Raw genomic sequence first — 54304 nt, forward strand, 5'->3', positions numbered from 1 at the left:
GTCGTCCGGCACCCGCCGCGAGGAACTCCTCGTACCGGAGAGCGAATTGCGAGTCGTGCGCGGGCTGCGGCGCGCGCTGCACACCAGGGATCCGCAGACCGCGCTGGAAACACTGCTGGACCGGCTCCGCCGCACCCTGGACAACGCGGCGTTCCTCCGCGCCGTCCACGGCACCGTCCCACAGGCCCGCACCTGTCCGGACGGCACCGGCGCGGATGCATAGCATGGCCCGGCGATTGCGTGATCCGCGCCTCATGAGCACAGAAAGAGCAGCCACATGGAGTTCCGCCGACTCGGCCGCAGCGGCCTGACCATCAGTGAGATCGCTTACGGGAACTGGCTCACCCACGGTTCCCAGGTGGAGGAGGACGCGGCGGCGGCCTGCATCCGCGCCGCCCTGGACGCCGGAATCACCACCTTCGACACCGCGGACGTCTACGCCGAGACCCGGGCCGAAGCCGTCCTGGGCCGGGCGCTCAAGGGCGAACGCCGCGAGGGTCTGGAGGTGTTCACCAAGGTCTACTTCCCGACCGGCCCCGGACACAACGACCGGGGGCTCGGCCGCAAGCACATCATGGAGTCCATCGACAACTCGCTGCGCCGTCTGCAGACGGACTACGTGGACCTGTACCAGGCCCACCGCTACGACCACTCGACCCCGCTGGAGGAGACGATGGAGGCGTTCGCCGACGTCGTCCGGTCCGGCAAGGCGCTCTACATCGGCGTCTCGGAGTGGACGGCCGACCAGCTCCGCGCCGCGCACCGACTGGCCCGCGAGCTGCGGGTGCCGCTGATCTCCAACCAGCCGCAGTACTCGGCGCTGTGGCGGGTCATCGAGAGCGACGTGGTGCCCGCCTCCGAGGAGCTGGGCATCGGCCAGATCGTCTGGTCCCCGATCGCCCAGGGCGCGCTCACCGGCAAGTACCGGCCCGGTGCGCCGCTCCCGGCCGGTTCGCGGGCGACCGACGACAAGGGCGGCGCGAACATGATCGCCCACTGGCTGCGCGACGACGTGCTGGAGCGCGTCCAGCGGCTGCGGCCGCTCGCCGACGGCGCCGGTCTCAGCCTGGCCCAGCTCGCGGTCGCGTGGGTGCTGCAGAACACCAACGTCTCGGCCGCGATCATCGGCGCCTCCCGGCCGGAGCAGGTGGCGGAGAACGCCGCGGCGGCCGGTGCGACGCTCGACGCGGAACTGCTGAAGGGGATCGACGACATCCTGGACCCGGTGGCCGTGCGGGATCCCGGGCTGACGGCCGGGCACCCGGGCGACAGCTGATCCGGCCGGACGTCACCGGCCCGGCCGCGTGCGGGGCCGGTGACGTGCGCCGCGGGATCAGGTGCCGGTGTGCAGCGAGGCGGTGTGCTCACGGACCTGTTCCGGTGTGAGGTAGGCGTCCGTGTGCTCGAAGTCGCGCAGCTTGGCCGGCTGCCGGGACAGGAAGCCGGTGCGTACGAAGTCGTCACCGGCGACGGCGTTGAGGATCCAGTTGGTCGCGACCCTGGCCTTGGCGACATTGGTGCGCAGCGCCGACCAGTGGTAGCCGCGGGCGACGGCCTGTGCGGGAATCCCGTGCAGCTCGATGCCGAGCGGCTTGGAGACCGCGTCCTTGCCTCCGAGGTCCACGACGAGACCGAGGTCCTTGTGGACGTACGGTTTCAGCGGCTGGTTGCGCAGGGTCGCGATGAGGTTGTCGGCGAGCCTGCGGCCCTGGCGCATGGCGTGCTGTGCGGTGGGCGGGCAGACGGCTCCGTCGCCCTTGTGCAGGTCCGGTACGGCCGCGCAGTCGCCGAGGGCGAAGACGCCGTCGAAGCCCGGCAGCCTCATCTCGGGGGTGACGGCGAGCCGGCCGCGTACCGTCTCCGCGTCGAAGGTGCTGACCAGCGGGCTGGCGGCGACGCCCGCCGTCCAGATCAGGGTCCGGCAGGGCAGCACCCGGCCGTCGGTGAAGGTGACCTTCTCCGGGGCGGCCTCGGCGACCGAGACGCCTAGCGAGACCTCGATGCCTCGGGCGCGCAGCATCCGCAGGGCGCTTCGGCCCAGCTTGTCGCCCAGTTCGGGCATCAGTTTCGGGGCGATGTCGATGAGGTGCCACTTGATCAGCTTCGGGTCGAGCCGCGGGTACTGCCGGAGCGCGCTGGTGGTGAGGCGTTGCAGGCAGGCCGCGGTCTCGGTGCCCGCGTATCCACCGCCGACCACCACGAACTGGAGGCGCGAGGCCCGTTCGTTCTCGTCGTGGCTGGCATCGGCCAGGTCGAGCTGGGCGATCACGTGGTCCCGTACGTAGGCGGCCTCGGCCAGTGTCTTCATGCCCCGGGCGTTGTCCAGCAGGCCGGGGATGTCGAAGGTGCGGGTGACGCTCCCGGCACTGAGCACGATGTAGTCGTAGGGCTCGTAGACGATCTCGTCGGTGATCTTGCGGATGACGCAGATCTTCGCCTTGGGATCCACTCCGATGGCCCCGCCCGGGATGATCCGGGTGCGGTGCTTGCGGCTGCGGCGCAGCGAGATGGCGACCGACTGCGGGGTGAGCACGCCCGCCGCGACCTGTGGCAGCAGGGGAAGGTAGAGCTGGTACGAGAACGGGGCGACGAGTGCGATCTCCGCCTCGCCGGGGATGAGCCCGCGCTCCAGACGGCGCACGCACTCCACTCCGGCGAATCCGGCGCCGACAACGAGGATCCTGGGTCGTGCCACGGTGTTCGTCCCTTCTCGGGCCTGTACGTCCATCCGTTCGCCTGCCACGTCGCACGCGCCCGTCCACCCTCATCTTCACGAGCCCGGGACGAGTTCGCCTGCTGAGGGCGGCGGAACGGACGACGCAGCAATCAGCGGGTGAGCAGGGTGAACGCGGTGCAGGTGCCGCCGACGGCGCCGACGGCCATGACACCGACGGCCACGCAGCGCGCCCTGAGCCTGCGGTAGCGCGCCTCGTACTCGCCGCGCAGCGCGGTGGCGCGGGCCGAGATGCGGCAGAGCGTCGCCCGTGACGCGGCGAGCCGGTCGGCGGTGTAGACGCGTTCGACGTCCTCGCGCTGGGCGGAGGTGAGCCAGGGCAGTTCGTCGGTGAAGCGGCCCGCGCGGCGGCGGGCCTCCTCGACCTCGGCGCTCCACAGCAGGTAGCCCTGCAGCTGTGCCATTCCTCGGGCGCTGTCCTTGTCGGGGTCCACTCGCTCCTCCTCCCGCCGGGCCGTCGCGCTCAGTCCCGCTCGTGCCCCGGGGTCCGGGGCAGTCCGGTGTCCGGGCGATTGAGGGCCTCGTCGAGTGCGCGGACCGAGGGGTGGTGCAGGTCGAACGCCGGGGATTCGGAGCGGATCCGCGGCAGGGTGAGGAAGTTGTGCCGCGGCGGCGGGCAGGAGGTCGCCCACTCCAGCGAACGGCCGTAGCCCCATGGGTCGTCGACCCCGACATTGCGGCCGTACTTGGCGGTCTTCCACACGTTGTAGAAGAACGGCAGCATCGACAGACCGAGCAGGAACGAGGAGATCGTCGAGATCGTGTTCAGCGCGGTGAAGCCGTCGGCGGCGAGATAGTCCGCGTAACGACGCGGCATGCCTTCCGCGCCCAGCCAGTGCTGCACCAGGAACGTACCGTGGAAGCCCACGAACAGCGTCCAGAACGTGATCTTGCCGAGCCGCTCGTCCAGGATCTTTCCGGTGAACTTCGGCCACCAGAAGTGGAATCCGGCGAACATGGCGAAGACCACGGTGCCGAAGACGACGTAGTGGAAGTGCGCGACGACGAAGTACGAGTCCGAGACGTGGAAGTCCATCGGGGGCGAAGCGAGGATCACACCGGTCAGACCACCGAACAGGAAGGTGACCAGGAAGCCGATCGACCAGAGCATCGGTGTCTCGAAGGACAGCGAGCCGTGCCACATCGTGCCGATCCAGTTGAAGAACTTCACCCCGGTCGGTACCGCGATGAGGAAGGTCATGAACGAGAAGAACGGCAGCAGCACACCGCCCGTGACGAACATGTGGTGCGCCCACACGGTCGCGGAGAGGCCCGCGATGGCGATGGTCGCGCTGATCAGGCCGATGTAGCCGAAGATCGGCTTCCGGCTGAAGACCGGGATGATCTCGCTGACGATGCCGAAGAACGGCAGCGCGATGATGTACACCTCCGGATGGCCGAAGAACCAGAAGAGGTGCTGCCAGAGCAGTGCGCCACCGTTGGCCGGGTCGAAGACGTGCGCGCCGAACTTGCGGTCCGCCTCCAGCACCAGGAGGGCCGCCGCGAGGACCGGGAAGGCCAGCAGGACCAGCACACCGGTCAGCAGGACGTTCCAGACGAAGATCGGCATGCGGAACATCGTCATGCCGGGGGCGCGCAGGCAGATGATGGTGGTGATGAAGTTGACCGAACCGAGGATCGTACCGAAGCCGGAGAAGGCCAGCCCCATGATCCACATGTCGCTGCCGATGCCCGGTGAGCGGACCGCGTCGGTCAGCGGGGAGTAGGCGAACCAGCCGAAGTCCGCCGCCCCGTTCGGGGTGAGGAAGCCGGCCACGACGATGACCGAGCCGAAGAGGTACAGCCAGTAGGCGAACATGTTCAGCCGCGGGAACGCCACGTCGGGCGCGCCGATCTGCAGCGGCATGATCCAGTTGGTGAATCCGGCGAACAGCGGCGTCGCGAACATCAGCAGCATGATCGTGCCGTGGATCGTGAACGCCTGGTTGAACTGCTCGGGCGAGACGATCTGCATCCCCGGACGCGCCAGTTCGGCGCGCATGACCAGGGCCAGCACACCGCCCACGACGAAGAAGGCGAACGAGGTGACGAGGTAGAGCGTGCCGATCGTCTTGTGGTCGGTGGTGGTCAGCCACTTGATGACGACGTTTCCCGGTTCCTTCGCGTGGACCGGAAGCTCGTTCGCGTACGCCTCCTCCGCGTCGGCTGCCCCTGTTGTGCCCGTCGTCGTCACTGGGACGCTCCTTCGATCGTCGTTCGCGGGTGGACCGAGCACCCGGCAGGGGAGCCGTTTCCACCGGGACGGCCGACAGACCGGTCCCGCGCGCGTCACGCCAGATTCCAGGAGCAGCAAATCAGCCGCGGGGCCGCGGGGCGTGGCCCGCCGCCCGCCGTCGTACGACATTCACCCGTCAGGGCGTCACGGGTCCTGTACGGGTTTCCCCGGCGTCGCTCAGGCCATCCCGCCCGTCGCGCGGACGTTCTGCCCGGTGATCCACCGGCCGTCGTGACCGGCGAGGAAGGCGACCACGTCGGCCACGTCGGCGGGTTGCCCCAGCCGGCGCAGCGGGGTCATGCCCGCGACCGCCTCCAGGGCCTGCGGCTGGTTGTTGGCCCGCAGCAGCTCGGTGTCGGTGGCGCCGGGCGAGACGGTGTTGACCGTGATACCGCGGGCCCCGAGTTCATGGGCGGCGACGGCGGTGAGCTGTTCGACGGCGCCCTTGCTCGCGGCGTAGGCGGAAATGCCGGGGCCCGGCCGCACGGTGTTGGCCGTGGAGATGTTCACGATGCGGCCGCCGTCGCGCATCCTCAGCGCCGCGTGGCGGATCGTCATGAAGACCGCTCTGGTGTTGACCGCCAGGACCTGGTCGAAGACCGCGGGATCGGTGTCGGTGAGCAGGGAGGGGGCGGGGCACAGCGCGGCATTGTTCACCAGGATGTCCAGCCCGTCGAGCTCCTCCTCGGCGACCGACATCAGGCGCTCGGCGCCGTCGGGCTCCGCGAGGTCCAGCCGGACCGCCCGGACCGTGCCGCCGTCGCCCCGCACCGTACGGACGACCTCGGCCGCGGCGTCGTCGTCGGTCGCGTAGTTGAAGACCACGTGGGCCCCGTCGCGGCACAGGCGCTCGACGATGGCGCGGCCGATGCCCCGCGATCCACCGGTGACCACGGCGTTCCTGCCTGTCAGCACAGTCTCTCCCCCTCCGGGGCACGGTTGGTCCGGGCGTACGAACCTACCGGGGGAAGGGCTCCCCGGGGCCGGTTACGCACAAACTCCTCGATCCGGCGGCCCGGCTCCGGCGCCGCTCCTGGACACGAAACCGCCCCGGCCGGGCAGGGTGCCGGCCGGGGCGGGAGGGGCGGGGGCGCCTGGTCGGGCCCCCGCCGCGCAGGGTCGTGTCAGCCGATGGAGGCGATGGCCTGGACGAAGGTCTGCGACGGACGCATGACGGCGGAGGCCTTGGCCGGGTCGGGCTGGTAGTAGCCACCGATGTCGGCCGGCGAGCCCTGCACCGCGATCAGCTCGTCGACGATGGTCTGCTCCTGCTCGCCCAGCGTCTTCGCGAGCGCGGCGAACGCCTGCGCGAGCTGTGCGTCGTCGGTCTGCTGCGCCAGCTCCTGGGCCCAGTACAGGGCCAGGTAGAAGTGGCTGCCGCGGTTGTCGATGCCGCCCAGCTTGCGGCTCGGCGACTTGTCCTCGTTGAGGAAGGTGCCGGTCGCGCGGTCGAGGGTGTCGGCGAGGATCTGGGCGCGTGCGTTGCCCGTGGTCGTCGCCAGGTGCTCGAAGCTGGCCGCGAGCGCGAAGAACTCGCCCAGGCTGTCCCAGCGCAGGTAGTTCTCCTTGACCAGCTGCTGGACGTGCTTGGGCGCGGAGCCGCCCGCACCCGTCTCGAACAGGCCGCCGCCGTTCATGAGCGGGACGACGGAGAGCATCTTCGCGCTCGTGCCCAGCTCCAGGATCGGGAAGAGGTCGGTCAGGTAGTCACGCAGCACGTTGCCGGTGACCGAGATGGTGTCCTCACCGCGGCGGATGCGCTCCAGCGAGAACGCGGTCGCCTCGACCGGCGACATGATCTCGATCTGCAGGCCGTCCGTGTCGTGGTCGGCGAGGTACTTCTTGACCTTGGTGATCAGCTGCGCGTCGTGGGCGCGGTCCTCGTCCAGCCAGAACACGGCCGGGACGCCGGTGGCGCGGGCGCGGGTGACGGCGAGCTTGACCCAGTCCTGGATCGGCAGGTCCTTGGCCTGGCACATGCGGAAGATGTCGCCGGCGCCGACGGCCTGCTCCAGCACGACCTCGCCGTTGCCGTCGACGACTCGCACCGTGCCGGTGGTGGGGATCTCGAAGGTCTTGTCGTGGCTGCCGTACTCCTCGGCCTTCTGCGCCATCAGGCCGACGTTGGGCACCGAGCCCATGGTCGACGGGTCGAAGGCGCCGTTGGCGCGGCAGTCGTCGATGACGACCTGGTAGACACCCGCGTAGCTGCTGTCGGGCAGGACGGCGAGGGTGTCGGCCTCCTCGCCGTCCGGGCCCCACATGTGGCCGGAGGTGCGGATCATGGCCGGCATGGAGGCGTCGACGATGACATCGCTCGGCACGTGCAGGTTGGTGATGCCCTTGTCCGAGTCGACCATGGCCAGCGCGGGGCCGTCGGCGAGCTCGGCCTCGAAGGACGCCTTGATCTCGGCGCCGGCGTGCGGCACCGAGTCCAGGCCCTTGAGGATGGCGCCGAGGCCGTCGTTCGGGGACAGGCCGGCGGCCGCGAGCACCTCGCCGTACTTGGCGAAGGTGTTCGGGAAGAAGGCACGCACCACGTGGCCGAAGATGATCGGGTCGGAGACCTTCATCATGGTGGCCTTGAGGTGGACGGAGAACAGCACGTCCTCGGCCTTGGCACGGGCGACCTGCGCGGTGAAGAACTCGCGCAGCGCCGCGACGCGCATGACCGCCGCGTCGACGACCTCGCCCGCCAGTACCGGCACCGACTCGCGCAGCACGGTGGTGCTGCCGTCGTCGCCCGCGAGCTCGATGCGCAGCGCACCGTCCTCGGCGATGACCGTGGACTTCTCGGTGGAGCGGAAGTCGTCGACGCCCATGGTGGCGACGTTCGTCTTCGAGTCGGCGGTCCACTTGCCCATGCGGTGCGGGTGCGCCTTGGCGTAGTTCTTGACCGAGGCGGGGGCACGGCGGTCGGAGTTGCCCTCGCGCAGCACGGGGTTCACCGCGCTGCCCTTGACCTTGTCGTAGCGCGCGCGGACGTCCTTGTCCTCGTCGGTCTGCGGGTCGTCCGGGTAGTCCGGCAGCGCGTAGCCCTGCGCCTGCAGCTCGGCGATGGCCGCCTTCAGCTGCGGGATCGAGGCCGAGATGTTGGGAAGCTTGATGATGTTGGCCTCGGGGCGCTTGGCCAGCTCACCGAGCTCGGCGAGCGCGTCGTCGATGCGCTGGCCCTCCTGGAGACGCTCGGGGAAGCTGGCGATGATGCGTCCGGCCAGCGAGATGTCACGGCTCTCGACATTGACCCCGGCCGTCGAGGCGTACGCCTGGATCACGGGCAAGAACGAATACGTCGCCAGGGCCGGGGCCTCGTCGGTGTGTGTATAGATGATGGTCGAGTCAGTCACCCTGTGCTCCGCTCCACGTCTGCAACATTGCTTGACATCAAGATATCTCGTGATCGCCCCGGGCTCGACAGGGCCCCGCGTTCATCGGCTCCGAACCGTGTCGCCAAGGCCGCGCACCGCGCGTGCACCCCGGCCCGGCCCGTCGGCGTACGCCCCGGTCAGCGCGCACGGACCGCACCCGCCCCACGGGCCGCGGCCGCACCCGGCACTCCTCCCCGAAGAGAGCCGCACGGACAACGGGCAAGTGTCATACGGTGGTTGTCCCGCTGCTCACCAGAAGGAGTACGCACATGCCCGTCTCGCTGGGTCTCGGTCTTCCGCAGATGAAGCAGTACGACATCGGCCGCGATGTCGCCGCCGTGGCGCGCGCGGCGGAGGAAACCGGCTACGAGAGCCTGTGGGTCTTCGAGCGGATCATCTTCCCCGAGCCCGCCACCCAGGGGCTGTACGGCGTTCCGGGGCTGCCGTGGCCCGAGCAGTACCGCAGCGTCGCCGACCCGCTGATCACGCTCGCGCTGGCCGCCGGGGTGACGGACCGGGCCCGGCTGGGCACCAGCGTCCTGGTCGCGCCGCTGCACCTGCCGTTCCAGCTGGCCCGTTCGCTGGCCTCGCTCGACGCGGCGAGCGGTGGCCGGGTGGTCGCGGGGCTCGGCACCGGCTGGTCCCTGGACGAGTACGCCGCCGCCTCGGTCGCCCCCTTCGAGAAGCGCGGCGCGGTGCTGGACGAGCTGCTGGACGTGTGCGCGGCCGTCTGGGGCCCGGACCCGGTCTCGTACGAGGGCGAGCTGACCACCATCGCCCCGTCGGAGGTCGGTCCGAAGCCGGTGCGCCCCATCCCGGTCTATCTGCCGGCGAACAGCCCCCGGGCCACCCGCCGCCTCGTCGACCGGGCCGACGGCTGGATGCCCGTGGCCATGGGCGCCGCACAGCTGGCCGAGCAGTGGAAGCGGGTCCAGGACCTGGCGGCCGAGCGGGGCCGGGAGCGTCCGGTCGGTGTCTGCGCCCGCGCCAATGCCCGGTACACCCCCGAACCGGCCGCCGGTGCGGGCCGCGCCCCCTTCCACGGCAGCGTGGCCCAGATCGTCGAGGACCTGGTGGCCCATGCCGAGACGGGTGTTCCGGAGATCCTGCTGGACCTCCAGGGCACGACGCGCGACGCCTCGGAGCTGATCGACGTGGCCGGCGAGGTGTACGAGGCGGCGCGGGCGGCAGGCGTCTGACCGGGTACGGCGCCGGGGGCCCGGTGGGGCGGCGGCGCGGATGGTGCACCATGGTCCGCGATGCGACGAGGACTGATGCACGGCATGGCCTGGGTTCTCTCCACGGGGGCCGCGGTCACGCTGTCCTGGTGGGGTGTCCACACGGTGCTGTCGGGAACCGCCTACGAACCGCCCCGTGCCCTCCCGATCGCGGACGCGGCACGCGCCGGGGCCGAGGAGGCGAAACCGCGGCCCTCCCCCACGTACCGCCCCGGGAAGTCCCCGGAACCCGGCGCGTCACCGTCCACCGAGGACAGGAGCGGCGAGAACGACCCGGCCCGAAAGCCCTCGGCCGGTGCCCCGCGGGGTCCCGCCCCGACCGGCCCGCCGAGCCCGGCCGACGAGCCCTCCGGCGGGGCCGTGGACGTGAAGGGCTACACCGTCGACGGCGGCCGGGTCGTCTTCGGCATCGCGCGGGCCGACGCCGAGCTGGTCTCGGCGACTCCCGGATCGGGCTGGCAGATGCAGGTGTGGAAGACGGGGCAGTGGATCCGGGTGACCTTCACCCGGGACGACCGTGAGATCTCGGTCATCTGCAGCTGGTACCAGCACACACCGCTCGTCGAGATCGAGGAGCGGTAGCCCACCGGGGCCGGCCGCGCGGTCCGCGTGCGGGAAGGCGACGACGTGCGTCCCGGTTCCGGCGATCCGCCGGACGAGCGGACTCCCGGTAGTGGCAGCGGCGGGCGGTGGCTTGATGGTGTCTTCTCCAGGCCGACCAGTTCAGTGCATGAGTGACGGGGTCACGGTTGGCTCGGGGGTGGGGCAGGAGAGTGTCCAGGAGGCGTCGGATCTCTGCCACGGTAAGCGGGACGAGGGCTGATCCGTTTCTGCAGCCCCCTTTGCGACGTCGTTGCCGGCTTGGACGGTGAGTGCGGTCAGGACGGCGTGGGCAGGCATGGCCAGAGTGATGTGCCGGTACCAGCCGATGTGACGGCGGACCTCGTACTCGTCAAGGCCGCATTCGTTCTTCGCGGCCTGGAAGCACTCCTCGATCGCCCAGCGGGAGCCGGCGACGCGGACCAGTCCGGCAAGCTCGACCCCGGCGGGTGCATAGGCAAGGTAGTAGGCGATCTCGCTGGGGTCGGACAGGCTGCGGCGGGCCATCACCCAGCGGTGATGGGTCGGCGGATCGGAGTCGAAGACGATGTCGGCGGGCAGTTTGGCCGCGGCCCAGTCGTAGACCCGCGGGCCCTTTGCTCCGTCACCGCAAGACAGTCGCTGCCAGGCATCACTGGGTGCTTCTTCGATGAGCTGGTCGATGCGCCAGATACCGGCCAGAGACTTGATCTGCTGGGACTTGGGCACCGCAACCACGTATCCGATGTCGAGCTGCTCGAGCAGGCGGCGGAAGTTCCAGTCCTGCCCGTAGGCCTCGTCCGCGGTGACCCAGGCAGCCGGCAGACCGGCGGCCAGACAGCGGCGGACCATGTCCCGGGCCAGTTCGCCCTTGGTCGCGAAGCCCCGCTCGGCGGGGACCTTCGCCGCCTGGCAGCGTTCACGGTCGGACGCCCGGGATTTGGGCAGGTAGAGCTCCCGGTCCACCAGTGCCCGGCCTGAGCTGGTGGCGTAGGCTGCGAACACCCCGATCTGGCAGTTGTCGGTCTTTCCCGAGGTGCCGGTGTACTGCCGGCCAACCCCGGCCGAGGTTGTGCCCTTCTTGATGAACCCGGTGTCATCGATGATCAGAACACCGCCTGGCCCGAGCCGTTCAGCGGCATAGTCACGGACGTCGTCACGCAGAGCGTCCACGTCCCAGACACTGCTGTTCAACAGTCGTTGGAAACCGTCCGGGGTGCGGTGGCCCGCCCATTCCGCGAGCTGCCAGCCGTTCTTACGTGTCGCCCGCCCCAGCAGGCCACGAACGTAGTCACGCATCCGCCACCGCAGGTCCGCCCGCCCGAACCGGCCCGCCACCCGCGCGAACGCCGAATCCAGCTCAACGGCCCAGCAATCAACTTCAGCCATCCCCTCCATACCAGGGCAGCGACAAGCACCAGCTCAGGACACGAACCGCTGCTGGAGTACTGAGATCACCGCAGTATTGACCGCTCGGTGGGTGCCAGCCGTAGCCGTTGCGGGGTCCTGGACCACCGTTCCGAAAGGGGCGCCAGCACCTCCTCGCGCCAGCGTTCTGAACGCTGCAAGCGATTCAGGTGGTTGTCGATGTGGCCTTCGTCAGTGAAACGTGCGAACCATACGAAGACCTCCTCGTTCATCCGTACCGGCAGCGCCGGAAAGGTGTTCGGGGCATGTTCCGACTGTAGGTACGCCAGTGGCTCGCCGCCAGTCTCGGCCAGTACGGGGCGCACGTGCTCCTGGAAGAACTCGACGAACGTTGTGTCAAACGGGCCGTGGCCGTACCAGATCGTGGCGAGGAGCAGCGACGGGGACAATGGAGTCGGCGCGCCGGGAGCTGGCCGGGCGCCGACCGATGGCGGGAAACCGCTGTGTGCCGAGGCCGGCCGCAACAGCAGCACGTCATCGGAGTCGATCATCGTCGCGTTCGCCTCGTCGCGGTGCGTCTGCCAGACCGGGCCGCTGTAGAAGCTCTCCAGAGCCTTGGCACGGCCCACCATGTCTTCGAAGCCGCGGAGCCAGACAAACCGGTCGGGGTCGTCCAGGTCACGGAATTGCCCCAGGACGGTCGCGCCCACTGCCTCTTGGGACTCTACGAACTCCCGGTCGAACAGATCGATCAGTACGTCTCGCTGTCCTGGGTGCAGCGTGTACTGCCGAAGTTCGACGACTGGACACCGTAGGGCTTTCACTGGCCTTGCTCCTCATTCAGTTGCCGGAACAATCTTTGTTACAACAAGCGGCATGGCGACTGTCTGGCTACGGGCCTGTTGGCTAGTTCACCAGCGTCTCGCGAAGTACATCGGCGATCGACATGTTCGCCAGCTCCCGCCGCATGACTCGCTCGACCTGGCCGTAGGCCCCGCTCAGGGCGGGGCGGATGCCTCGGCCGACCGGGCACTCCAGATTGGGCTCGGTGTGGTGCAGGCCGAACGGTGGCTGCGCGTCGACGGCGTCATACACCTCGAGCAGGGTGATCCCCTCAGGCTCACGGGCCAGACGCCAGCCCGCACCGGCACCGCGGCGGACCTCCACCAGGCCGGCTCGCCGCAAGTCACCGAGGCTGCGCCGGATGATCACTGGGTTGGTGTTGACACTGGCCGCGACCTGCTCCGAAGTCAGAACCTCCTGGCCACGACGCTGCGCCAACGCCAGCCAGGCCAGCGCATGCGTCGCGATGGTCAATCGACTGTTCGCCGCCATCACTCCTCCTCGCTGCAACAGCTTCTATTACAGCCAAGCCCGCAGTCAAGCCACGTCAATCATCCAAAGCTCGGCCTCGGGTGACGTGTGATCAGGCAGCGGCAGCCTCCGCGGGTTCGACCAGGACGCCGTTCTTGAACCTTGCGCCGGCGCGGACGAGGGCGACGAGGTGGGCCCCGTGATCGCGCGCCAGCGGGCCTGGGCGGAACGTGGACTCGATGGGGTTCGTGGTCCGCAGGTGGATCCAGCGCTCGGCCGGGAAGTCGTGCGTCGGAGATGGACGAGTGTGGCCAGGAGCCGGTCGACGAAGACCAGCTTGTACTTCGCGCCCGCTCCGACCGCTCGCCGACGTGGTCGGTCGAGCAGCGCGGCATCTCTGCGGGCCTCCCAGGCCGGCCCCAACTCCGCCACCGGATCAGCAATCACAGCCGCTGAAAGGCCGGGCGTGCAAGCGATCAGCGCGCAGTTCTGCATCAACTCCGGATATTCGTCCAGCCCGTTCAGCGCGCCGAGAGCAGGCTCGAACAGCGCCCAGAACGGGACTCGGCCATCGGCGAGGAAGGGCCCGTGCCCGCTGACCACCCGCTCCTCGCCGGGCCGTGGCAGCGACTGCGCCCTGGGGAACAGCTCACGCGACTCCAGCGGCAGGCTGCAAAGAGTGCCGTCCGCCCACTCCACACAAGCTGTGCCAGCCAGCACGGCCCAGTGCGGCGCAGGACTCTCCGACCAGGCAGGCCGGGCGCGCCCCGAACACGTCGGGCACGGCACAGAGACAGTGATCGACATCTCGACAGGATCGCAGCCGTGCACCCGGGCCAGCAGCCCGGCCGGGCTCAGTCAATCGCCTTGATCACCCGGGCGGGCACTCCCGCGACCACGGTGCCGGCAGGAACGTCTCGAGTAACCACCGCACCGGCAGCGACCACCGCACCGGCACCGATGGTCACCCCCTGCGTAATCACGGCAGCCGTCCCGATCCATACGTCGTCCTCAATGACGATCGGGGCGAAGGAGAGGAACTCACGGCGCTCGGCCAGGGGCAGTGGATGGCCTCCAGTGATGAGGCTGACCTTCGGGGCGATCATGACGCCGTTCCCGATACGGATGCCTCCCTTGTCCATGAAGGTGCATCCCTGGTTGACGAAGACGTTCTCCCCGAACGTCGTGTTCAGCCCGTACTCGGTAAAGAACGGCGGGTAGATCACCACCGACTTCGGCAGCGAGCCACCGAACACAACAGAAAGTAGTTCGGTGCGACCTTCGCTGTCGCTGAACGGAAGCACGTTCAGTCGAGACGTCGCATCGGTCACCTCCACGATCCGCTCCGCGTGGCGCGCGAACTCAGGTGTCTGGACATACATGACCTGCTCTGTGCGGGTAGACATGCGCTGATCCCACCACCGCGCTGAACACTCGAGCAAACAACCTGCACCACTCCAGGCACAACCGATGGTTGTGAAAGTAAGGTGGAAGCGTGGATGTTGGAGCGCTGCGGACGTTCGTAACCGTCGCCGAGACCGGCCAGTTCCAGGCTGCGGCCGACGAGCTGGGGGTCAGCCAGCAGGCGGTCTCCAAGCGGATCGCGGCCCTGGAGAGGCATCTTGAGGCCATGCTCTTGGTGCGGACCTCCCGAGGCTCCCGGCTGAGCCTGGACGGGCAGCTCTTCCTGCCGCACGCCAAGAAGGTAGTGGCGGCCATGGAACAGGCCGAGCAGGCCGTGCGCCCCGGAAGCCGTCCCTTGCGCGTCGATGTCCTCAATCGGCGCATCTTCCCGGCCCAGGCCGTCTACCGGTTTTACCGCTCCCACCCCGAGACGGACCTGGACGTGGTCACGCTGAGCGCGGAGAATGCCGCCCAGGCCGCCCAGGCGGTGCTCGAAGGGACCGTCGACGCGTCCTTCCGTGCCCTGCCGGCAGACCAGGTCCCGGCCGGGATCAGCGTCGAACGACTCCTGGACGCACCCCTGGAGCTCCTGGTCGGCCCCCGCCACCCGCTGGCTGACGAGTCCTGGGTTAGTCCTGCGGACCTGGCCGGTCACCGCATCTGGATCCCCGGGATTATGCCGGGCACGGAGTGGGCGGCGTTCTACCAGGCGCTGTCCGAGGCCTTCGGCCTGAGCATCGACGCGCTCGGCCCCAACTTCGGTGACGAGGCCCTGATGGACACGCTGGCGGACTCGGCCACGCTGGCCACCCTTGTTGGCAGCGGGGACCGGTACCTGTGGCCCCAGATCCACGACCTACGACGCATCCCGTTGCACGACCCGACCCCGGTCTACCCGCACGTGCTGCTGTTCCGCAGCGGGGACCAGCACCCCGTGCTGGCCGCGCTACGCGACTATCTGCGCACCGCAGGCCCGCGGACCCCACACGACGTGTGGGCGCCGGACTGGGTAGACCGCTGACCACACGACCGAATCAGACGTCATCTCAATTGGTGAGGTGCCGTCGGATGAACGATGTCGTTCCCAGGACAAGTGCGGCGAAGACGGTCAGTCGTTGAAGGCCAGGTTGAGCGGCGAGGTTGCTGTGCTGGATGCCGTCGACCGCGTACCAGTTGGCGGCGAGGTCGGTAGCCATGATGGCGCAGGCGAGGTCGGTTCCTCGGCGTTTACCCCTGATCAGGAACACAGCGGCGAGCGCGTCGAACAGGGCCAGCGACGACCAGTAGAGGTTGAGCCCAGCCCGGCGCCCAGTCGTATGGCGTCCAGCGGCGCATCCGTGTACCGCGGCCTGGGAGGGCGTACGCGGGCTGACCTGCGACGGCTCGGGGCCAGGTGGGCCGGGCACCCTGACGTTGGCCGCCCGCCGGCGTCGGCCTGGCGGCCGTCCAGACAGGCGAACGGGGCGTCGTCACGCAGGGACGTCGAGCGGCGGGTGTTCGAGCACGCGGGGCTTGTACTCGACCAGCTGGATGCGGCCGTCGAAGGTGCGGTGCTCGATCATCTCGAGAGCAACGTCCGGATAGCCGTCGTAGATGCGTTCTTCACCTGTGGCCCCGGTGATCACCGGGAACATCACGACCCGGAAGCGGTCGACGAGTCCGGCTCGTAGCAGGGACCGGCACAGGCTGAGGCTGCCGATCGTGCTGAGGAGCCCCGAGCCACTCGACTTCATGACACGGACCGCCTCGACAGCGTCGTCGCGGACGAGCGTGGAGTTGGCCCATGTCAGTGGCTCCTTGAGAGAGGAGGAGAACACCACCTTGGAAGCTTGCGTGAGCTCGTCGACGGACGCCTCCTCTTCGGGCCTGAACTCGTCTTGGCCATTCGGGACCCCGCCTGCGGCGAAGCCCGACATCAGGCGGTAGGTGTTCGCTCCCATCAGGTAGGTGGCCTCGGGCTGCTCGCCGAGCCATGCGAGGTACTCCGGGCCCTCAAGGCCCCAGAACCCGGGCCATCCCTCTCCCGATGCGTGGCCGTCGAGGGAGGTGATGAAGTCGACGAGAAGCTCCGACATGGCGGTGTCCTTTCCTGGGTGTCACGAGCTTGGACCTGCCGGGAGCCACAAACTCATCGGCCGCGCTGTGGAGTAACGAGAAAACGGCCCGGACCAACCGTCACGCTCAACTGGGCCAAGTAGAACGCTCAGGGGCCAACTGAAACGCTCAGTCACACCGCGCCACCCTGCCTACGACCAGCACGGCAAGATCTATGATTCGAACACCTGCCCTAATAAGTGAGTGACGTCATTCCGTTTTCCCGGCGACCTGATCGATCTCAGACGCCGGCAGATCCACAACTACAACCAGCTCGCCCGCCGCCCCGACAGCGGGGCGGCGGAGCTGCGGCGGGAGCTGATCCGGCTGTCGTGCCTGATCAGTGCCCACCCGTACTGGGCGGGGCGCGGCTGGAGCATGGCGGGCCGGGTCGAGCTGGTGCGGGCGGGCCGGACGGAGTACGGGAGGTGGCCATGCGGTGGAACGGCGAGAAGTTCGTCGTCACCGAGCCCGAGGAACGTCCCTGAGCGGGTGGGAGGTCGCCGCGGCGGGGATATCCAGGCCCCTCCAGGGGTGGCGGGCACGTCGCACCATGCCGTCTCTGTCGATTGGTCAGGCTCGGGCATCTGACTGCGCGAGTCGGGCCACCGCTCGCAGCACGTCCAGCCCAAGGGGCTCAGTCCGGCGCGGTTCATGTCCTGGTCACGCCAAGTTCGCCAAGGCCGTCAAAGGGAACCGGAATCGAGCCGCGCGCTCCCCGGAATCAAACCGCGACCGCCGCGAAGCACCTGGCCGAGGCGGCGGCCCGCAAGCTTGACGGCCACCCTGGCCGAGGGCTGAGCCCGCCATCCGCAGGGCGCGCCAGGCAATGACCTTTTCGAAGAGTTTCAGTGGGCGGTTCGTGAGTTGATGTCCGTTCCGGACTTGGTTACTGCTTCTTGCTGAAGGTGCCGGGCTCGACCTCAGTGAGGATTCCTATCGTGACCAGGCGTTTCATCTTGGCGCGGGTGCGTTCGACGTGATTCGGCAGGAACTCGAAGTCGAGGGCCTGACAGATGTCCCGGGCCCTCAGCGGACCGGCGGTGATGCGCGGGTGGTCCGAGTGCTCAGACAGCTCCAGACTTCCTGCTGGGTCGACCGTCTGGGCCGGGACTCGGTCGGCAAGGCGGGTGATGGTCGTGCGGGTGATGGCGAGGTGTTCCAGACGTAGTTCGGCCTCACGGAGTTGGGTCTGCAGGGCATCGATCTGGGTGCGGAGATCGTCGGCCAGGGCCAGGGCGGCGTCTTCCTGAAGGCCGAGCGCCTGCAGGAGAGGGTTCAGGTTCACGCGCCGGCCACCCGCGGATCGCGCCAGGTGAGCGTGTTCGTGTCGGTGAGCCGACGGGCCATGACGTGGGCCATGGCCCAGTAGAGGCGTGAGGCGGAGGAGGCCGGACGGTGTTCGTAGTCGCGGACCAGCCGCCGGTGCAGTATCAAGATCCCGAACGTCTGCTCCACCCGCCACCGTTTCGGCTGCGGAACGAATCCCTGCTCCTCAGGGTTCCGCTGGATGATCTCGACGTCGATACCGAGGGCGGCCCCATGCGTGACGACCTGGTTCTTGAAGCCCTGGTCGACCAGGGCTTCGCTGACCGAGCCGCCGGCTGCGACGGCGACCTGGTCGAGCAGAGTGATGCCGGCGGCGTTGTCGTGGACGCTCGCGGCCGGCACGGTGACGGCGATGACCAGGCCGAGGACGTCCACGGCCAGTCCCCGCTTGCGGCCCGGTACCCGTTTTCGCGGCGTCCTTGCCCGTTGTGTCCAGGGGGACCCCGGTGGCCGCCCGGACACTCTGGGTGTCCAGGATCACCAGGTTCGGGTCCTCTAATCGCCGGTTCCTCTCCCGCACCTGGCGGCGCAGGAGTTCATGGATCTGCTGGTCGGTGCCGTCGTCCCGCCAGGCGGCGAAGTAGTAGTACGTCGCGCTCTTCGGCGGCAGGTCGTTCGGCAGGAGAGCCCACTGACAGTCGGTCCGGGACTGGTAGAGGATCGAGTTCACGATCTCCCGCATCGAGTAGCGGCCCTGGTGGCCGCTGACGGAACGGTGCCGGTTCTTCCAGGCCGTGAGCATCGGCTCGATCAACGCCCATTGCTCGTCCGTCGAGTCGCTCTGGCACGGCTTGCGTTCACTCACCCATCGATCCCAGCCCACCGGCATCGGACCGGCACGTTCCGCCTCCGTCCACACCATCAGGCGACACCAGAACGGCTCACGACGCCCACTGAGGCCCCGCCCCTGACTGGGGGGGCGTGGCCTCGGTCCAGCAGCGCCGCAGCCATGAAGTGCGAATTGGGACGCTCTCCACGGTACGGGCGGGGACCGACAACGGGTTACGGCTGCCATGCGTCGCGGCAGGCGGCGTGATGGCGGCGCACTGCTCGCCGGTAGGTTTCAGTGATGGGTTAGCTCATGGGTGCGTCACCTCCTCGCCGCGGTGTTTGGTGTCCGGGCATGCAAAACGCCCCGCCACAGTGAGGGTGCGGCGGAGCGTTTCCGGGCATACCGGGGCCGCCCTGGTTCGATCACAGATCAATAACGGTGGGCATCGTCACGCAGGGCAGAGGGTCTTGCGCAGCGCCGCGTTCAGCGCCTTGCCCTGCGCGTCCGTGAGCGGCCGGGCGTCATTCCCGAACCGTTGCGCCGCCAACCAGTCGGCCTTGTCGTTCGGCTTGGCGAGCGAGGAGCACTGATTCCGCCCGGCGTCGATCGCCTTCTGTTCGTCCACGATGATCTGCGGGTCAACGGATGCGATCGCATCTAGGTATGCGTCACGGTCGTTACCGGTCGGGGCCGGCGGTATCCCGGCGGCCTTCTCGGCGGCCGAGTGGTCGACGGTCGTCTCCTTCGGCGCGGGCTTCGTGACGTCCTTCTCCTCGGCCGAGCAGGCAGTCAGGGAGAGCAGCGCGGTAGCGGCGAGCAGGACAGCAGCGGGTTTCACGATAGTGCTCCGTACGTAGGTCTGTGCAAGGTGTGACAGATGGGGCGTACGGATGGTTGTGCTCGGGCGCGCGCACGACGTTCGGCCTGGTCAGTGGCCTGCCGGGCGTCGTACGGCTTGAGTTCCTCGCGTTCGATGCTGGTCAGCTCACCGGACTCCGGACTCACTCTCACCCCGGTCCGCCTTGGCCCAGCGGTGCCGGCCGCGCAGGGACTCAGAGCTGATGCCGAGGTCCCGGGCGACGGCGGTGACCGTCTTGCCCGAGGAATCGACGAGCACGATCGCGTCCCGTTTGAACTCCGCGGTGTACCTCTTCGTGTACTTGCTTCCCACCTGGTGCCCATTCCTCTGGAACCTCGAGATCCCAGTCGCCAGGTGTCCAAGATCAAGGGGAGCGGCCGTCCCACACCGGTCTGGGGTCTGAGTGTATAGATCTGGCTCGCATGGGTAGGCACCAAGTGAGCGCCGAATCGGAAGCCACTCGGACCGAGGAAACGCCCCGCCAAGGCACTCGGCGAGCGAGTCGTGACGAATTCTCTTCTCACGGCGCAGTGCGGCTCTTCGAGTCCGCGTCCGGCGTTTTCCGGAGGCGCGTACGTTCATTTCGCATAGACACTTTCTCTGGAGAACGCGCTCGTCTCGAAGTTCGCCCCAGGTGAGGCAAGGAGGAGCAGGGGCCTGACTTCCGGCGGGTGAGGAGGACGTGATGGCCGGAATGCATGAAGAGCTGCCGGACGAAGGTCTCTCCGTTCCGGAGGACACCCAGATGACTGCCGGCGCCACACCGCCCGCTGAGTCAGGCGTTTCCGAACTCGGCCCCCTGCAGGAAGCCCCGCGGAGGAGCTGGCGCCCGACACCCCTGACACCGGTCTTGGCGGTGTTTGTCCTGGTCCTGCTTCTTGTGGCGGCGCTGGCGATCTTCACGGCCGTGAGGTGAGGACACGCCCCTGAGGAGACCGCACTGACCGGGGAGTGGCTGAGGAGGAGGAGTAGCTGCTGCAGCACTGTGGCCGGGGCCGTCGTGGGCGCTCGTTGCGGCGCCGCCGTGGTTTTTGAGCGGGTGCTTGAAAACGGAGCCCGCCGGGCACGGTTTCTCGTGGACGCGCATCAGGTGGAGAACTGGTGGCCGGCCACCTCTACTACTCTGGAACGTACCGAGACGGCGGCGGCACTGACGCTGTTCGCCGACTGGGAGCCGGGCGTATACGGCCGTCTGGACTGAACCGGGACCCACCGCGGCGCCTCGTCCGAGGAGGGACGGGGTCAGGTGGGGTTCAGCGGAGTATCGCCAGTACCCGCGTACAGTTCGGGCTCCAGAAACAGGACCGTGACCGGGTCCCCCGCCTTCACCGCGTGCCAGGCCGAGGCGCTTGGGATCGTTGCAGGCCGTTAACCTGTCGGTATGTCAGAGCATGTCATGCCCAGTCGCACGGACGGCCTGATCACCCTGGTTGCCGCGGACGCTCTGTGGGGCGAATTGACCGCCGGCAGTGCTGTGCCGACGGCTTCTGTGGTATTCACCTGCTTTCCTGCCCATGCCCAGGTGAGGTACGTCCTGCTCGGCAGCCATGTGGTGGCGACGGTGAGAGCGGGCAACGGTCAGTGGAGTGTTCCGGAGATTGAGGTGCGACAGGCGGCCGCGGAACTGAACACGGTTGGGATGGACCGGCAGGACCTGGTCCGTATCGGTCCATTTCGTGGGGCGCCGTGGCAGAAATGCAACGAGGAAACACCACTGCGTTGGCGCCAGCGCATCATGGGGGAACTGCAGGAGTTGGGCGGTCCCGAGCGGGCAGCACGACGCGTAGCCGACCGACCGTACCATCTGGCGGGGATCGACTGGCGACAGATACTCGTGGAGCAGACCCGCGACGGGACGCAGCGCACGTGGTGGCTGCCACGCGCTGTGGTCAGGCTGCTGGACGCGGCCGAGCACGCCGAAACGCAGTGGGTGCAAGCCGCACGGACACACCAGGCAAGCGCAGCCGTCACCGAGCCGCCCTCCCACCCCCGGCAGGCCCGAGACGCCGACAGTCGGCAGACGACGAGCCCCGAGGCCCCCACCGCCTCACTGCGCCCGTACAACAAAGAGCTGGAAGGCCAGCTGTACTCGGTGCTCAGCAGGAAGCCCGGTACCTCCCGCAGGGTGGCTGGGTGGGCGTGCGCCGTCTGCCGTACTACGCCCGCCACCGTGCTCGACCACTGCCACGAACACGGCTACGTCCGCGCCCCCGTCTGCCAGTCCTGCAACACACAGGAACGCCCCGACCACCTGTACAGCAACGACATCCGCGTGGCAAACCGCTACAAACGCCTCTTCCACACCGACACCGACGACTGGCTCCGCCACTGGCACCGCTGCCCCGGCTGCCGCGCACGCACCACCCTGCCCCTGCCGCACCTCGCCGCATGGACCGCCCACATAGCCTGCCGATCGCTGCGCCCGACCCACCGCGCCCCCCGCGGGCGCAAGCCCTGCGGTGTCCTGCGCGTGTCCTGGGAGGGCAGTCAGAACGCGCCCCGTTCCTGCCTGCTCACTGTCGCCGTCGACTTCTGCCCCTCCGGCGAGCACCGTGTTCTGGCGCGAGTCCCCTACCGCGAAGCCGCCGAGCGGTTTCGTGTCTGGTTGGCCGAGACAGCCCCTGCCGTGGCCGCCGCGGCCGGTCCGGACCGCTTGGACGGCCTCCCTGCCCAGTTCCGGCCAGTCATCGCGGACACCAGCGGCGAGGACCAAGCACTGTTCTGAGCGGGCACCGGGAGACCTGACAGCCCACCGCCAGCACTTTCGCGACGCGGAGGTCCTCCTGGGCGACGGCTGCCTCGGGCTCCACCGCGATCACCCCGGCCAAACGGTGACCCCACCCAGGAAGGGAGACAAGATCAGCCTGCCCGAGGTCCTCGATGCCCGCCTACGAGCCCGACACCGGCACTCCTCGAAGCGCATTTCCGTCGAACACGCCCTCGCCGATCACAAACGCTGGAAGCAATTGGTCCGCTGGGCCCACCGCCGGGAGACCCTGCCCGTCACCTACCGGGCCATCACCGGCCTCGTCTCCGACCGCAACACCACCGGCTGACGCAGACCCCCAGCTCAGGCCCCCACGTCTCCAATGGAATCACGCACCAGCTCGTAAAGCGCAGCCACGTATGGCTCGTTGGAGCTGTCGGCCCGGGAATGGTCCGGATCCTGTCCTCAGCTAGACGGGCCTGGTGATCTGTCGGCGCCGCATCACTCGGCTCGTGCGCTGCTCCCAGTGGATGTGTTGGCCCGCCCAGTGCTACGGCGCGGTGGACAGGTTTGGGGAGCGGAGCACGAGCAAGGTGATCTCGCTGGGCGCGAAGACGCGGAAAGGCGGGCCCCAGAAGCCAGTGCCGCGGCTGGTGTAGAGAAGGGTGCGCGCACCGTGGTGGCTCAGGCCGGCAAGGGCGGGCTGGTCGATGCGGACCAGGTGGTGGAAGGGCCAGATCTGGCCGCCGTGGGTGTGGCCCGAGAGCTGGAGGTCGATGCCTTCGGCTGCCGCCCGGCCGACGAACTTGGGCTGGTGCGCCAGGAGCAGGACGGGCAGATCGGGGTCGGCGCCGTTCAAAGCTCCGGCGAGATGGGCGCGGTGGCCTGCCAGACCGGAGGACTCGGCGGTGACGTCGTCCACGCCGGCGACCACGAGGGTGTCGCCGCCGCGTTCGAGCAGCAGATGGCGGTTGCGCAGAGGTTCCCAGCCCAGCTCGTCCATCAGGTCGACCCAGCCCTGTGCCTCGCTGTAGTACTCGTGGTTGCCGGTGACGTACACACGGGCCCGGGTGGCCCGCACGGTACCAAGCGGTGCGGCCTGGGCGCGGCGGCGTTCGGCCGTACCGTCCGCGATGTCACCGGTGTGGCAGACCAGGTCGGCTTCCAGAGCGTTCACGGTCTCGCACATCCGCTCCGACCAGCGGGCGCGATCGAGTGGGCCGTAGTGGGTGTCGGTGATGAGGACGACGCGGGTGCCGTCCAGCCCAGCACCCAGTCGCGGGAGTTGCACGTCGAGTCGGCGCACGCGTGGCACGCGGCGGGCCTCGGCGTACCCCCACGCGAGCAGTACGGCGGTTAGGCCGAGGACGGCCCAGGTGACGATTCGGGCCCGGTCCTGACTCTCGCCGACGTCGGCCACGGTCAGGCCGAGCCGCAAGGGGACGCCGAGCAGAACGGACCAGGTGAACAGAACCCAACTGGTGCCCAGCAGGGTGTCACCGATGATGGCCGCCCGGTCCTGTTGGCGCCGGCCGTGGCCGCGCACCATCGCAAGCGGCATACCAACGAGGCCGAGGGCGAACAGGACGGTGCTGGCCAGCGTGACGAGCATCGGCCAGTGCTGGCCGGTGTGCAGGAGCACCCAGCAGGGCACGGCCCACAGCAGGACGGGGGCGATCAGCGGGATGTAGCGCATCAGGCGGTGCAATCGGCTCTGCTGCGACGCTTGCGCTTCACCCTCGGCGGGCCGGGTGTTGCTGGTGGCGGTCATGCTTCCCCTCCCTGACCAGGCTGCCGTCTCGCGCACTGTATCCGGTCGTCCTCGGGCTGGCCGGACCGGCATTCATGGGCGCGGCTCCTTGGGGCGAAGGGTTCAACGAAGCCGAGATGCGCGAGGCCGTCGCCGCGATCCGCACGACGCTGACCACCCTGCCGGGTCTGGGCACCGTGCTGGCCGCGAAGGTCATCGGCCGTATCGGGGACATGAGCTGGTTCCCCACCAAGCACCACTTCGCCAGCTACACCGGCAGCGCACCCCTGGACGCCTCCAGCGGCAACAACGTCCGCCACTGGCTCAACACCGGCGGCAACCGCGCACTGAACTCGGTCCTGCACACCATCGCCGTCTGCCGGATCCGCGACGGCGGGCGCGGCCAGGACTACTACCTCCACAAGATCAGCGAGGGGAAGACGCCTTCGGAGGCCCGCCGGGCCCTGAAACGACGCCTGTCCAACGTGATCTACCGGATCATGAAACGAGACCAACGAGACCACCTCGCTCAAGCTGTTTGACACACAGAAGCGCTATCAGGTCATGTTCCGCCCGGCCGGAGCCGTGAGTACGGGGCCCGGCAGCCGGACAGAACAACTTGAGGACAGCCCAGCAGGACGTCAGTCAGTGCCCGAGCCACGGCCACCGGAATCTGAGTATCAGCATCAATGCCAGTGCTCCGCGCCACGCTGTCCTCGCCTGGCGGTGACCTCACCTCAAAGCCGATGCCGCCGGGCAACACCATGCGACGACCAGCGCATATGACCACCTGTCGCACCCGTTTTGCTCTGGGGACATGAGGTGGCATCAGCCCCTACCCCGGTGCCTCGGTAGCCGCCGTCGGCGACCACAGTGGTGTGGCCGACGGCGGATCTGGCGCCGGACAATTCCCAAGCCTTGCAGTCATTACGGTTGCCGAGCAAGGGCTGGCCAACGACGACGAGCCGGGTATCGGCGTCGATGACGACCTGGTGATTCGTGGAGTATCGGCGGTCGCCCGTGCACCACCAGATCCACAACGGTTCAGTCGGCGGCCTGCGGCGCGCCGCAACAGCTAACCTCTCTGCTACAGGCGCCACGCTCATCCAGCTGAGCAAGCGCACGAAATCGCGCCTCGACAATGTCGTGGTGCGGATCGCAAGGGCGAGCCAGGGACGGGCAGCGGCCGGCTCCCACAGCGATCGACGCATCAAGCAGCACGTCTCATCAGCGGTCACCGCGCGGAAGGCTCCGTCCCATTGACCATGACCACCTCGACACTCGTCCCCCACGGCTCCCGGCCCCAGAGCACCCCGGCTCAAGATCGCCCGGTTCCGACCGGTGGCGCATCGGTGCGCACTCGCATCCTTGCGTCGATAATTGCTCCACGATGCGCGTTTGCAAAGCTCGCTCTCGCGATCCAAACATGACACATCATCAGGAAAGTCGGCATTAAGTCAGCATCAGTACCGCGTGGAACCGCTCGCAAGCGCCACGGACCGCCGAGATCGACAAACCGGCACACGCATCATGAGCTGCGAAAACGCAGGTCAGCAACCCGCCTGCTAATCTCACCTGGAGGTATCCATGAGGATGCTGCTCAAGCGCATCGAGATGGAACTGCGCGGCCACGGGGTGACCGTGGCCCGCACGGGCCGCCTGGCCAAGCGCGCCGCAGGAATCGGCCTGCCGAAGATGCACAACCACACCGTTGCATCCACCGAGTGGATCATCGCGCGCCGGCGCCATGCAAGGTGCGGAAGTCATCCTCGCCGACCGTGCCCCGCTCGACGCCATCGCCTACATCAACGCGGCTACGGAGTACCGCGGGGAACGCGCGCACCGTCTGGACCGGGACCGCCTTCGGCTGCTCGCATTGACGCAGGTGCCGAAGTACAGCCTGCTCCTGGCAACCGTGCTGGCCCCGTCCGCGCCCGTCCACGAGGGGCACGACTACGACGCCCGATACCGCGCGCTGGTCGACCGACACGTCCACGTGCATCTCGACGAGGAGCAGCTGCCGCACCTGCGCGTCACCAACGACGCCGACAGCCACCGACGAGCCATCGAAAGGGCACTTGAGCTCTGCCTCAAGGCGGAGGCCGCCGTATGAGTCTCACGCCGCCCGGGGGCACCATCACCATCGCCGGAAAGACAGTCTCTCGCCTCGGATTCGGCACCATGCGCCTGACCGGGCAAGGCAGCTGGGGCGATCCCGACGACCGACACCAGGCAATCCGTGTGCTCCGCCATGCCGTTCACACCCACGGCATCACCCACATCGACACCGCGGACGCCTACGGCCCGCACACCTGCGAGCACCTCATCAAGGACGCCCTGTACCCGTACCCCGACGATGTGCTGATCGCCACGAAGGTGGGGATGGTCCGCCCCGCACCCAACATGTGGGCACCGCACGGGCATCCCGTCTACCTCCGGGCAAGCGTTGAACCCAGCCTGCGCCGCCTGGAAACGGACCGCCTGGACCTCTGCTACCTCCACCGCATCGATCCCGAGGTTCCCCTCGCGGACCAGCTCGGGACACTCCAGGCCATGCGGGACGAAGGCAAGATCGGACACATCGGCCTATCGAAGGTGACAGCCGAAAGTATCCGGCTGGCCAGCAAATACATCAGTGTCGCGGCCGTGCAGAACGTCCTCAACCTCATCGACCGGTACGATCCGGCGCTCGAACTCTGCCGGGACCTCGGCATTCCGTACGTGCCGTACCGGCCGCTCGATGCCGGGAACCTGGCCCACGAGGAGAGGATGACAACAGCCCTCCACTGGCTGCTCCAGCTCGGCGGCCATGTTGCCCCCATCCCCAGTACCAGCAGCCCGGAACACCTCCACCAGATTGTGTCCGTCACGGCGAACGGGTGGCTGTGATGCCGGCATGGGCGGCGCACGCGAGCAAGCCGCAGACCAGGGCCCCGTATGAGAACTGGCGGCCCGCGATCCTGTGGGCTGCCGTACTCGTCCGCGTCGAGCCGGACCACCTGCTCCTCATCGACACCAGCGGTCGCGGGGACTTCGTGCTACCCGGCGCCCCAATCACCGGCCAGCAGGTTCCGGTGGAGGCCGCACGCCGCGCTCTGTTCGGGACGGCTGTGCCGGTCTTCGTCCCGGTGGCGATCGACCACGTGCAGATGCGCCGTCGACAGGTGACCGTCCATCTCCTCGCCTCACTCCCCATCCCCCGAAACGAAGCTGCGGAGTTGACCCCCAGGAACCGGCGTGCGTCGCCGAGAATCCTTCCCCTCAAGGACGCCTTGGCTCTTCTGCCATCGCGGGCGCGGGCCCGAGCGACGGCATGTCTCGCCGCTCTGCATGCGGGCCGAACAGTCCCCCTCTGAACGTGCACCTGCCCATGGATCCTCAGGGTCGCCCCTGCGCGGCGTAGTACATACGGCGCGCAGCACAGGCCCTGGCGCATCGGAAGAGGAATCCGAGATGATTCAACGCGATGTAGATGCCGCTGTTGTTCCGCGAACGGCTGAACGCATCGCCGCGCTCGTGGCCGCGCTCTACGAGCAGCACGGAACCGACGGCCCGTCCGCGCCTGTCCTGGCACTGGGAAACATCGAACGTGTGGGCTCAGGCTTACTATCCAATTCACTGGCTGCCCATCACGGAACGGGCCGCCTCCGTCTAATTCAGGGCCGAGTCCGCCTGATACCTGAGCTGCTGCACCACCTGGCTGCAATCGCGCGGCGCACCACCTCGGAGCCGAAGCTCTCCGTTGCTCTGGCCGCCTACGCTCGCAATCACTCTGCCCGCGCCGTCACCGCAGGTTGGCAAGCGCCCGCCGCATTCTGGCCACGCGGAGCGCTGCCGAAATCGGTCGTCACACACTCCTCGATGATCTCGGCTCCCAGTCGGCTGTTCCCCCGCGCACCGCAGCCTGGACAGCGGCTCCGCTGCCACTTCGACCTCTTTGTCCCCACCCCGAGTGCTCCGATCGCACAGGAGAAAGCAGCCTGCGGTATGACCCTTGCCACGCCAAAAGTATTCGTTGCCCTCCAGGCCGACACCCGGTCTCCCTGGCCGGGATCACCGACCTGCTGCGTCGACGGAACAAAGTCAGCGTTCTCTTCGATGCCTACCCGGGTGAGGCGGACGGGCCAGTCGTTCCCGATGAGGTTCTGCCCGATCTTCCCCGTCTTGGGCCGGGCGCGTCGCCGTTCTTACCGGCGGTGGGCGTGGAACGGCTGGTAGGCGAAGCCACCGTTGGGCATCGGCCGCCGGTTGCGCCGGACCTCCCGGCTGATGGTGGAAGGGCTGCGTCCCAGCTCGGACGCGATGCACCGGATCGATGCCCTCTCCCGCAGCCGGTCGGCGATATGAATCCGCTCCGCCTCGGTCAGGAATCGGGAAGTACCAGGGCTGTCGGCGGCCTCAGGGAGGCGGAAGCCGGCCCCGTCCCGTAGATGGGAGGGACCGGCTTCTGCCCGTGCGGCGGTGAGTGCCAGCCGTTACGCCACCGCTTGCCGGTGCGCAGGTTGATCCCGACGATCCGCGCCGCATCCCTCGTGCTGTAGCCATGCTCCATGAGCTCGAAGTATGCGGCGCGTTTCCGCACCAGCCTCCCCCCGCCCGGCTTCCGGTTCTCCCGAATCTCGAAGTCCATCGCATCCCCTGAGCTGGGGTGTTGCGACGACCACTAGAACGCAAGCTCTGGCTGGGGCTTCACCATGTCCCCCAGATGCGGCGAGTGGGCTGCTGCGCGACGGTGGAAGGAGCACTGACCTCACTCCCCCCTTTGGAGAGCCATGATCGTCAAGATGCTGCATGAGAAGGGCCTGAAGTCCGAGCACGCCTACTGCGCCGGCTTCCTCGCGATCGGCCTATCCGTCGCCTCGTGGGTCGGGTCGATAACGGTCGAGCGCCTTGGGGTGGCTCGTGCGGATCACTGGGGCATTTACGTGGGTGAGTGGGCGCCGACGTTCTTCGCCCTCGGCCTGGCCCTCGCAAACTACGAGCACCCCGACGTCGATGTTGAGCTAGAGGCGGAGTCGCTGCACCCCGTCACTGACTGACACCCATGTCCGGCTATCTGCCTGTGGTCGTGTACCCGCCTGATGAATCGGGTGGGCGTCGGGTGCGTGTGGATGGGGAGATTCTCGGCATGGCCCACTCGCTTCGGGATGTCACCGCGTTTCTGCGCCAGGCTGGGATGGATGACATCAGCGAGGAGGAGGTGGCTCTGTCCGGGATGATCGACTGGCGTGGTGGTGGGCCAGCACTGTGGCCGGCCCCGTGGTGAGCGACCCTTCGGCGGCCTTGCCGTGTCCTCTGCAGGTGCCGCCGGGTTGTCCTGGGCATGGACTCCTATCCCCAATCACCGGCACGTACTATCCGCCCCTCGCCTTCCGCTGCTGACTGCGGATGAGGCGCGCGAAGTGGCCAGCGTACTGCGGCACTTCGCCGACGACAGCGCCGAGGGGCAGGCGGCTGGGGACCTGGCGGCGGATCTCGCCCGCCGGCTACCCGCGGAGTAACGCGGCTCGTCCGGCGGATCAGTCGCTCGTGACGGCCAGCCGTCGTGGGCGGCTACTGCGGTCAGTTTCATTGGCGGTACGCTGCCCACCACTCTGATGCAATGGGGGGCCAGTCAGCGCATATGACCACGGATGATTCACCGATGACGGGGCGTGAGGTAGCGCTGAGTTCGATGCTCTGGGGGCTCGGCCCGAGCCGGCACGCTCCACCTCGGCGGCCCCTACGCCGAGATCGCCGCCACCGAACGGGACATCCACGCCGGCCGCATGCCCGAGCGCCCCTTCGTCCTCATCGGCCAGCAGTACCTCGCCGACCCCCAGCGCTCCGTCGGCGACATCCACCCCCTCTACAGCTACGCGCACGTGCCCCACGGCTACACCGGCGACGCGACCCAGGCGGTGATCAGCCAGATCGAGCGGTTCGCCCCCGGATTCCGGGAACGCATCGTCGGACACGTATCGCGATCCACCACGGACATGCACGCCTACAACCCCAACTACGTGGGCGGCGACATCGTCACCGGCGCCAAGGACGTACGCCAGCTCGTCTTCGGCCCGCAGCCCACACTCTCCCCCTATGACACCGGCATCCCCGGCATGTACATCTGCTCGGCCGCCACACCGCCAGGACCGGGCGCGCACGGCATGTGCGGCGCCAACGCAGCCGAGACAGCGCTGCGCCACCTCCGCCGCTCGCGCCTGGCGTAGCTCCCCCACTCGACCAGAGACTCCGCTCACCACAACCCTCAAAGCCCGCCCATCGACCGCGACAAGAGCCCACCGACGACGACCTGCTGCCAATTCTTCGCCGCCCCCCACGCACAGCGCCGTCACTTCTGCTCGATAATCACGAGCCGAGTGATCACCAACTGACTCCGGAACCAGTCGACAAACGCTGTTCCCAGAGGGTTCTGGCACAGATCTTGGGGAGTCGTCGCCGAGCGCTACCTCGGTGTTCGATTATGAGGAGTCGGGTTCCCGTGAGACGGCGTACGCCTTGTCGTCCGACGAACAGAATTTTCGCCGGGATCGACGAGGTGGATGTCGAGGCGGTTACGGCCGCGTTCGGCACGATCGAGGTGGTGGCGAAAGGCCGCGCAGGCGGCGCTTCGTGTCCCGACTGTGGCCGCTTCTCGCACCGAGTCCATGCGTTCCCGCACCGGTAAAGGACGGAACGAGCCGTTCTTGAGGGCGGCCCGCAGGTCGTTCAGCAACCCGGGAACACCGATCGACTCCTCGACGTCGATGGCCGTCAGGCCATCGACACCGGGAGTCCGGGCTCCCCGATTGCCCGCGACCCGGTCGAACGCCGCCAACAGCGTCGCCGGGTCGTGCACGAAGTTGAACAGGTCATCGAACCGGCGGCCGGAATCGGCCACCGTCCAACGGTGAAGCTTGGTCTGCATCTCCAGTACCCGGGCCCGAGGGCCCGGAGCTCCGCCATTCGGCGGGGCATCTTCCGGCATTGCAGCTTCCTTCCCTTCTCGATACCGCTGCCGCCCTTCCCCATGTGGCTGGCTCTCCCGGCCTCGGAGTACTACGGCGGCTCCGCCCCGTCCCCAACCGATCAGCGGTCGATGCGCTCAGCCCGGTCGGCCTGCTGGAGGCAGGTGATGGGGCGAGGTCCGGGACGGTTCCCGTGTTCACTGTGGTTCGCTCGATGAAGGAGGAGCCCGACTGTGTCCCTGCGGCATCGCCACGAGTACGCCGCAGGCTTTCCTCGTGGCCTCCCGGCCAGCTTTCGTAGACCGGCCCAGGAGTTGGCAGACCACCCAAAAGGGTGATCTGCATACGCACCGCTACCGGCCCTGATCTACCAGGTTCGAGCCGGAGGCACTTTAAGAGACGTAAAACGCCGGTTCCTCGCGTACTCCTCTCCATCACGCTTGCCGGACCCGCCCCATCTGGCAGTACTGGACACGTCCCGGCTCTGTCAGGGCCGCTCTCGCCCTCCCCGGCATCACCCGGATCAGGCTGCCCTCAGCTTCAACCCGACTGCTGCGACAGCGGGTTGGTGCAGGTCTTCCACCTCCACTCGAACCAACAGCGCCTCACGGCGCAACCAAGATCTGTGCCAGAACCTCCCAGAGATCGACGAAGTCGCTGAACCGCAGCACCCCGGCCGCCGCCCCACTCACCCGCGCCCCCGCCCCGTCTCCGCCCTCCAGGATGTCCTCACCGTCCTGGAGGGCGTGCTCCTGGTCCTGGTCGGTGGTGTGTCGTGCCAGGCAGTGACGGCGGGACCGCCGACTGCGGAAGAGGGTGCCGCCGGAACCGGGCGCCGAGGATCTGTGGCCCGTGCCGGTCGTCCGACGACAAGGTCCGGATTCTGCGCGGCGGCCCGTCCGGCATCAGCGCATCCAGGCCGATACTCATCGGGCCCGCGGATCTGGGACTGAAGCCGGCGCCGGGGGACAGCTTTGGCTCCGGCTTCGGTCACTGAAACTGCTGGCCGCCGCGGCGTCTTCGACCTCTGCCTCGTCAGCGAGTCCGAGCCGACCTCCGCGAGCACCGCCCAGCTCGCCGCAGCCACTGCACGGCCGCCCTGACCCTCGGACGGCCCCTTCCCAGGGCCGAGGGCCGGTGGGCAGTCCAGTGTTCCCGGACCCCGCCAGATTCCGTCCCGGAGCGAAAGGCGACCCGGCGTCGTGGAAGCAGACGTTGTATACCGCCGTAGAAGCGACTCGCTGCGCAGGGGTCCGGCAGCCGGGGCGGCCGGGTGATGCGCTGCCCGTACGATGACCGGCGTGAGCGTTCGCCGTGTCCTTGGCTCCGACCCCTGGGCTCCCGCGCCCAGCATCCGCGCCGCCCAGGCCGACCTCCTCGACGCTCTCCCCGGAGAGCATCTGTGCGACCTCGATGATGCCCGGCGTTCCGCAGCGGACCACCCACAACTACGTACGCTTCGGCACCAACACCCCGTTCGCCGCTCTGGAGGTCGCCACCGGCAAGGTGATCGGTTCCCTGCACCGCCGCCACCGGGCCGAGGAGTTCAAGAAGTTCCTCGTCAAGCTCGACCGGGAAGTGCCAGACGGCTTCGAGGTCCACCTGGTACTGGACAACCACGCCACCCACAAGACCCCGGCCGTCAAGACCTGGCTACCGGCTCACCCACGATTCCACCTGCACTTCATACCGACCGGGTCGTCCTGGCTCAACCTGGTGGAACGCTGGTTCGCCGAGCTGACAAACAAGCAGATACGGCGAGGCGTCCACAGAACCGTCCAGGCTCTGGAGCAGGACATCCGGACCTGGACCGCTGCGTGGAACAGCGACCCCAGGCCCTATGTCCGGACCAAGCTCAGACGGCGGACGAGAACCTCGAACACCTTGCCTCATATCTGAACAGAATTCCTGACTCAGAAGACTAGCTAGCTAGTTGAAGGCGGTGGCCCCCGAAACTCCGCCCCTGATCAGCAGGAAGCCCGCTGGCCAAAAGCAGGCAGGCGGGCACCAGGTGACTGATCACAGCGATCACAAGCAGCGGCATGCATCCGCGCATCGGCGGACGCGGGAGACACCCCCGCCGAGAACTTGTCGAGCTTGCATCCGGTGTACGTCACCCAGTAGCGGCCATCCTCATCCTTCAGCACTCGCACCTTGCCGCGTCCCGGCGTCCGGTACGGCGCCCCTACCTGACTGCGCTTGCTTCCCACGCTTGCCCCATCTTTGCCGTCTGCTGCACATCTGTGCGTCGTGGCCGGGGTGGGTGGTGACCGCGGCTTTTAGGCCGCGGTTTCTGCGATGAGGACGGCGGCGGTTACCGGGCCCGAGGTGTCACTGGTGGCTGCGTCGGCTACCGCCGCCCGGACGGCGCGGGCTACTTCCAGCGGATGGTACCCGGGAGCGACCGCAATCTGGACCTCGATGTGCCGGCCTGGTGGTTGGTCATGTTGTTCCACTTTGACCGGGCGACTTCCCAGTACTGCGGTTAGTCGGGCCACGCCCGGAACAGCCGCTGCGACATTGGCCAGCTCCCCGAAGGGGCCCCTTACGGGTCCCGTTCCGGTCATTGGAAGCGAGCTTTGCACGTCTGCAGCCTCTGGTGGGGGCCCCATGGCGTTCTCTGCAGTCTGTGGCCTGACGCCTCTCTCCGGGCCCTCGTGGAGATCCGTGACGCGCAGGTCAGCTGTCTCAGTGGCCAGGCCGATCCTTTCAGTGGCCACGTTGAGCAATGCGCTCCTCAACTGCTCCGCGGTGCGGGGCAGTGGCTGCCCCATGAATGCGGTGAATGCGGCCTCGATCCTGAGCGGGCCAGGCGGTAGCGCGCTGGCCGGCGGACGGACGGACGGCTCGGACACGGGCCCGCGCGATGCCGGACCAATGCGCAGGCTTTCCATCCAAACGCCGGGAATCTCGGCGGCACTGCGTCCGAGGGCCCGGACGGCCGCTTGCTCCGTGATCCACGTCCCGTCGTCAGGCCCTCCGAGAGGGAGCAACCGCCCCAGGTCGAGCTGGCGCCGTACTGCCCCCATCCACGCCTCAGTTTGCATCGGCCTCTCACCCTCTTCCCTGACCGCGGTTCCCTTCCTCCCACCTTGCCCCTAACTCCGCAGTGCCCCTGCAGGGGCACTGCGGACCACTCGTTGGACAACCCAGCTTCATGACCCACATCTCCGAAAACCCCCTAAAACGAATATAATCCGATCAAAGAGTGCTAGGTGGCCTCCTTCAGGGAGGAACAACCCGATGACTGAGAACACCGGCGGAAAGCACGGCAGTGCTCCCGGCTCTCGCGGTCGGACGAGCATTGCCGACGTAGTGGTAGAGAAGATCTCCGGAATGGCGGCACGCGATGTGCCCGGCGTCCATGCCCTGGGCAGCGGATTCGCACGCTCGATGGGATCCATGCGGGAGCGGATTCCCGGCGCCGGCAGTGAAAAATCCGTCACGCGCGGGGTCAGCGTCGAGGTGGGAGAGGTACAGGCGGCCATCGATCTGGAGATCGTCGTCGACTACGGCGTCTCAATCACGGACGTGGCCAGTGACGTGCGCGAGAACGTGATCTCCGCAGTGGAGCGGATGGCGGGCCTGGAAGTTGTGGAAGTCAACATCACGGTCAGCGATGTGAAACTGCCCGACGAGGAGGACGAAGAGGAACAACAGCGGGTCCAGTAGCCAAGGGGGAGCAGCCCGCTTGAGCGAAGGAGCGCGTGATGAGCAAGGCTGTGGTCGGCTTGATTGCCGGAATGGCACTGGGCTTCGCCGGGTACTTCGGTGGCTTCTGGGCCTTCCTGCTGGTGCTGGTACTGGGCGCCGTCGGACTTGTCGCCGGGCGCTTGATGGAAGGTGATCTCGAGCCGGGTGACTTCATCCGCCGCCGCCACGACGACCACCCGCGGATGCGTGATAACCGGTGACAGGCTCGGGGAGACTGACGGCAGTGACCAGTGACGCCGATCGCTGTCCGGGCATTCCTCGCGGAGAGCGGGGTGCGACCACCGTCTCCGACCGAGTCGTCGCAAAGATCGCTTCCCACGTGGCCCGCGAGGCGCTGAGCCGGTTCACCGATTCGGCCCGCCATGTGCCGCCCGGCCGCCGGACACCACGCGTGACGACGTCTGTGCGGCGGGCACCGGAGCCGAACAAGCACGCCGCAGGACGGGACTGCGATACCGCCCATGGCCGTCCGGCCCTGCTCGGCGAAGTGCGGATGCGCATCGCCGTGGAGCTGGGCTATCCGTCCGACATCGGGGCTCAATGCGCTGCGGTGCGCCGCGAGGTCATCGAGCGGCTCAGGACATGGGCTGGCATGGACGTGTCCGAACTCACGGTGTCGGTCGAGAGGCTGCACTCGGTGCACTCGCGGCATGGAGACCAGGAGAGAGTGAGATGAGCGGGAACACCAGGCGGCAGCCGACCGACAGAGGCGACATTCCCTCCGGCACGCGACAGGCGGCTTCGTTCGCGGGCGACACTCCGGGCACGGGCGCGACGGCAGCGGCCCATAAAGCGGGCCGGCCGGCGCGCCGCTTCTGGTCCGCGCGGCGGATCCCCGCAGCCACTGTGGCACTGCTGTCCGTCACAGGCGTGGGTCTGCTCCTGTACGACGTGGTCTCGGTGCGGGCAGACCAGCCCGGGATGAGCTGGCGACGGCGGCTCGCCGAGGAACTGGCCACACGGCCACTGGATGACATCTGGATGACCGTCGGGGCCGCAGTGGCGATGGTCCTTGGCCTGTGGCTATTCCTGCTGGCGGTGACGCCGGGGCTACGCAGACTGCTACCCATGCGGCAGCCCACCGGAATCCTCAGAACAGGGGAGGTCCGCGCCGGGCTCGACCGCCACGCGGCCGCCATGCTTCTGCGTGACCGGGCTGTACAGGTGTCCGGTGTGCAATCGGCACGGGTCGATGTCGGCCGCCGGAAGGTCAAAGCCCGAGCACAGGCACATTTCCGCGATCTCAACGAGGTCCGCGCGGATCTGGACGCCGCGCTGAGCAAAGCCGTAACGAACTTGGGTCTCGCCCAGCAGCCCAGGCTGGACGTGCGCGTCCGGCGCCCGAAGAAGGGGTGAAATGTCCCATGCTCAAGACAGTGAACCGGGTGCTGCTGGGACTGCTCGGCCTTGGACTGTTCGCCCTGGGTGGCGGCGTGTTGCTGGGTGGGCTGGATCTGCAGCGCCACTGGGGATTCAACATGCCGGGCTGGTGGCCCTTCCGCGGTCCGGATGATGTCGTGCTGGGCACCGAGGGGCGCACCCGATGGCGGGAGGAGGACTGGTGGTGGCTGGCCGTCATTGCGGTGCTCGTTGTGCTCCTCGCACTGCTGCTTTGGTGGCTTCTCGCGCAGTTGCGCAGACAACGGCTGGGCCAGGTCCTCATCGAGAGCGAAGGCGACGTGGCGGCCCGACTCAATGGCCGTGCGCTGGAGCACGCAATCGAGGAAGAGGCACAGGTGCTGGATGGGATCTCGCGGGCTCATGTGCGGCTGACGGGTCGGCGTGCTGCTCCAGCCGCACGAGTACGGCTGTTGCTCAAGCCTCACGCAGAACCGGCGCGGACGCTGCAGCAACTGAGCGTGGAAACGCTCGCACACGCACGGGAATCGGCAGGCTTGGACCGCCTCCCGTCGGAGGTCCGGCTCCGGGAAGTCCGCCACCGCGCCCGCCGCGTCGCCTAGCTACTGAGGTTTTCAGGGTGGAGTCGGTGGTACGAGGGTCAGACCGGTGGCGGTGAGGCAGCCGTTGATCAGGTGGGGCCGGAGCTGGATCCTGCGTAACTCGCGGCGGAGGACACGGTCGAGGTCGTCGGGTGAGTCAAAGGCGGTGTTGGCCATCGCTCTGCGCACGAGTGACCAGATGGCCTCGACGGGGTTCAGGTCAGGCGCATAGGGCGGGAGCCGGAAGGTGGTGAGCCAGTCGTGCTCGGCCTCATACCGCTTCAGCCCGGCGGCCAGGTGGGTGTTGAGATTGTCCCAGACCACCACGATGGGGCCGCCGAGCTGGATATGCGCCCGCACCAACAGGTCGCGGTAGTCCTTCCAGGAGAAGCTCTTGCGTGCGCCTTTGAGGAGGAGGTGGATGCGGGGCCGGTGGATGAGACGGCTTTTCTCACCGGGTTTGTAGCAGCACAGCGCGGCAACCGAGGTCCGGCGGCGGGACCTGCCACGGACGCGGATGACGGGGGTGTGCCCACGTCGGCCCCAGGTGCGGGCCCGGGGCGGCGTCATCGAGAAGCCGGCTTCGTCCTCGAAGACGATCCAGGCGCCACATGCCGCCGCTAGGCTTTTACCCGCGGCCACACCTCCTTCTTCCACAGCTCCACCGCGTGCTCGTCACGCTCGAGTGCTCTGCGGGCTGGTGCCTGCCAGGATCAGCCGTGCCGTTTGAGCAGCCGCCACACCGTCGCCACCGACAGGCTCACCAGCAGCCGCCGGCGGATCACCGCCTGGACCCGGGCCAGAGTCCAGCGTTCGTCTTCGAAGCCGTAAGCTGCAGGTCCCTTCCCGAGTTCTTCCTCGAGTACGGCGAACTGGGAATCGCTGATGGTCGGGGAGTTCGCCGGACCTGCAGAGCGCAGGCCCTCCAGTCCGCTCTCGCGCCAGGCACGGCGCCAGCGTTCCACAGACCGCACACTCACCCGCAGGTCCCTCGCGATCACTGCGGTCTTCTCACCCGCGGCGAACCTCTCGCCGGCCTGAAGCCGGATCCCCTCACGAAACGCCCGACGCTCAGCGGTCAGGCCCCCCACCCTCCGGATACCTCATCCCACCGGCATACCGCAGGGATCATGAACCGTCACTCCCCGACGACAACCCGAAAACCTCAGTAACTACGGAGCGGGGAACTGGCGCTCCCGGTCGGCCGTGGCTTCGGTAGGCGCATAACGTGATGCGATCACAACCGCCCGCTGAAGCGCCCGGCCCATCGGTGCACGCCGGTCACTCCCACGAACCCCTGCGCGGACGGAACCACAGCTGTCTCCGACCACTTCGTCGTTACCGTCTGCACGTGACGGCGCAGTCGAATCCTTGCGTGGTGCGACACCAGTCACTGTGCGCCGGGCAGCAAAGTGGCGCTGCGACGGATGTGGACGAATGAGCTGGCAGTTGCCGTGGCGGCTCACAGGAGCCAGAGTGAAAGCAACGCACACGAGATCGGAGCGTGTCGTGATCATTCTCGGAGTCATCCTGCTTGTCATCGGTTTCGTGACCGGTATCTCCATCCTGTGGACGATCGGGATCATTCTCGCCGTGGTGGGTCTGGTCCTATGGATCCTGGGCGGGATGGGACACGCGGTCGCCGGGCGAAGGCACTACTGGTAGGGCAACCGAGCAAGCCTCGGCCCGGCACGGTGCACCGGCTCTCAAATGGGGCAGCCGCTCAGTCCGGGCGGCGCTGGCTTCGCCTGTTCTGCCCGGACCCGACACCCGACCTGCGATTGCACAGCACCTTGCCCCGTTCGCGCTTGTCAGCGTGGAGTCCGGGGGCAACGACGATCTGATCCCGCAGGGTGGCGCCGCTGACAGGGAACAGCACTGCACACACGTTCCAGGTGAACCGTTCTCCCAAAAGGACCCAGGAATGTCTGACAACGACGTGAGCAAGCGGAAGGTACTAGCGATCGTCACGAACTACGGCGTCGAGCAGGACGAGCTCCTGGTGCCCCTGGAACATCTGCGTGGCTGGGGCGCTGATGTGGACGTCGCCGCCGTATCCAGTGACGATATCCGGACGCTGGTGAGTGACAAGGACCCCGGGAAAGCGATCCGGCCCGAAGTCACCCTGACTGATGTGGACCCAGCCGCTTACGACCTGCTGCTCGTCCCGGGGGGCACCCTCAATGCCGACGCCCTGCGCGGGCAGGACTCTGCCACCGACATTGTGCGCTCCTTCACTTCGTCCGGGCGGCCCGTGGCGGCCATCTGCCACGGACCGTGGGCCCTTATCGCAGCAGATGTCGTTGCGGGAAAGAGGCTGACGTCCTACCCCTCGCTGAAAACGGACATCCGCAACGCCGGCGGCGAATGGGCCGACGAGCCCGTCGTCACGGATGACACCCAGGGCTGGACCCTCATCACCTCACGCAACCCCGGTGACCTGGAACCGTTCCTCCGCGAGGTGGACTCAGCACTCGCCGTCAACACCCAGTGAGGACGTTGCCGGGACGGGTTGCGGGCCCGAGACCCTGAACGCGTAATCACTCGCTGTTCAGCCTGCTGCCCCGATCCGCGAGAACGCGCTGTCGTTGAGGTGGGCGAAAAGGTCGGCCGGGCCGGTATAGACGCCGCCCTCTCCAGCCTCTTCGAGGTCCGCCCGGGGAGTTCCGCCGGAGAGAAGAGCCACAGCAGCCACGGAGGCCCTGGTCGCCGCTTTCGTGTCCCAGACGGAATCGCCTACGTAGACCGTCTCATCGGGGGGCCCTCCGGCGATCTCCATCGCCTGCCGGATCGGCTCAAGGGCCGGCCTCCCTCCTCCACGTCGTCCGCCCCGCAATGTCTGCGATGACATCGTCGGCGTCGAGTGCCTGGCGCAGCGCTCCGAGTTCATGGTCGGACGTGGCAGTCGCCGGTCGGCATGGAGCCCTCGTCGCACCGAGGTACGCGCCGACCTCCGCCTCGGTCTGCTCCAACCCTCCTGCAGCATCCGCTGCTTGCGCCACCTCCGAAGGAGGCGTTGGGCCTGGCTCACGTGACGTTGCATCTCTCTGCAGGATGCGCGACCTCGATGGCCCGGCTTCGGTTCCCTCTACAACGAACGGCGAAGCGGTGAAGTCCACGGACATGTGCAGCCGAGAACCCATCCGGCTCGGGGAGCGCACTCTCAGCACGGCTCCCGGCGTGGCTCCGCCGGGTAGGTGACTGCCTGGGCTGTTCTCGCGCGCGGAGCGCAGATTTTGAGTGCAGGGCCTGTTGTCTGTGTGCTTGCACCCTCCTCCCGAGGGCGATGGACCCAAGGAGGGGTGCTGTGACGGAGCAGGGCGGCGATGTGATCGTGGAGCTGACGGCCGATCATCGTGAACTGGAGGCACTTTTTTCGCAGATCGAATTGCAGCCGATTGATCATCCCCAGCGGCGGGTGCTGGCGGACCGGCTGACTGCGGAATTGGTTCGGCATACGATCGCCGAGGAATTTTATCTGTATCCCGTCGTGCGCAGGCACGTATGGCACGGTCCAGCATTGACGGACAAGGAACTCGCCGATCACGCCAGAGTCGAGCAGATGCTCAAGAGCCTCGAAGACCGAAACGTCTGTGATCCGCAGTTCAACGACACGATCGCGAAACTGAAGTTCGAGGTCGCCTCCCACGTACGGGAGGAAGAGCACGAGCTGTTCCCGAGACTCTCGGCAGCCGTCCCGCCCGAGAAGCTGGACGAACTCGGCCGACTGGTCCGACGTGCCAGGGAAGCTGCTCCTCTCCGCCTCCGCCCATCCCTTCCGGGCACCTCGCCCGCCCACAGACTGCTCGTTCCCGGAGCCGGATTGGTGGACCGCGTTCGCAGCTTTTTCCACAGCCGCACAACCACCGGTTGAGCCCAACCTGGGCATGCCCTGCCGTCCATCACGTATCCCGAGGAACACATCGAATGCCGAACATCGAGAGAAGCATGCCGGTGACCGGCGCACCGTGCTGGGTGAACCTGATGGCACAGGACCTGCGCGCGGCACAGTCCTTCTACTCCAACGTCATGAACTGGACGTTCAGGGAAAGCGCACTCGGCAGCAACTTCTCGGTGGCTCTGGCGCAAGGCAAACCGGTCGCCGGGATCGGATGCTGTTCAGGCGGTGGCTATCCGGGCGTCTGGACCCCGTACTTCGCCGTCATGGACGCGGATGAGACTGCGGCAAGGATCAGTGAGCGCGGCGCCACGCTCGCCGTCGGCCCTCTTCCCCTGGGCGAGGGGCGTGCCGGGATCGCTGCCGACCGGGACGGTGCCGTCTTCGGGTTCTGGGAAGGCCCGACCGTGTCCTGGTCTGTGGGGTGGGGCAGCGCCCCGGCCCGGCTGGACCTGCAGACCCGCAACGCATTCGACGCCGCCATCTTCTACGCGGAGATTTTCGACTGGGCCCGGCCGCCGGGAGGCTGCACGGTGGACTACGCCCAGGACCACATCATCGTCCAGGCCGCGGGACATACCGTCGCCACCCTGTACGGCGGAGGCCTCGAAGCCGAACCGGACCCAGATGTCCGCCCCAGGTGGAACGTCGACTTCCACGTTGATGACAGCCGAAAAGCTGCAGCAGCCGCCGTCACAGCTGGGGGCAGATCCTCACCGACGCCCACAGCCGCCGACGCCCCGGACAATGCATTCATTGTCTGCGACCCCGCTGGCGCCTTTTTCACCCTGTCTGGCGCCTGACGGCCCGGCACGTTACGACGTCCGCCTTGTCCGGCGTGTTCCCGTCGCCCGCGCCGCGTGCGTCAAAGCCCTTCGGTGTGCGAGGCCTCAAAGGGCCTCATGCGAGGAATCGTGCAGCCGTTCGCAGATCCGACAGGAACTCTTTGCAGGCGTCAGCCCGGTTTGTCGCCCGCAGGACGGCCGAGGGGTACACGGTGGCGAAAAACCAGTGATTTCGCGCGCTGCCCTCCCGCTCGGTTCCCAACGTCGTGGGGATGTCCCAGTGCGACACTGGCAGCAGCACACCGCGGAACTCCATCACCCTGTAGGAGCTGCCGAACAACGCCTTGCCGACGGTGGCACCGAGGGCGACCCAATGCTGGATCGACACGGTGTAGTTCGGCTGCCAGCCATGGGCGGCAGCCGCTGCTCTCGCGAGGGTCTGGCGTCTTGTGTATACGCCGCTTTTGCGTACTGGTCGGTGCGAACTTGAAGTGTTTGACCGCGTTGGTGAAGTACACCTGATCCTCTTCGATTCCGGCTTCGGCAAGCGCCTTGCGCAGAAGCCGACCTGTCGGACCGACGAATGGCTGGCCTTGGCGGTCCTCTTGGTCGCCGGGCTGTTCTCCGACCGATTCGCGCACGGGCTGAATCGGCGCCGAAGACCGTCTGTGTGGCCTCTGCATACAGCGGGCACCCACGGTAGTCGGCCGCGGCCCGGGCGCAGCGCCGGCAGGCCTCCCCGAGCAGGCACGCAGGCGAGAGCGCTCTTGTGGGGGCGTTACGCAGTATTGGGCATGGCGCCTGCTTGTTCGTGGCCCCTCGTGAGACGGACGCCATCCCGTGGGCTGCTCCGCCTCACATCCCGCTGGTATCCATCGTTTCAGGACAGGGCTGGCCTGGCCTGGCCCGGTGAGGGTGTGCGGCGACCGATGAGGCGAATACCCCAGCCGTCGTCACCAGCGGGGCAGCTGTCATCGTGCCCTGGCCTTCGGTGTGTTCGCCGCCTCGTGGCGGCGGTCGGCTCGTCGATGGCAGCTGCAGGACAGCGAATCGTCCTGTCCCGGTGGGTATTCCCGTGTCCGATGCCCGAAACGAGCCGGGCTTCGTGATCGCCTCTCACAGGTGGCCGCCACCGTCCCATGGCATCCGGCCACGAGAGGCGAGATGGCTCGGTCACTGGTTCGCTGGATGAGTCGGCTCGTACCGGCGAAGCTGGTGGGTAGGGCCGGACGGTACTCGACCGCGTCGAAGTCAGCGATCGGCGGGGCCGCGTATGCGGGTTCGAACCACCGACGGGCTTGGGAGTAGCCCGTCCAGGAGCGCCTATGCCAGAGAGGCACTGCAGGGAGGAACGACCCGATGCGTGCACTCACCTGTCGGGGACGAGCGTGACACGCATAGAGACCCCGTGGTCAACTTCGGCACCCTCCGTCCCCCGCTGTCCGCAGTCGGGCGGCCCACGGCATGGCATGCGCACTGTTCCTGGGTAAGGAGGGCGAAATGATCAAGAAATGCTGTCGGCTGTTGCGTCCGCCGCGGCACTCACTGTGCGCAACGCCTCATCGCGCTCAGCGCCCGCGGTGTCGCTGAGCACTCTGGGCCCCTTCGAGAAGGGAAAGAAATGACGATGAGCACACATGAGAGCTTGCGGATTGTGGTGACAGGGGCCACAGGCAATGTGGGGACCAGTGTGGTCAAGGCCCTGTCGGAGGACCCGGACGTGGCGTCCGTTCTGGGCCTCGCCCGCCGGCTGCCGAAGCTGTCGATCCCGGGAGTGGCATGGGGCACGGTGGACCTCTCCCGGGAGGACAGCCCCGGCGCCCTGGACAAGCACCTGGCCGGCGCGGACGCCGTCATTCACCTGGCCTGGCGATTCCAGCCCACTCGTGACCCTGTAGTCACCTGGCAGAGCAATGTTCTGGGGTCGATTCGGGTCTTCGAGGCCACAGCGAGGGCAAGAGTGCCGGTGCTGGTACACGCCTCCTCGGTGGGTGCCTACTCTCCCGGCACGAAGGACGAACCGGGGGTGGACGAGGAGTGGCCCACGTACGGGTGGCCGGATGCCGCCTACTGCCGGGAGAAGTCCTATCTGGAGCGTGTGCTGGACACGTTCGAGTTGCGACACCCGGGGATCCGGGTGGTCAGGATGCGGCCCGGATTCCTGTTCAAGGAACAGGCCGCCAGCGAACAACGTCGAACCTTCGCGGGCCGCTATGTCCCCGGTGCCCTGCTGCGCCCCGACCTCCTCCCCTTCGTTCCTGATCTGGAAGGGCTGCGTTTCCAGATCCTCCACAGCGATGACGCGGCGCAGGCCTACCGGGCGGCCGTGGCCACTGACGTTCGAGGTGCGTTCAACCTGGCGGCGGAGCCGGTCATCGACGCGCAACAACTCGGCGACCTCCTGGACGCCAAGGTGGTGCGTGTTCCAGCGACACTGATGCGGAGCGCTCTGACTGCTGCGTGGCACGCCCGCGCGGTCCCCGCTTCGCCACATCTCTTCGACGCAGTGTTGCGACTGCCGGTCCTCAACTGCAGCCGGGCTCACGATGTGCTGGGGTGGCAGCCGACCAGAACAGCGCAGGAAGCACTGTCGTCGTTTCTGAGGGGGGTACGTCGCGGCACAAGTGACCGGGAGGGGAAGTGGGCTCCCGGCTGACCCCATGTAACCGCCGTCAGTTACCACCGGGATTCTCCTTCCAGGCGGCCGAGCGAACGGAACGCCTTCTGGTCAAGGCCAGGGTGGAACAGCCCGGCGGACCACGGCTCTTCTGAGTCGGTTCGTCGTGGCGGTCTGACTCTGCGGCAGCAGCCGAATACACCAAGCAGAGTGCGACGCATACCGTCGCCGCCGCGCCCGGTCTCGCAGCCAAGCGGCACCGCGCGACGGCACATGACAAGCGTCTGAGGGCGGCTGCTGGGAGGATTTGATGGTGCGGACCGTTGGTGTGGAGGAGGAACTGCTGCTCGTCGATGCACAGAGCGGCGAGCCACGGGCGCTTTCGACGGCCGTGCTGGCCGTCGCGGAACGCCGCTCGGAGGGAGATTCGGCCTTCGAGCTGGAGCTCCATCATCAGCAACTTGAATTCGCCACCGAACCGCGCAGTGACATGCGCGAGCTTGCGGACGAGGTTCGCCGTTGGCCCGGGCGGGGGCAGCTGTGGTGGCCCTTGCGACCGCTCCCCTGCCGGTCAGTCCTTCGGTTGGTGAGGGGGAGCGGTATAGATGGCTGGCTGACAGGTTCGGCCAGACCACGCAGGAACAGCTCACGTGCGGATGCCACGTGCACGTTTCGGTGGCATCGGACGAGGAGGGCGTCGGTGTGCTGGACCGCGTGCGCACCTGGTTGCCAGTTCTGCTGGCGCTGAGCTCCAACTCGCCGTTCTGGCAGGGCCGCGACACCACGTACAGCAGTTACCGGAGCAGGGTATGGGGGCGCTGGCCCTCCGCCGGACCTGTCGAGATCTTCGGCTCTGCGGAGCGTTACCACGAACAGGTCCAGGCACTCATCGACACGGGAGTCCTACGGGACGAAGGAATGATCTACTTCGACGCGCGGCTATCGCACCGGTACCCAACAGTCGAGATCCGAGTGGCGGACGTGTGCCTGGACCCGGCCGACACCGTCCTGCTTGCCACGCTCGTCCGTGGCCTCGTCGAGACCGCAGCACGCGAATGGCGCGCCGGCGATCCACCGGACCCGACGGGAGCGAGTGTCCTGCGTATGGCTGACTGGCAGGCCAGCAGGTCGGGACTGGAAGAGCAACTGCTCCACCCGCGCACCATGCGCCCCGAGCCCGCAGCTGATGTCATCGCAGCCCTGCTCACGCACGTTCGAGGTGCTCTGGAGGACAGCCACGACTTCGCTTCGGCTGAGCAAGCGCTCATGAACGTATTGGAACGGGGAACCGGTGCACAGACGCAGCGGGAACTACTCGCTCGCACCGGAAGTCTCCGTGACGCAGTGGCCGAGTGCGTGTCCAGGACACTTGGCTGACCTCGGTGCCGCCTTGCTCCCTCAGCAAGTAGCCTCCGCGTTTGCCGAGAATCAGCCTCGGTCTTGTCGGTGGTTCGAGCCTCGGGGTGGCAGCGTGTTCATGTGTTCTGCCTCGTGGCTGGCCGGCCGGGAGCAGGGGCGGCATCGGGCAACTCGCCAGCACGCCCCGCTAACGGTCAGGAGCCGGCCACGACACCGAGGACCTACTGCCCTACGCCGAACTGGCGGCAGCCGCCGCGAAGCTCGACCTGGACCGGATCATGGAACTCGACTACACCGAGGACCGCTTCAAGCTGGCCGAGCACGCCGCCGTCGTCGTGCTCCTTCTGGAGCCGGTGCTGGCCGTCCTGCGCCGCCTGGCCCAGGAGAACGAAGCACGACGCCGTGGTGTCTGGACCTGTACGGCCGAGGCGGCCGACACGCACCCAGGTCCGATCCCCACGCCGATCCCGAGGGCACTCTTCAGGGGTTGCTCGGCGAACTGTCGGCGTTGCACGAAGCCAGCGCGGTCCACGGGTATGTGCGGCCTGCCAACGTGAATGAGAAGGAGGCGTTCGACTGCCTTTGCCTGTTGACTTCCGCGACCGTGGACACGCCAGCCACCGCTGTCGGCGATGCGGCCGGCCTTGTTCACGTCGTCGTGCACCATGTGACCGGGCCTTCGAACAGTGATCGTCTGCGGCTCTGGGCTGGTCTTGCCGTTAGGGTCGATGAATTCCCGCCTTCGGCTCAGACCGAGGACGGCCAGGAGGCGCGGGTGACCGTGCGGCGTGAGATCACAGTCCCCCCGGTGGCCCGCACCCTGCTTCAGCGACCGGGCCCATGAGGGTCAGGCGTGATCGGCGTGATCCACAAGCTGGGACTGGGACAAGCCCTTCTCCCGCGCGCAGTGTGCGCAGCAGAAGAACTGTCCGTCGGCCTGCATACCGTGGCCGAGGATGCGGCACTGGCAGTTGACACAGGTCGGGGCGATCTTCTGGGCGGCGCACTCGATGCTGTCGAAGACGTGGACCACCCCTTCTGCGGTACGCACCTCGAACGCCAGCTCGTAGTCGTTGTGGCAGGCCTCGCACACGGCCATGGACGATCACCCCTTGCTGCCGGAATCAATGAGCGGCACCTGCAGGCCCGCCGGGGCGCGGCGCCCCCTGGACACTAGCGAACGGGCACACCGATCCTCCGGCAGCGCGTGCACTGTTACCCGACCTGCTGGCGGAATCACTCCCATGGCAACCGTTCGGTGCCTCACGCACGCAGGATATATCACTTTCTGTCACCATTAGTTACGTTTCGCGTCCTTGACATGCCCGCGACACACCCCGCCGACTACTTGCGTGCTCGCGTGGGAGCGGACATCACAGCGAAGGACTTCCGGACCTGGCACGCCACCGTCCTCGCGGCCGTCGCCCTCGCTGTCTCGGCACAGGTGGCGGACGAGTCGAAGACCGTACGTAAACGGGCCGTCGTCCGTGCCGTCCACGAGGTCAGCGAGTACCTCGGCAACACGCCCGCGGTATGCCGGGCCTCGTACATCAACCTACGGGTCAGCGAACTCTTCGAGGAAGGCCGCACGGTTGCCGGCGCGCCCAGTCGGCTTGGCGACGGCGCCGCCCTCGGCCAGCCGGCCACCCGTTGAGTGGGAAGTTCTGCGGCTGTTGACGTGCGATGGCAGCGCCGTATGGGCCCCTGCCGACGACTGAAGCGCCACGGCCAGTCAGTGGTGAGAACGGAAGTGTCATCACGCTGCTGCGTATCGGTGCGCGCCCCCTGCGCCATTCGATCCAGTGGGCGTCGTCGACAAGTTCCCACGCGTCGTCGAGCCCGGCGCGCCTCAGGAATTCGACGAGGTCGCTGTCGTTATGGACGAGCCCGACGACCTTCCCTTTGGTGGCGACCCTCCGTCCGCCAGAACGGGAGAGGCCGTGGACAACTATCGGGGCCGTCATCTCTCCAGGGTGCGACGGGCTGCTGCTCATAGCACCCCGAGTTCCGAGTCCGACGACGTTTCCCGACGGCCTATCCCTGGCCAGAGGTCGACCGAGGCGACGAATGATCGGTGGACGCTGACGCCAACCGTTCACATGTCGGGCCTGGGCACCCCTCGATGGCGCAGGGGGCGGGAACGCCGTCTCACTGGTTCGCTGAATGGTAGGTCCGTATTGCCACGAGGTGAGTCGGGCACAGAGGCCTGCGGCCGTTCGGGAACAGGCTGCCGATCCAGGTACCGAACGGCCCACCCGACGACAGGTACGTCTACCTGCCCGACGTGCTGCCCACTGCCTGGCAGGCAGTCGGACAGCGCGGACATGTGAAGCAGCGTCAGGGTTCCGAGTCTCGGATCCATCGGCGACATGGCAACCAAGGGCGCCCGGCACCATATGGCCAGCCTGTTCCTGCTGTCATGGCTGGCACATTCCATCGCGGGCGCCGCCGCCTACAACGAACAGCAGCTGCATTCGCTCCAGGCACCCATCAGCTGGGGAAGCTATCTCGCATCTGCCGGCTTCTGGAGCCGTAGCCTGCAGAACTGGCAGTCCGCGCTCTTGGCAGTGGCCTGCATGGCCACCTTCTCCGTAACCTGCGCCGACGCAGATCCCCGGAATCCAAACCCGTCGGGACACCCCACGGAACGAAGGGAGTTGACGGATGAAACGCCCTCCCTGCCGACATGTCGGACGCTACCGGCCCGGCCGTCGCCAGCGCTCGATTCGCCGGCCGCGGATCGATACCCGGATGTGCCAGCCACACGGTGCGGTTGACGCCGAAACCCCGAACGAGAGACAAGATACCGCCGAAGTGCACGGCACACTCGGTAATGTGGAGCCCCACACCACCGAGTGTCATCCCGACCCCATGGCGCGCCCGCCTGCGGGCAAATTAGGACGCCGCCTGTGCTGCGGACGCCCTTGCGTTGCAGAGAGCATGTACGAGGCCGACCCGCTGAGTGACACGCAGGTATCCCAGCCAGGTGAGTGACAGGGCGTTCTTGACCGCGTCTGGATGCGTGGTGGCCTGCGCCAGACACGGTCGAGCACGTCGCCCTGCTTCGGCAGCAGCATGCCGTCATTCCGATCCCGTGGGTTGGGAGTCCCGTGAACGGTCACGCCATGTTCGCTGTTGTCGCTGTCCGCTGCGAGAGCAAATCTTCGGCAGATCGCTCCTTGAATATTCCTTGGGTACAGCGTTCCGGCGGTCGTATCGTGCGCCGACGGGCACCCCGGAACCGGGAAGGGTCAGCGCATGCCGACTACCATGGAATGGCGTCATGTGAATATGGCGTGGGTCAGCATGTCGTCTCCGAAATCCCGGAGAGGGAACATGGCCGTAGGCGAAGAGGGCGAGACAGAGCGTGTCCGGCGCCCGTCCAGCAGGAAGACCGCCGGGAAAAGCAACACGGGTCGGGCCGAAAAGCGCACGAGCGGGACGAAGCGCGCGCCCCGTCGGGTTTCGGCACCGCGGGCCATGCAGTACGCGGCCGAGCAGCTCCAGGAGCTGCTCGGACGAGCTCCCGAATCCGTCTCGGCGCTGAAACCGACTGATGACGGCTGGCAGGCGGACGTAGAAGTCCTGGAGCTGGAACGTGTTCCCGCAACGACAAGCGTGATGGCCAGCTACCGGGTACTGCTGGACAAGGGTGGCGAACTGGTGTCGTACGAGCGCACACGACGCTACACCCGAGGGCAGATAGACCGGGGTTGAGGCTCCAAATGGCGCCGCCAAAGCGCCGTCGCCCGGACGAGAAGGCCGCGCCGGAATCGGACGCGAGCCGCTGAAAGGGGGCACCATGACTGTGGTGCCGCAAGCCGGAGGAACCATTGCCAGGGGCGGTGGAGGAGGGTCCGGCAATCTTTACGACATCCTCGATTTGATCCTGGACCGCGGTCTGGTCATCGATGTCTTTGTGCGTGTCTCGCTGGTGGGCATCGAGATCCTCAAGATCGATGCCCGCATAGTCGTGGCGAGCGTGGACACCTACCTCCGCTTTGCGGAGGCCTGTAACCGCCTCGACCTGGAGCAGGGCCGCAAGGCCCCCTCCCAGCTGACCGACCTTGTCGGCGAGGTCACCGAGGGCGGAGCACACGGGAAGACCAAGGGAGCCCTGAGCGGGGCCGCCGAAGTGCTGACCGATGCCCTCAAGGGAGGCAATGACGACGAGGAGACCGAGCATTCCGGAAAGAGCCGCAAGGAGCCGGAGGAGAGGCGGGAGCGGCCGCGACGTCGGCCCGCCGCCCGGCGCCGCGAGGAGTGAGCCATGGCCGTATACGTCTACTCCATCGTCCTGACCAGCCATCCGCAGCGCCTGGACGGCCTCGACGGGGTGGGGGAACCGCCGGCAGCACTGCGAACCGTGCACACCGGGAAACTGTCCGCTGTCATCAGCGACGCGCCCGAGGAGCTACGGCCCAAGCGCCGGGATCTCGGCGCGCACCAGGCTGTCCAGGAGAGGCTGATGGCCGACGGTACGGTTCTGCCGCTGCAGTTCGGTTTCACCGCCCCGGACGACGATGCGGTGCGAGCGGTTCTGAAGGACCGTGCGGATGAGTTCAGCGAACGTCTGCGAGCGTTGGACAACTGCGTCGAGTACCACCTGAAGGCCGCCCAGGACGAGAATGCCCTGCTGCGCCAGATACTTCAGGAGTCCGATGAAGCCCGCGAGCTCAACGAGGCGATCAGGAGTGGCAGCGCCAGCCCGGAACTTCCCCTCGCCCTCGGCGAATTGGTCTCACAGGAAGTGCAGGCGCGGCAGGATCAACTCGCGGCAGGCATTGTCGATGCGCTGCGCGGATTCGCGCGGGAGGAACACTCGTCGCAGGCGACCGGGAACGACTTCCTGAATGTGTCCTTCCTCGTGGCGCGGGACAACGAGCAGAGCTTCCTCAGCGAAGAGCAGGGTCTGGCCAAGGAACTGGGCGAAGACTTCGACCTTCGGCTCCTCGGCCCGCTACCCACCTACAGCTTCGTCTAAGGAGCCTTCATGGGACTGCTGACGCAACTCGCGACCCTTCCACTGGCTCCGGTGCGCGGCGTGGCCTGGGTGATGGAGCGCGTGGTCGAGGCCGCGGAGAACGAGTACTACGATCCAGCGCCCGTCGAACGGGAACTCGCCCAACTGGAGCGACAGCTCGTGGCCGGGGAGATCGACGAGGAGACATTCGACCGACGTGAGGACGCGCTGCTGGACCGGCTGGACGAGATCAGGAGGCATTTCCGGGGCACCTCTACCTGATCCCCGCAATCCACGGAACGAAAGAGCACGGCATGCGGCGCCGTTGATGTGTCGTGATACCAGGGAATCGAGGTGCAGGGTCCGTGTCCGACTCCGTCGCCAGGAGACTGGGCGATCTTCCGTCCAGGTCCGCTCCGTACGGCCAAGGCTCCTCAGCCAATCTCGCCGACATCTTGGAACGGGTCCTGGACAAAGGCATCGTCATCGCCGGCGACATCCAGATCAACCTCCTGGACATCGAACTGCTCACCATCAAGCTGCGCCTTCTCGTCGCTTCGGTGGACAAGGCGAAGGAAATGGGCATCGACTGGTGGGAGCACGACCCAGCACTGTCCTCCCGCGCCAACGACGGCTACCGGTCACTCGCCGAGGAGAACAAACGGCTGCATGCTGAGATCGCCGCCCTGCACGAGGACCGTGAGCTGCCACCGTCCGAGGAGAAAAGTCGTTCCTCGACTCCCCGCCGCACCAAGCGGGCGGATTCCAGAGTCCGCGGCGAAGGGCGGGACGAGCCATGACCGGGACCCTCACCTACACGTACGCCGTCGCACGGGACGCCGACGGAACACTGACGGAAGCGCTCTCCGAGCTCTCTGGGGTGTCGGATGCACCAGTGCATCTGGTGCGTGCACGGGAAGGCCGCGACGTGGTGGTCGTCGTGAGCCCGGTACCCGAGCGGGACTTCCAGGAAGCTGCGCTGCAAGTCCATCTCGAGGACTTGGATTGGCTGGAGTCCGTCGCTCGCTCCCACCACCGCGTGATTGAGGCACTGGCCGCCCGCACCACCGTCCTGCCGCTCCGTCTGGCGACGGTGTACCTGGACGACGAACGCGTACGAGTCATGCTCCGTTCCCGCCACGAGGCGTTTGACCGTCGGCTGACCGACCTGGCGGCGCAGGTGGAGTGGGGTGTCAAGCTCTACGTCGAAACGGCCGCGTCGACCGAGAGCCCTGAGGACGGGCCCTCGCAGCCGGGCTTTGGCCCCGGGCGGGCGTACCTCAGCCACCGCAGGGCACAGAGACACGCTCGCGAAGACACCTACCGGGACGCCGAACGGGCAGCCGCGCGGGTCGAGGACGCCGCCCGCACCCGTGCGGTTGATCGCGTGCAGCACCGGCCGCAGCAAGGCGAACTCGCCCGCGGGCCGGGAGTGAACGTCGTCAACGATGCCTACCTTGTGCCGGTGCATCGGGCCGAAGAATTCCGCGCCGACGTAGTGAGGGCGGCAGATGGAATTCCCGGAGTACGTATCGAAGTCACCGGGCCATGGCCTCCGTACTCCTTCGCCGCCGAGGTCGGACCATTGAAGGGGGCTGCCCCATGAGGGCGGTGGGCAGCCTTCCGGCCACGTCTCGGGAGCCGCTGCCGGAACGACAGATCGCACTGATCGATCTGCTGGACCGGTTGCTCAGCGGAGGCGTGGTCCTCACCGGCGACGTCGTACTTTCCATCGCGGATATCGACCTCGTGCGGATATCGCTCCGTGCCCTGATCGTCTCCATCAGTGAACAGAATCCCTCCCCGTGGAATGCAGTCTCAGCACACGTAGGAGAGGACCATGACGGCTGAGGAACGTACACCTGGTAATCGCCTCGAGGAGGTTGCCGACGCCGCCGTCCGCGCCTTTCGCATGCTGCCCGCGATGCCACAGGACGCCCCACCCCGGGACAGGGCGAAAGCGCGAAGGCCGGCCCGCCGGGTCACCACGGACCCGGACACAGTGGAACGGGACTTGATGAAGCTCGTCCTCACCCTCGTCGAGCTGCTGCGACAACTAATGGAACGCCAAGCCCTTCACCGGGTCGACGCAGGAGATCTCACCGAGGAACAGGAGGAGCGTCTGGGAACAACTCTGATGATTCTGCACAGTCGTATGATTGAACTCTGCGCCCGATACGGTCTCTCCATGGAAGATCTCAATCTGGATCTCGGACCCCTCGGGCCTCTTCTGCCACCAGCCGAATGACTCCCATGGAGCAAAAAAATGGGCCTCGGAAAGAAGATCAAGAACGTCGAAAATATAGCAGAGGGGAAGACTAAGGAAGCGGCCGGGAAGGCCGTAGGAAATGAAAGCCTGGAAGCAAAGGGAAGGGCACAGAAGACGAAGGGGAAGGTGAAGCAGGTGATCGAGAAGGGCAAGGACACCTTCAAGCACTGATGGAGGGACGTCAAGCACATCAAGAGCCAGGCGAGGCCCGCCGCACTCGAAACTGCGGCGGGCCTCGCCTGATACGGTCAGTGAGCTGGTAGAGAGCTGGCCGCAGCGCCCGAGGCGGCTGCCGATACAGGCGGCCCGTGCCGGCGTTCTCTGTAGAGGCTGCGTTTCCCGGCGGTGGTGAGTCGATTGGCCGACGAGCGCTCCCTTCGACCCGCCGGGGTGGTTACACCACCCGCAACCAGCGGCTGGATCGCTCCACGCCTGTGAACGTCCGGAGCGGCCCCGTCCGGGACCTCCGCTTCTTCATCTTCGCCTTACCCTCTGCCGTCCTCTCTCAAGATCCCCATCCTCGTCCTCCTCGTCTTCGCGGTCGTCGTACTCCTCGTCTTCGCGGTCTTCGTACTCGCCGTCTTCGCGGTCTTCGTACTCGCCGTCTTCGCGGTCTTCGTACTCGCCGTCTTCGCGGTCTTCGTACTCGCCGTCGTACTCGTCGTCCGCGCCGTCATGTTCGTCGAGATCCCCTTCTTCCTCAAGAGCCTCTTCGTGGGTCTGCACGACCTCGCCGTCGCGGATTTCTCCTCGCCAGCCCTCGGGCTCTTCGTCGGTGAACGTGACGTGGCGCTGGAAGTGTTTGAGGTCCAGCCGAAGTCGCCGCCCCTGAGCACGCCACAGATTTCCAGTCTTCTCGAAAAGCCCCGATGCGTAGTATTCAACGACCAGAACAATTCTGGTCAATCCGGGTGCCAGTTCATGGAAACTTACCGCACCGCGAGTCGACCCCTTGGCTCCCTCGGATGTCCAGACGATGCGTTCGTCCGGCACCTGCTCCTGCACAGTCGCTTTCCAGCCGCGAGTCGACGGGCCGACCTTGGCTTTCCAGTTGCTGGACGTCTCACCGGTCCGGGAAACATCCCGTACGCCTTTGGTGAAGCTGCTGAACTTCTCGTACTGAGTCCAGTGGTCGTAGGCGGTACGCAACGGCACACCGACATCGATGACCTCGATGATATTGGTGACCTTCTTATCTCCTGACTTGCGCCCCTTACCGCCGCCGAGGGCCTCCTTCGCCTTCCCTATGACGTTGTCCTTGACGTTCTGCGCCGCCCCGGAGAGCACGGCTTTGAGCGGGGAGTCGCCCCCCAGGAGGTTGGCTCCGACCTTGGAGAGCGATCCGCCGTTCTCGGCGACGTCGGTGAGCTGGTCCGTCGCGTCGATCAGTTTTTCGCCGGCTCTTTCTGCCAGGTCTCCCATCCGGGCCGTCAGGTAGTCCCCGAGTTCTTCACGCAGTCGATCGAGTCCCGAGTACGCATTGCCTTGTTCCGTCTTTGACATGATCCGCTACCTCCGACGCTCGACGCGCGATGACGCCTTCTTGGCTCTTTTCCTGGCGGTCTTCTTCGCAGCGGGTGCAGTCTTCTTCCCCGCAGTCTTCTTCGCAGCTTTCTTCGCAGGAGCCTTCTTCGCCGTGGCTTTAGGCGTTCCGGTCTTCTTTGCCGCCGTCTTCTCCGCGGTAGTTTTTTTTGCAGGCGCTTTTTTCTTGGCTGCAGTGTCCTTTTGGGATGCAGTTTTCTTTGCAGCAGCCCTGCCGGAGGTCGCTTTTTTCTTAGTGGTCTTCTTGGCAGCTGACTTTCGTCCATCCTTCTTAGCAGGGACCTTTGCCGCTTCACGTTGGGCAGTGGCCGACTTGCGCCTCCGGGGCGCAGGCTCTTCAGCAACGCGGGGAGCACGACGTCGGGGCCGCTCTTCACGCTCTTCCTCCGGCTCCGCTTCCTCGGGTTCTTCCTCTTCCTCCTCGTATTCCTCTTCAGGCTCGGACTCGTCTTCCTCCTCGTAATCCTCTTCGGGCCCCTCCTCCTCGTATTGGGTCCCTTCTTCCTCGCCCTCCTCCT

General features: G+C 67.2%; 57 protein-coding genes and 11 pseudogenes (2 of these 68 cut by a window edge). 39 read left to right on the top strand and 29 right to left on the bottom strand.

Annotated features, from left to right (window positions below):
- A protein-coding gene (rho, locus tag ACFYY1_RS22595) for a transcription termination factor Rho (RefSeq protein WP_388588240.1) crosses the window boundary here: on the top strand, positions 1 to 223 show its 3' end. The gene continues 968 nt to the left of window position 1, outside the view; only the last 223 of its 1191 coding nucleotides appear in the window; the start codon falls outside the window, past its left edge; its stop codon occupies positions 221 to 223.
- A 54-nt stretch (positions 224 to 277) separates the two neighbouring features.
- Positions 278 to 1276: an aldo/keto reductase family protein gene (locus ACFYY1_RS22600; RefSeq protein ID WP_388588243.1), complete on the top strand. Its 999-nt coding sequence runs from the start codon at positions 278 to 280 to the stop codon at positions 1274 to 1276.
- 57 nt (positions 1277 to 1333) lie between these two features.
- On the opposite strand, the gene ACFYY1_RS22605 is transcribed toward ACFYY1_RS22600, so the two are convergent.
- From ACFYY1_RS22605 to ACFYY1_RS22625, 5 genes are all read right to left on the bottom strand, one after another.
- The gene (locus ACFYY1_RS22605) at positions 1334 to 2695 is read right to left on the bottom strand and encodes an NAD(P)/FAD-dependent oxidoreductase (protein WP_388588246.1); all 1362 of its coding nucleotides are present in this window, start codon (positions 2693 to 2695) and stop codon (positions 1334 to 1336) included.
- Between the two features lie 131 nt (positions 2696 to 2826).
- Entirely contained in the window at positions 2827 to 3168 is a 342-nt protein-coding gene (locus ACFYY1_RS22610; RefSeq protein ID WP_388588249.1) for a hypothetical protein, read from the bottom strand.
- Positions 3169 to 3197: 29 nt separating this feature from the next.
- A complete protein-coding gene (gene ctaD / locus ACFYY1_RS22615) occupies positions 3198 to 4928 on the bottom strand; it encodes a cytochrome c oxidase subunit I (protein WP_388588252.1) in 1731 nt (576 codons plus the stop codon).
- A gap of 219 nt (positions 4929 to 5147) precedes the next feature.
- On the bottom strand, positions 5148 to 5885 hold the full coding sequence (locus ACFYY1_RS22620) for an SDR family oxidoreductase (protein WP_388588255.1): 738 nt from the start codon (positions 5883 to 5885) through the stop codon (positions 5148 to 5150).
- Positions 5886 to 6094: 209 nt separating this feature from the next.
- Positions 6095 to 8317, bottom strand: a complete 2223-nt coding sequence (locus ACFYY1_RS22625) for an NADP-dependent isocitrate dehydrogenase (RefSeq protein WP_388588258.1) — start codon at positions 8315 to 8317, stop codon at positions 6095 to 6097.
- 290 nt (positions 8318 to 8607) lie between these two features.
- Between ACFYY1_RS22625 and ACFYY1_RS22630 the strand changes: the two genes are divergently transcribed.
- Together ACFYY1_RS22630 and ACFYY1_RS22635 are read left to right on the top strand one after the other, a co-directional pair.
- Positions 8608 to 9537: an LLM class F420-dependent oxidoreductase gene (locus tag ACFYY1_RS22630; RefSeq protein WP_388588261.1), complete on the top strand. Its 930-nt coding sequence runs from the start codon at positions 8608 to 8610 to the stop codon at positions 9535 to 9537.
- Positions 9538 to 9597: 60 nt separating this feature from the next.
- A complete protein-coding gene (locus ACFYY1_RS22635; RefSeq protein WP_388588263.1) occupies positions 9598 to 10158 on the top strand; it encodes a hypothetical protein in 561 nt (186 codons plus the stop codon).
- A 141-nt stretch (positions 10159 to 10299) separates the two neighbouring features.
- On the opposite strand, the gene ACFYY1_RS22640 is transcribed toward ACFYY1_RS22635, so the two are convergent.
- From ACFYY1_RS22640 to ACFYY1_RS22660, 5 genes and pseudogenes are all read right to left on the bottom strand, one after another.
- Entirely contained in the window at positions 10300 to 11544 is a 1245-nt protein-coding gene (locus tag ACFYY1_RS22640; protein ID WP_388588266.1) for an IS701 family transposase, read from the bottom strand.
- Between the two features lie 65 nt (positions 11545 to 11609).
- Positions 11610 to 12347: an NIPSNAP family protein gene (locus tag ACFYY1_RS22645; protein WP_388588268.1), complete on the bottom strand. Its 738-nt coding sequence runs from the start codon at positions 12345 to 12347 to the stop codon at positions 11610 to 11612.
- Positions 12348 to 12429: 82 nt separating this feature from the next.
- A complete protein-coding gene (locus ACFYY1_RS22650; RefSeq protein WP_388588271.1) occupies positions 12430 to 12858 on the bottom strand; it encodes an Rrf2 family transcriptional regulator in 429 nt (142 codons plus the stop codon).
- 91 nt (positions 12859 to 12949) lie between these two features.
- Positions 12950 to 13126, bottom strand: a pseudogene (locus ACFYY1_RS22655) (IS256 family transposase); the annotation flags it as partial.
- Between the two features lie 565 nt (positions 13127 to 13691).
- Positions 13692 to 14219: a sugar O-acetyltransferase gene (locus tag ACFYY1_RS22660; RefSeq protein WP_388588672.1), complete on the bottom strand. Its 528-nt coding sequence runs from the start codon at positions 14217 to 14219 to the stop codon at positions 13692 to 13694.
- Positions 14220 to 14332: 113 nt separating this feature from the next.
- Between ACFYY1_RS22660 and ACFYY1_RS22665 the strand changes: the two genes are divergently transcribed.
- Entirely contained in the window at positions 14333 to 15262 is a 930-nt protein-coding gene (locus ACFYY1_RS22665) for a LysR family transcriptional regulator (protein WP_388588274.1), read from the top strand.
- A 25-nt stretch (positions 15263 to 15287) separates the two neighbouring features.
- Here the strand turns inward: ACFYY1_RS22665 and ACFYY1_RS22670 are convergent, their stop codons facing one another.
- The 6 genes and pseudogenes from ACFYY1_RS22670 to ACFYY1_RS22695 form a co-directional block, all read right to left on the bottom strand.
- Positions 15288 to 15437, bottom strand: a complete 150-nt coding sequence (locus ACFYY1_RS22670) for a hypothetical protein (RefSeq protein WP_388588277.1) — start codon at positions 15435 to 15437, stop codon at positions 15288 to 15290.
- A 273-nt stretch (positions 15438 to 15710) separates the two neighbouring features.
- Positions 15711 to 16316, bottom strand: a complete 606-nt coding sequence (locus ACFYY1_RS22675) for a dihydrofolate reductase family protein (RefSeq protein ID WP_388588280.1) — start codon at positions 16314 to 16316, stop codon at positions 15711 to 15713.
- A 908-nt stretch (positions 16317 to 17224) separates the two neighbouring features.
- Entirely contained in the window at positions 17225 to 17623 is a 399-nt protein-coding gene (locus ACFYY1_RS22680; RefSeq protein WP_388588283.1) for a hypothetical protein, read from the bottom strand.
- Positions 17620 to 18469: pseudogene (locus ACFYY1_RS22685) on the bottom strand (IS5 family transposase). Before ACFYY1_RS22685 ends, ACFYY1_RS22680 begins: the two are co-directional and overlap by 4 nt.
- A gap of 415 nt (positions 18470 to 18884) precedes the next feature.
- Positions 18885 to 19274, bottom strand: a complete 390-nt coding sequence (locus ACFYY1_RS22690) for a hypothetical protein (protein WP_388588285.1) — start codon at positions 19272 to 19274, stop codon at positions 18885 to 18887.
- A gap of 147 nt (positions 19275 to 19421) precedes the next feature.
- Positions 19422 to 19607, bottom strand: coding sequence for a transposase (locus ACFYY1_RS22695; RefSeq protein WP_388588287.1), 186 nt, complete (start codon positions 19605 to 19607; stop codon positions 19422 to 19424).
- Positions 19608 to 19980: 373 nt separating this feature from the next.
- Between ACFYY1_RS22695 and ACFYY1_RS22700 the strand changes: the two genes are divergently transcribed.
- From ACFYY1_RS22700 to ACFYY1_RS22715, 4 genes and pseudogenes are all read left to right on the top strand, one after another.
- On the top strand, positions 19981 to 20211 hold the full coding sequence (locus ACFYY1_RS22700; RefSeq protein ID WP_388588289.1) for a DUF6480 family protein: 231 nt from the start codon (positions 19981 to 19983) through the stop codon (positions 20209 to 20211).
- Between the two features lie 159 nt (positions 20212 to 20370).
- Positions 20371 to 20496, top strand: a complete 126-nt coding sequence (locus ACFYY1_RS22705; RefSeq protein ID WP_388588674.1) for a hypothetical protein — start codon at positions 20371 to 20373, stop codon at positions 20494 to 20496.
- A 534-nt stretch (positions 20497 to 21030) separates the two neighbouring features.
- Positions 21031 to 22020 carry an endonuclease domain-containing protein gene (locus tag ACFYY1_RS22710; protein WP_388588292.1) on the top strand — a complete coding sequence of 330 codons (990 nt, stop codon included), beginning with the start codon at positions 21031 to 21033 and terminating at the stop codon, positions 22018 to 22020.
- Positions 22021 to 22051: 31 nt separating this feature from the next.
- Positions 22052 to 22351, top strand: a pseudogene (locus ACFYY1_RS22715) (IS5/IS1182 family transposase); the annotation flags it as partial.
- 201 nt (positions 22352 to 22552) lie between these two features.
- Here the strand turns inward: ACFYY1_RS22715 and ACFYY1_RS22720 are convergent.
- Positions 22553 to 23773 carry a metallophosphoesterase gene (locus tag ACFYY1_RS22720; RefSeq protein WP_388588295.1) on the bottom strand — a complete coding sequence of 407 codons (1221 nt, stop codon included), beginning with the start codon at positions 23771 to 23773 and terminating at the stop codon, positions 22553 to 22555.
- 74 nt (positions 23774 to 23847) lie between these two features.
- On the opposite strand from ACFYY1_RS22720, the gene ACFYY1_RS22725 reads away from it, so the two are divergent.
- Entirely contained in the window at positions 23848 to 24294 is a 447-nt protein-coding gene (locus ACFYY1_RS22725) for a transposase (protein ID WP_388588298.1), read from the top strand.
- A 294-nt stretch (positions 24295 to 24588) separates the two neighbouring features.
- On the opposite strand, the pseudogene ACFYY1_RS22730 reads toward ACFYY1_RS22725, so the two are convergent.
- Positions 24589 to 24762: pseudogene (locus ACFYY1_RS22730) on the bottom strand (IS5/IS1182 family transposase); the annotation flags it as partial.
- A 737-nt stretch (positions 24763 to 25499) separates the two neighbouring features.
- Here ACFYY1_RS22730 and ACFYY1_RS22735 point away from each other — a divergent pair.
- Both ACFYY1_RS22735 and ACFYY1_RS22740 read left to right on the top strand, forming a co-directional pair.
- Positions 25500 to 25865, top strand: a complete 366-nt coding sequence (locus tag ACFYY1_RS22735) for a hypothetical protein (RefSeq protein WP_388588300.1) — start codon at positions 25500 to 25502, stop codon at positions 25863 to 25865.
- On the top strand, positions 25862 to 26641 hold the full coding sequence (locus ACFYY1_RS22740) for an aldo/keto reductase (protein WP_388588301.1): 780 nt from the start codon (positions 25862 to 25864) through the stop codon (positions 26639 to 26641). Before ACFYY1_RS22735 ends, ACFYY1_RS22740 begins: the two co-directional genes overlap by 4 nt.
- Before the next feature lie 1298 nt (positions 26642 to 27939).
- On the opposite strand, the gene ACFYY1_RS22745 is transcribed toward ACFYY1_RS22740, so the two are convergent.
- Together ACFYY1_RS22745 and ACFYY1_RS22750 are read right to left on the bottom strand one after the other, a co-directional pair.
- The gene (locus ACFYY1_RS22745) at positions 27940 to 28224 is read right to left on the bottom strand and encodes a helix-turn-helix domain-containing protein (protein WP_388588677.1); all 285 of its coding nucleotides are present in this window, start codon (positions 28222 to 28224) and stop codon (positions 27940 to 27942) included.
- On the bottom strand, positions 28116 to 28382 hold the full coding sequence (locus tag ACFYY1_RS22750; RefSeq protein ID WP_388588303.1) for a helix-turn-helix domain-containing protein: 267 nt from the start codon (positions 28380 to 28382) through the stop codon (positions 28116 to 28118). Before ACFYY1_RS22750 ends, ACFYY1_RS22745 begins: the two co-directional genes overlap by 109 nt.
- A 142-nt stretch (positions 28383 to 28524) precedes the next feature.
- Here ACFYY1_RS22750 and ACFYY1_RS22755 point away from each other — a divergent pair, with 142 nt between their 5' ends.
- The 3 genes and pseudogenes from ACFYY1_RS22755 to ACFYY1_RS22765 form a co-directional block, all read left to right on the top strand.
- Positions 28525 to 28791: a hypothetical protein gene (locus ACFYY1_RS22755; RefSeq protein ID WP_388588305.1), complete on the top strand. Its 267-nt coding sequence runs from the start codon at positions 28525 to 28527 to the stop codon at positions 28789 to 28791.
- 5 nt (positions 28792 to 28796) lie between these two features.
- The gene (locus tag ACFYY1_RS22760) at positions 28797 to 29018 is read left to right on the top strand and encodes a hypothetical protein (RefSeq protein ID WP_388588307.1); all 222 of its coding nucleotides are present in this window, start codon (positions 28797 to 28799) and stop codon (positions 29016 to 29018) included.
- 427 nt (positions 29019 to 29445) lie between these two features.
- Positions 29446 to 29961: pseudogene (locus tag ACFYY1_RS22765) on the top strand (phytoene desaturase family protein); the annotation flags it as partial.
- A 236-nt stretch (positions 29962 to 30197) separates the two neighbouring features.
- On the opposite strand, the gene ACFYY1_RS22770 reads toward ACFYY1_RS22765, so the two are convergent.
- The gene (locus ACFYY1_RS22770; protein WP_388588310.1) at positions 30198 to 30659 is read right to left on the bottom strand and encodes a hypothetical protein; all 462 of its coding nucleotides are present in this window, start codon (positions 30657 to 30659) and stop codon (positions 30198 to 30200) included.
- Between the two features lie 1453 nt (positions 30660 to 32112).
- Here ACFYY1_RS22770 and ACFYY1_RS22775 point away from each other — a divergent pair.
- From ACFYY1_RS22775 to amaP, 6 genes and pseudogenes are all read left to right on the top strand, one after another.
- Positions 32113 to 32624: pseudogene (locus ACFYY1_RS22775) on the top strand (IS630 family transposase); the annotation flags it as partial.
- A gap of 1318 nt (positions 32625 to 33942) precedes the next feature.
- Positions 33943 to 34371 (top strand): Asp23/Gls24 family envelope stress response protein, encoded by a 429-nt coding sequence (locus ACFYY1_RS22780; protein ID WP_388588312.1) that lies wholly within the window; start codon positions 33943 to 33945, stop codon positions 34369 to 34371.
- Between the two features lie 38 nt (positions 34372 to 34409).
- The gene (locus tag ACFYY1_RS22785) at positions 34410 to 34613 is read left to right on the top strand and encodes a hypothetical protein (RefSeq protein ID WP_356089640.1); all 204 of its coding nucleotides are present in this window, start codon (positions 34410 to 34412) and stop codon (positions 34611 to 34613) included.
- Between the two features lie 119 nt (positions 34614 to 34732).
- The gene (locus tag ACFYY1_RS22790) at positions 34733 to 35089 is read left to right on the top strand and encodes an Asp23/Gls24 family envelope stress response protein (protein ID WP_388588314.1); all 357 of its coding nucleotides are present in this window, start codon (positions 34733 to 34735) and stop codon (positions 35087 to 35089) included.
- Positions 35086 to 35769: a DUF6286 domain-containing protein gene (locus tag ACFYY1_RS22795; protein WP_388588316.1), complete on the top strand. Its 684-nt coding sequence runs from the start codon at positions 35086 to 35088 to the stop codon at positions 35767 to 35769. The genes ACFYY1_RS22790 and ACFYY1_RS22795 overlap by 4 nt, the downstream gene beginning before the upstream one ends.
- Before the next feature lie 8 nt (positions 35770 to 35777).
- Positions 35778 to 36374 (top strand): alkaline shock response membrane anchor protein AmaP, encoded by a 597-nt coding sequence (gene amaP, locus ACFYY1_RS22800; protein WP_388588319.1) that lies wholly within the window; start codon positions 35778 to 35780, stop codon positions 36372 to 36374.
- A 12-nt stretch (positions 36375 to 36386) separates the two neighbouring features.
- Here the strand turns inward: amaP and ACFYY1_RS22805 are convergent, their stop codons facing one another.
- Both ACFYY1_RS22805 and ACFYY1_RS22810 read right to left on the bottom strand, forming a co-directional pair.
- Positions 36387 to 36923, bottom strand: a complete 537-nt coding sequence (locus ACFYY1_RS22805; RefSeq protein ID WP_388588679.1) for a transposase — start codon at positions 36921 to 36923, stop codon at positions 36387 to 36389.
- Between the two features lie 50 nt (positions 36924 to 36973).
- Positions 36974 to 37444 (bottom strand): annotated as a pseudogene (locus ACFYY1_RS22810) (winged helix-turn-helix domain-containing protein).
- 418 nt (positions 37445 to 37862) lie between these two features.
- Between ACFYY1_RS22810 and ACFYY1_RS22815 the strand changes: the two are divergent.
- Both ACFYY1_RS22815 and ACFYY1_RS22820 read left to right on the top strand, forming a co-directional pair.
- A complete protein-coding gene (locus tag ACFYY1_RS22815) occupies positions 37863 to 38018 on the top strand; it encodes a DUF6131 family protein (RefSeq protein ID WP_356089630.1) in 156 nt (51 codons plus the stop codon).
- A gap of 259 nt (positions 38019 to 38277) precedes the next feature.
- A complete protein-coding gene (locus tag ACFYY1_RS22820; protein ID WP_388588323.1) occupies positions 38278 to 38847 on the top strand; it encodes a DJ-1/PfpI/YhbO family deglycase/protease in 570 nt (189 codons plus the stop codon).
- 57 nt (positions 38848 to 38904) lie between these two features.
- On the opposite strand, the gene ACFYY1_RS22825 is transcribed toward ACFYY1_RS22820, so the two are convergent.
- Positions 38905 to 39132 (bottom strand): HAD family hydrolase, encoded by a 228-nt coding sequence (locus ACFYY1_RS22825; RefSeq protein ID WP_388588326.1) that lies wholly within the window; start codon positions 39130 to 39132, stop codon positions 38905 to 38907.
- Between the two features lie 528 nt (positions 39133 to 39660).
- Between ACFYY1_RS22825 and ACFYY1_RS22830 the strand changes: the two genes are divergently transcribed.
- Together ACFYY1_RS22830 and ACFYY1_RS22835 are read left to right on the top strand one after the other, a co-directional pair.
- Positions 39661 to 40227 (top strand): hemerythrin domain-containing protein, encoded by a 567-nt coding sequence (locus ACFYY1_RS22830; RefSeq protein ID WP_388588328.1) that lies wholly within the window; start codon positions 39661 to 39663, stop codon positions 40225 to 40227.
- A gap of 53 nt (positions 40228 to 40280) precedes the next feature.
- On the top strand, positions 40281 to 41054 hold the full coding sequence (locus ACFYY1_RS22835; RefSeq protein ID WP_388588330.1) for a VOC family protein: 774 nt from the start codon (positions 40281 to 40283) through the stop codon (positions 41052 to 41054).
- Between the two features lie 97 nt (positions 41055 to 41151).
- Here ACFYY1_RS22835 and ACFYY1_RS22840 read toward each other — a convergent pair.
- Positions 41152 to 41787: pseudogene (locus tag ACFYY1_RS22840) on the bottom strand (uracil-DNA glycosylase family protein).
- Between the two features lie 876 nt (positions 41788 to 42663).
- Between ACFYY1_RS22840 and ACFYY1_RS22845 the strand changes: the two are divergent.
- The 3 genes and pseudogenes from ACFYY1_RS22845 to ACFYY1_RS22855 all read left to right on the top strand — a co-directional run bounded on the left by ACFYY1_RS22845 (position 42664) and on the right by ACFYY1_RS22855 (position 45569).
- A complete protein-coding gene (locus ACFYY1_RS22845; RefSeq protein ID WP_388588333.1) occupies positions 42664 to 43692 on the top strand; it encodes an NAD-dependent epimerase/dehydratase family protein in 1029 nt (342 codons plus the stop codon).
- 271 nt (positions 43693 to 43963) lie between these two features.
- Positions 43964 to 45030 (top strand): annotated as a pseudogene (locus tag ACFYY1_RS22850) (glutamate--cysteine ligase).
- Positions 45031 to 45290: 260 nt separating this feature from the next.
- On the top strand, positions 45291 to 45569 hold the full coding sequence (locus tag ACFYY1_RS22855) for a hypothetical protein (protein ID WP_388588706.1): 279 nt from the start codon (positions 45291 to 45293) through the stop codon (positions 45567 to 45569).
- A gap of 11 nt (positions 45570 to 45580) precedes the next feature.
- On the opposite strand, the pseudogene ACFYY1_RS22860 reads toward ACFYY1_RS22855, so the two are convergent.
- Together ACFYY1_RS22860 and ACFYY1_RS22865 are read right to left on the bottom strand one after the other, a co-directional pair.
- A pseudogene (locus ACFYY1_RS22860) lies at positions 45581 to 45825 on the bottom strand (IS481 family transposase); the annotation flags it as partial.
- Between the two features lie 34 nt (positions 45826 to 45859).
- A complete protein-coding gene (locus ACFYY1_RS22865; RefSeq protein WP_356091240.1) occupies positions 45860 to 46111 on the bottom strand; it encodes a hypothetical protein in 252 nt (83 codons plus the stop codon).
- Positions 46112 to 46357: 246 nt separating this feature from the next.
- Here ACFYY1_RS22865 and ACFYY1_RS22870 point away from each other — a divergent pair.
- From ACFYY1_RS22870 to ACFYY1_RS22920, 11 genes and pseudogenes are all read left to right on the top strand, one after another.
- Positions 46358 to 46666, top strand: a pseudogene (locus tag ACFYY1_RS22870) (DNA topoisomerase IB); the annotation flags it as partial.
- 742 nt (positions 46667 to 47408) lie between these two features.
- On the top strand, positions 47409 to 47789 hold the full coding sequence (locus ACFYY1_RS22875; protein WP_388588681.1) for a DUF6766 family protein: 381 nt from the start codon (positions 47409 to 47411) through the stop codon (positions 47787 to 47789).
- Positions 47790 to 48348: 559 nt separating this feature from the next.
- Entirely contained in the window at positions 48349 to 48729 is a 381-nt protein-coding gene (locus tag ACFYY1_RS22880) for a gas vesicle protein (protein ID WP_388588684.1), read from the top strand.
- 85 nt (positions 48730 to 48814) lie between these two features.
- Positions 48815 to 49279, top strand: coding sequence for a gas vesicle structural protein GvpA (locus ACFYY1_RS22885; RefSeq protein WP_388588337.1), 465 nt, complete (start codon positions 48815 to 48817; stop codon positions 49277 to 49279).
- A gap of 3 nt (positions 49280 to 49282) precedes the next feature.
- The gene (locus ACFYY1_RS22890) at positions 49283 to 49996 is read left to right on the top strand and encodes a GvpL/GvpF family gas vesicle protein (RefSeq protein WP_388588340.1); all 714 of its coding nucleotides are present in this window, start codon (positions 49283 to 49285) and stop codon (positions 49994 to 49996) included.
- A 9-nt stretch (positions 49997 to 50005) separates the two neighbouring features.
- On the top strand, positions 50006 to 50257 hold the full coding sequence (locus ACFYY1_RS22895) for a gas vesicle protein GvpG (RefSeq protein WP_376636533.1): 252 nt from the start codon (positions 50006 to 50008) through the stop codon (positions 50255 to 50257).
- Between the two features lie 83 nt (positions 50258 to 50340).
- Positions 50341 to 50775, top strand: coding sequence for a gas vesicle protein (locus ACFYY1_RS22900; protein ID WP_388588343.1), 435 nt, complete (start codon positions 50341 to 50343; stop codon positions 50773 to 50775).
- Entirely contained in the window at positions 50772 to 51581 is an 810-nt protein-coding gene (locus ACFYY1_RS22905) for a GvpL/GvpF family gas vesicle protein (RefSeq protein ID WP_388588344.1), read from the top strand. Before ACFYY1_RS22900 ends, ACFYY1_RS22905 begins: the two co-directional genes overlap by 4 nt.
- The gene (locus ACFYY1_RS22910) at positions 51578 to 51826 is read left to right on the top strand and encodes a gas vesicle protein (RefSeq protein WP_356091230.1); all 249 of its coding nucleotides are present in this window, start codon (positions 51578 to 51580) and stop codon (positions 51824 to 51826) included. The genes ACFYY1_RS22905 and ACFYY1_RS22910 overlap by 4 nt, the downstream gene beginning before the upstream one ends.
- The gene (locus tag ACFYY1_RS22915; protein ID WP_388588347.1) at positions 51816 to 52223 is read left to right on the top strand and encodes a gas vesicle protein K; all 408 of its coding nucleotides are present in this window, start codon (positions 51816 to 51818) and stop codon (positions 52221 to 52223) included. Before ACFYY1_RS22910 ends, ACFYY1_RS22915 begins: the two co-directional genes overlap by 11 nt.
- An 18-nt stretch (positions 52224 to 52241) precedes the next feature.
- Entirely contained in the window at positions 52242 to 52415 is a 174-nt protein-coding gene (locus ACFYY1_RS22920) for a CsbD family protein (RefSeq protein ID WP_356091228.1), read from the top strand.
- A 303-nt stretch (positions 52416 to 52718) separates the two neighbouring features.
- Here the strand turns inward: ACFYY1_RS22920 and ACFYY1_RS22925 are convergent, their stop codons facing one another.
- Positions 52719 to 53747, bottom strand: a complete 1029-nt coding sequence (locus tag ACFYY1_RS22925) for an SRPBCC family protein (RefSeq protein WP_388588349.1) — start codon at positions 53745 to 53747, stop codon at positions 52719 to 52721.
- Positions 53748 to 53753: 6 nt separating this feature from the next.
- Positions 53754 to 54304: the 3' portion of a histone protein gene (locus ACFYY1_RS22930; protein WP_388588352.1), read on the bottom strand. 331 nt of this gene lie beyond the right edge of the window; the window shows 551 of its 882 coding nt (coding positions 332-882); its start codon lies beyond the right edge, outside the window — the gene reads right to left on this strand; the stop codon is at positions 53754 to 53756.

Origin of the sequence: Streptomyces sp. NPDC001890 (genome assembly GCF_042891445.1) — a bacterium.
In the GTDB taxonomy this organism is placed as follows: domain Bacteria; phylum Actinomycetota; class Actinomycetes; order Streptomycetales; family Streptomycetaceae; genus Streptomyces.

What these genes read in the sequence shown, in the direction of transcription:
- ACFYY1_RS22600 (WP_388588243.1), top strand. Translation starts at nt 278, where the DNA reads ATGGAGTTCCGCCGACTCGGCCGCAGCGGCCTGACCATCAGTGAGATC.
- ACFYY1_RS22630 (WP_388588261.1), top strand. Translation starts at nt 8,608, where the DNA reads ATGCCCGTCTCGCTGGGTCTCGGTCTTCCGCAGATGAAGCAGTACGAC.
- ACFYY1_RS22635 (WP_388588263.1), top strand. Translation starts at nt 9,598, where the DNA reads ATGCGACGAGGACTGATGCACGGCATGGCCTGGGTTCTCTCCACGGGG.
- ACFYY1_RS22640 (WP_388588266.1), bottom strand. Translation starts at nt 11,544, where the DNA reads ATGGCTGAAGTTGATTGCTGGGCCGTTGAGCTGGATTCGGCGTTCGCG.
- ACFYY1_RS22650 (WP_388588271.1), bottom strand. Translation starts at nt 12,858, where the DNA reads ATGGCGGCGAACAGTCGATTGACCATCGCGACGCATGCGCTGGCCTGG.
- ACFYY1_RS22660 (WP_388588672.1), bottom strand. Translation starts at nt 14,219, where the DNA reads ATGTATGTCCAGACACCTGAGTTCGCGCGCCACGCGGAGCGGATCGTG.
- ACFYY1_RS22670 (WP_388588277.1), bottom strand. Translation starts at nt 15,437, where the DNA reads ATGGCTACCGACCTCGCCGCCAACTGGTACGCGGTCGACGGCATCCAG.
- ACFYY1_RS22675 (WP_388588280.1), bottom strand. Translation starts at nt 16,316, where the DNA reads ATGTCGGAGCTTCTCGTCGACTTCATCACCTCCCTCGACGGCCACGCA.
- ACFYY1_RS22700 (WP_388588289.1), top strand. Translation starts at nt 19,981, where the DNA reads ATGGCCGGAATGCATGAAGAGCTGCCGGACGAAGGTCTCTCCGTTCCG.
- ACFYY1_RS22710 (WP_388588292.1), top strand. Translation starts at nt 21,031, where the DNA reads ATGGGGGAACTGCAGGAGTTGGGCGGTCCCGAGCGGGCAGCACGACGC.
- ACFYY1_RS22720 (WP_388588295.1), bottom strand. Translation starts at nt 23,773, where the DNA reads ATGACCGCCACCAGCAACACCCGGCCCGCCGAGGGTGAAGCGCAAGCG.
- ACFYY1_RS22725 (WP_388588298.1), top strand. Translation starts at nt 23,848, where the DNA reads ATGGGCGCGGCTCCTTGGGGCGAAGGGTTCAACGAAGCCGAGATGCGC.
- ACFYY1_RS22735 (WP_388588300.1), top strand. Translation starts at nt 25,500, where the DNA reads ATGCAAGGTGCGGAAGTCATCCTCGCCGACCGTGCCCCGCTCGACGCC.
- ACFYY1_RS22740 (WP_388588301.1), top strand. Translation starts at nt 25,862, where the DNA reads ATGAGTCTCACGCCGCCCGGGGGCACCATCACCATCGCCGGAAAGACA.
- ACFYY1_RS22750 (WP_388588303.1), bottom strand. Translation starts at nt 28,382, where the DNA reads ATGGACTTCGAGATTCGGGAGAACCGGAAGCCGGGCGGGGGGAGGCTG.
- ACFYY1_RS22755 (WP_388588305.1), top strand. Translation starts at nt 28,525, where the DNA reads ATGATCGTCAAGATGCTGCATGAGAAGGGCCTGAAGTCCGAGCACGCC.
- ACFYY1_RS22760 (WP_388588307.1), top strand. Translation starts at nt 28,797, where the DNA reads ATGTCCGGCTATCTGCCTGTGGTCGTGTACCCGCCTGATGAATCGGGT.
- ACFYY1_RS22770 (WP_388588310.1), bottom strand. Translation starts at nt 30,659, where the DNA reads ATGCAGACCAAGCTTCACCGTTGGACGGTGGCCGATTCCGGCCGCCGG.
- ACFYY1_RS22780 (WP_388588312.1), top strand. Translation starts at nt 33,943, where the DNA reads ATGACTGAGAACACCGGCGGAAAGCACGGCAGTGCTCCCGGCTCTCGC.
- ACFYY1_RS22785 (WP_356089640.1), top strand. Translation starts at nt 34,410, where the DNA reads ATGAGCAAGGCTGTGGTCGGCTTGATTGCCGGAATGGCACTGGGCTTC.
- ACFYY1_RS22795 (WP_388588316.1), top strand. Translation starts at nt 35,086, where the DNA reads ATGAGCGGGAACACCAGGCGGCAGCCGACCGACAGAGGCGACATTCCC.
- amaP (WP_388588319.1), top strand. Translation starts at nt 35,778, where the DNA reads ATGCTCAAGACAGTGAACCGGGTGCTGCTGGGACTGCTCGGCCTTGGA.
- ACFYY1_RS22805 (WP_388588679.1), bottom strand. Translation starts at nt 36,923, where the DNA reads ATGACGCCGCCCCGGGCCCGCACCTGGGGCCGACGTGGGCACACCCCC.
- ACFYY1_RS22820 (WP_388588323.1), top strand. Translation starts at nt 38,278, where the DNA reads ATGTCTGACAACGACGTGAGCAAGCGGAAGGTACTAGCGATCGTCACG.
- ACFYY1_RS22825 (WP_388588326.1), bottom strand. Translation starts at nt 39,132, where the DNA reads ATGGAGATCGCCGGAGGGCCCCCCGATGAGACGGTCTACGTAGGCGAT.
- ACFYY1_RS22835 (WP_388588330.1), top strand. Translation starts at nt 40,281, where the DNA reads ATGCCGAACATCGAGAGAAGCATGCCGGTGACCGGCGCACCGTGCTGG.
- ACFYY1_RS22845 (WP_388588333.1), top strand. Translation starts at nt 42,664, where the DNA reads ATGAGCACACATGAGAGCTTGCGGATTGTGGTGACAGGGGCCACAGGC.
- ACFYY1_RS22855 (WP_388588706.1), top strand. Translation starts at nt 45,291, where the DNA reads ATGGAACTCGACTACACCGAGGACCGCTTCAAGCTGGCCGAGCACGCC.
- ACFYY1_RS22865 (WP_356091240.1), bottom strand. Translation starts at nt 46,111, where the DNA reads ATGGCCGTGTGCGAGGCCTGCCACAACGACTACGAGCTGGCGTTCGAG.
- ACFYY1_RS22875 (WP_388588681.1), top strand. Translation starts at nt 47,409, where the DNA reads ATGGCCAGCCTGTTCCTGCTGTCATGGCTGGCACATTCCATCGCGGGC.
- ACFYY1_RS22880 (WP_388588684.1), top strand. Translation starts at nt 48,349, where the DNA reads ATGGCCGTAGGCGAAGAGGGCGAGACAGAGCGTGTCCGGCGCCCGTCC.
- ACFYY1_RS22885 (WP_388588337.1), top strand. Translation starts at nt 48,815, where the DNA reads ATGACTGTGGTGCCGCAAGCCGGAGGAACCATTGCCAGGGGCGGTGGA.
- ACFYY1_RS22890 (WP_388588340.1), top strand. Translation starts at nt 49,283, where the DNA reads ATGGCCGTATACGTCTACTCCATCGTCCTGACCAGCCATCCGCAGCGC.
- ACFYY1_RS22895 (WP_376636533.1), top strand. Translation starts at nt 50,006, where the DNA reads ATGGGACTGCTGACGCAACTCGCGACCCTTCCACTGGCTCCGGTGCGC.
- ACFYY1_RS22905 (WP_388588344.1), top strand. Translation starts at nt 50,772, where the DNA reads ATGACCGGGACCCTCACCTACACGTACGCCGTCGCACGGGACGCCGAC.
- ACFYY1_RS22910 (WP_356091230.1), top strand. Translation starts at nt 51,578, where the DNA reads ATGAGGGCGGTGGGCAGCCTTCCGGCCACGTCTCGGGAGCCGCTGCCG.
- ACFYY1_RS22915 (WP_388588347.1), top strand. Translation starts at nt 51,816, where the DNA reads ATGACGGCTGAGGAACGTACACCTGGTAATCGCCTCGAGGAGGTTGCC.
- ACFYY1_RS22920 (WP_356091228.1), top strand. Translation starts at nt 52,242, where the DNA reads ATGGGCCTCGGAAAGAAGATCAAGAACGTCGAAAATATAGCAGAGGGG.
- ACFYY1_RS22925 (WP_388588349.1), bottom strand. Translation starts at nt 53,747, where the DNA reads ATGTCAAAGACGGAACAAGGCAATGCGTACTCGGGACTCGATCGACTG.